The following is a 55991-nucleotide window of genomic DNA, read 5'->3' as shown; positions in this document are numbered from 1 at the left end:
GAGACCCTTGGGTACCGGCGCTACGAATGGAAGTGCGATTCGCTGAACCAGCCGTCGCGGCGCGCGGCGGAGCGACTCGGTTTCGCGTACGAAGGCACGTTCCGCAACGCTGTCGTGTACAAGGGTCGCTCGCGCGACACGAGCTGGTTCTCAATCGTTGCCGCCGAATGGCCAGATATGCGCCGAGGCTTTGAGCGCTGGCTCACTCGCGACAACTTCGATGCTGACGGCGGTCAGCTCAGCCCGCTGCGGGTGCGCGGCTGACGCCTGAGGCCGCGCGCACCGCAGCCAGCGAGCGCTCGACGCCCCTGGCGGCCGTTCGCCCGGCTCGGTTCGCCCCAATCGTGCTCGCCGAGGGCCCGTATCCGACGAGCTGTACACGAGCGTCGGCGACTGCTCCCGTGCCTCGGCCCGCCTTGTCGAGCTGAATGCCGCCCGCGGGGGAGCGCAACTGCAGCGGCGCAAGGTGGGCGATCGCCGGGCGGAACCCGGTCGCCCAGATGATCGCGTCGACAGGCTCGAAGCTGCCGTCTGCCCAGCGGGCACCCTCAGCCTCGAGTCGCTCGAACATCGGCCGCCTCGCGGCGTAGACCCCGAGGCGTTCGGCCTCGCGCTCCTGCTCGCGCAGCGCGAGCCCGGTGACGCTGACGACGCTCTCGGGCGGGAGCCCCTGGGCGACCCGCCGCTCGACGAGCGCGACGGCCGCAATGCCCGCCTCGGGGGTGAAATCGTCGGTGCGCCACACGGGTTCGCGCCTCGTCACCCACAGGGTCTCGGTGAGGGGCGCGATTGCGCCGAGAAACTGCACGGCGGAGGCGCCGCCGCCGACAACGAGCGTGCGCTTGCCCCGGAAGTGCTCGGGCCCAGGGTACGCCACGGTGTGGAACTGCTCGCCGCGAAAGATCTCCTGGCCCGGGTAGCGCGGAATGAACGGCTGCGTCCACGTGCCGGTGGCATTCACGATCGTGCGCGTGCGCCACGACCTGTCGCCCGCGTGCACGGTGAGCGTGCCGTCGTCGTTGGAATCGACGCGATCCACCCGCACGGGGCGCACGATTGGCAGCTCGTGCGCCGCCTCGTAGCCCGCGAAGTACTCGGGGATGGCCGCGTTCGCGCGTGCCTGAGTGAGCGGGGGCGGGGTGGATCCTGGAAGCTCGGCGACACCGTGCACGTCGCGCATGGTCAGCGCGTCCCAACGGTGCTGCCAGGCGCCGCCCGGGGTGTCGTTCGCGTCGAGCACGACGTGCTCGATCCCGAGCCTTGCGAGGTGGTAGGACGCGGAGAGACCGGCCTGACCGGCTCCGATCACGACGCTGTCGAGGACAGTGGGTGTGCTCGTCACGGCGTTACGCCGTGCGCGGGCGAACGGGGTGCTCGCTCAAGATCGAGATCCGGTTGAACAGGTTGATGGTTGCCGCGACCCATTCCGCGGCAACAAACGTGTCGTCGCCGAGCACGGTGCGTGCGCCGTAGAGGTCGGCCTGCGCCTCTTCGGTGAGCGGCAGTCGCGTCGCGGCCTCTGCGATGGCGAGCACGGCCCGTTCGCGCTCGGTAAACAGTGTGACATCGCGCCATGCGGGCAGGAGATCGAGCTGCTGCTGGGTGACCCCAGCATCTCGTGCCTCCTGGCTGTGCAGGTTCAGGCAGAATGCGCAGCCGTTGAGCTGTGAGGCGCGCACCTTCATGAGCTCACCCTCGGTGTCGAGCAGGCCGCCATCAGCGGCCGCTTTCGCGACGGCCTGGGAATACGCGCTCGCGGCCTTCCACGCCTGGGGTGCTGCCTTATCAAGATACGGGCGCATGCTGCTCCTCACTCTGCTGACTGTACTCAAGTTAACCAGAGTGGCGGCAATATGATTCCTCGCAATCTTCGGCGGGTGCGAGGTGTTTGCTGTGATCCTCTCGAGCGCGGACATAGACTGCGGCCATGACCGACGCTTCGCAACAGTCAGCGCGATCCTTCGCGACCCCGGAGGCCCAGGCATCAGCGAGCGAGACTGCGCCCGCGACTGCGCCCGCGACCGTCCCGCCGGCTCCAGCGGCGCAGACCGCTGAGCCGGGGGCGCCGCCGACCAAGCGCACGGGCATGGTGCTCGGCACGACGGCGGGCATCGCGACCCTCTTTCTGCTGCTCCGGCTCCTCGCGGTTTCCGAGTGGAACTGGAATACCGCCGGCGCGATCGCCGACTCGCTCGACTTCGGCGACGCGCTCCCGATCGCGTTCGGCACGCTGTTCGCCAGGCCCGAACTCACAGGATTTCTCGTCGCGCTGCTGTTGCCCTTTGCGCTCGTGCGCGCCCTCTGGCCGCTGTCTGGCCACGGCACCCCGAGCCTGAGTGGCGTGCTTGCGGCGATCGCGCTCGTGACGGTTGCCGTCGTCTGGGTGCGCACCTTTAACTCGTGGTGGGTCGTTATTGGCGCTGCGGTGCTCGCGGCCCTGCTCGCGGCGGCCCGCCTGATCTGGCGCCGCGGTGTCGGGCGAACCGTCGTGATCGGCGTTCTGCGGAGCGCGGGGGTGCTCGCGGTCGTCGGGCTGCTCGGGCTCGCCGTCGTCGTCGACACCCCGTGGATGTCGAAGGAGCGACTCGCGACCGCCGACGGCCCGCTCGACGGGTGGGTGCTCGAGGTGCAGCCGGGCTTCGTGAAGCTCCTCACCGAGGAGCGCGACGTGCACGTGCTGCTGACCGGCGACATCGTCGAGCGTGAGCTCGTCGAGGAGTAGCATCGCAACATCGGCCTGCTTGCCCACGCCGTTACTGCGCGCCGCTACCCCGTGCAGCTACCCGGCGCCGACTGCGGCGCGCTGCCGGGTCGCCCGCGCGAGCCAGCGCCCGCCCTGCCGCTCGATCTCGATGGGGTAGTCGAAGCTCTCGCTCACGAGCTCGGTGGTGAGCGTCTCGGCGACGTCGCCAGACGCGAGGATCGCGCCGTCTCGGAGCAGCATCGCCTGCGAGGTCGAGGCCGGCAGCTCCTCGAAGTGGTGCGTGACGAGCACGGTTGCGAGCTCGGGGTGCGAGGCGTGCAGCGTCTCGAGCAGCTGCTCGCGGGCGGCGACGTCGAGCCCCGTCGACGGCTCATCGAGGAGGAGCAGCGGTGGGTCGGTGAGCAGCGCCCGCGCGATGAGGGCGCGCCCGCGCTCGCCCTGCGACATTGTCGGCCAGCGCACCTCCGAGCGGGTGCCGAGCCCGAGTAGGTCGATGAGCTCGTCGGCCCGCTCGACGAGATCGGGGGTGGGCTGCCATCCCATCATGAGCTCGGTGGTTCCCGTTGCGCCGGTGAGCACGACCTCCCGCACGGTGAGCGGTGAGATGAGCCGGTGCCTCGGGTTCACGTGCCCGATCTGCTCGCGCAGTTTGCGGATCTCTACCCGCCCGAGCTGCTGCTCGAGCACGTAGACGCTACCGCTCGTCGGGTGGTGCTCGGCGCCGCAGAAGCTCAAGATCGTGCTCTTGCCGGCACCGTTCGGGCCGATGAGCGCCCAGTGCTCGCCCGCGCGGATCGTGAACGACACGTCGCTGAGAATCGCGCGCCCCTCGCGCACGAAGTTCACGTGCTCGAGCCGCAGCACCTCGCGGGCGCTCATGCCTTCGCCCCGAACGGGTGGCGCTGCGCGGCTCGGTGAGCGCCTCGCCGAGGGAGCGCAAGTGAGCGCGGCTGATGGCGGCTGCCCCCGCCGAGTCGCGGTCGGCGATCGCCTGTGCGAGGTCGACGTGGTGGCCGTGGTTTGCTGAGCCGCTGAAGTCGTTGCTGCCGAACGCGCCGCGCAGCCTGAGCATCTCGATCATTGCCGGGCGAATGCGCGGCGTGAAGCCATCGAAGAGTTCGAGCAGGATCGGGTTGCCCGCCGCCGCGACAATCGCGCGGTGGAAGGCGGTGTCGGCGTCGACGTGGGCGGCGATGTCGTCGCGGTGGATCGACCGGGTCTCGAGTGCCCGCCTGATCGCTCGAAGGTCTGCCGGAGTGCGACGGCTCGCGGCGAGCTCCGCGCTCTCGGCCTCGATCGCCGTGCGCGCCTCGATCACCGCGAGAACGTCGGAGCGTCGGAGCACGAGATCCCAGTCGTCGCGAGCGTCGAGGGCGGTGACGAACACGCCCGACCCCTGGCGCGAGGTGAGCACGCCGAGGCCGGCGAGTTGGCGAATCGCTTCGCGCGCGGTGGACCTGCCGACGCCCAACTGGGGCGCGAGCGTTGTTTCGCCCGGGAGCTTCTCGCCGAGCTGCCACTCGCCCGAGCGAATGCGCTCGAGCAGCACGTCGGCGGCCTGATCGGCGAGGGAGGAGCGTTGCACCTGAGCCATGGTTCTCGATTCGTCTGTCGGTACCGCTCGCAATCAAGAGCGCTACTTGTCTGAGGAGTTGTGTTACAGTCTACGCATGTTCCTTCGCGGATTCCTCCTTCTTCGCTGCCACGGCGGGGCGTAGCCAGACCGGCTCCCCGCCGTGGGGAGTCGAGCGCGCCGGTCACCCTTGCAATCGCAGAAACAGGAACCGAGCACATGACTCACGCAGCACCAGCAGCCCCCTTCTGGAACCGGCAGCGCCCCTCGGGCATGCCCTCCCACCGCTACCGCGACGCGCACGAACGCGTCGACCTCCCGCTCACCGAGCGCGAGTGGCCGTCGAAGCGACTCACCCAGGCGCCCCTCTGGGTGCCCGTCGACCTGCGCGACGGCAACCAGGCACTCGCCGAGCCGATGGACCCGGGGCGCAAGCGCCAGTTCTTCGAGCGCATGGTGCAGATGGGCTACAAAGAGATCGAGGTCGGTTACCCCTCTGCCTCGCAGACCGACTTCGACTTCGTGCGACTCATCGCCGACACCGACATCGCGCCAGACGACGTCACGATCGTCGTGTTCACGGCCGCCCGGCGCGACCTCATCGAGCGCACCGTCCAGTCGATCGCTGGGATTACGAACCCAGTGGTGATCCACATGTACACCGCGACCGCACCCATGTGGCGCGACGTCGTGCTCGGTCACAGCAGGGAGGCGTTGAAAGATCTCATCCTCGCCGGCGGGCGCGACATGCTCGAACTCGCTGGCGAGCTGCCGAACGTGCGCTTCCAGTTCAGCCCCGAGGTGTTCAACCTCACCGAGCCCGACTATGTGCTCGACGTCTGCAACGCAGTCACTGAGCTGTGGGACGCGCGGCCCGAGCGCCCCGTCATCTTGAACCTCCCTGCCACGGTCGAGATCGCGACCCCCAACATTTACGCCGACCAGATCGAATACATGCACAAGCGGCTCGCGCGGCGCGACGGTGTGATCCTCTCCGTGCACCCGCACAACGACCGCGGCACCGGCATCGCCTGCGCGGAGCTCGCGGTGCTCGCGGGGGCAGAGCGCGTGGAAGGCTGCATCTTCGGCAACGGCGAGCGCACCGGCAACGTCGACATCGCGACCCTCGCGCTGAACCTCCACGCACAGGGCATCGACCCCGAGATCGACTTCTCAGACATCGACGAGATCCGCCGCACCGTCGAGCACTGCAACCGCATTGAGGTGCACCCGCGCCACCCCTACGTCGGCGACCTCGTGCACACCGCCTTCAGCGGCACCCACCAAGACGCGATCAAGAAGGGCTTCGCCGAGCACCGGGCGCGCGCGGCGGCCGCTGGCAAATCCGAGCGCGAGATCGAGTGGCGGGTGCCATACCTGCCGATCGACCCGGCAGACATTGGGCGCAGCTACGACGCGGTGATCCGCGTGAACTCGCAGTCGGGCAAGGGTGGCATCGCCTACCTGCTCGAGAGCGAATACGGCATCGAGCTGCCTCGCCGGCTGCAGATCGACCTCGCCAGGCGGGTGCAGCAGCACACCGACGAGAGCGGCGCGGAGGTCACCGCAGCGGCGATCTGGGAGATCTTCGCGGCGGCATACCTTGCGCCGGCAACGGTTGCGGTGCACCCCGCTACCTTTGAGCTCTCCTCGTTCGAAAGCTCAGACGTGGGCGGAGCCCAGCGCACGCAGATCACGCTGCGTTCGCGCGGAGGCGACACGCACAGCGCCCACGATGGTGCAGGGCCCGTTGAGGCGCTCGCCGCAGCGCTCGCGGCGCAGGGCGCGCCCATTGAGGTGCTCGAACTCCATCAGAGCAGCATCGGCCAGGGCAACGATAGCGAAGCGATCACTCTCATTGAATACCGGCACCCGGGTGGTGTCGGCTGGGCCGCTGGGCGCGACCGATCCACGATCACCGCGACGCTCGCGGCGGTGATGGCGGCAGCGAATCGATCTGCCGTCGCCGCGCCCGTGAGCCCAGGCGTCGTGACTGCCTAGCGTACGAGGGCGGCCGGGCGGCCGGGCTGCCAGGCGTCTCGGCGCGCCTGGCCGCTTCGGTGCATGCCTGCCCGTCATGCCTGCCCGGCGCGCATGTCTGCCCGGTGCGCTCGCCCGCTCACCCAAGTACAGTGGGGTGCACACCCGCAACGAAGTGGAGACGGCATGAGCGACGCAGCACGCATCGGCCTCGGCATGATGCGCATCGACACCCTCGAGCCCGACGAGATTCGCGAGCTCTATCGCGGCGCCCGCGACGTCGGCGTCACGCTCTTCGACCACGCCGACATCTACGGCGGAGATCACGGCTGCGAGCGACGCTTCAGCGAGGCGCTGAGGCTCACCCCGGCCGAGCGCGGCGAGATCGTGCTGCAGACGAAATGCGGCATTCGGCCGGGGCACCACGGCTTTGACTTCTCGGCCGAATACATCGTGCGCCGGGCAGAGGAGTCGCTGAAGGCGCTCGACACGGAGTACCTCGACGTGCTGATGCTGCACCGACCAGACACGCTCGTCGAGCCTGACGAGGTCGCCGCGGCGTTTAGCCAGCTCGAGGCCGCCGGCAAAGTGCGCTACTTCGGCGTCTCCAACCACACCTCTCGCCAGATCGAGCTGTTGAAGACAAGCGTCGCGCAGCCGATTCGCGTGAACCAGGTGCAGTTCGGGCTCGGGCACGCGGCGCTCGTCGCCCAGGGGGTCGCCGCGAACATGGAGGGGCTCAAGCAGTCTGCCGACCGCGATGGCGGCCTGCTCGAGTATGCCCGCATCAACGGGGTGACGCTCGAGGCGTGGTCGCCGTTTCAGCGGGGCTTCTTCGGTGGGTCGATCTTCGAGCAGGGTGGGCTGCGAGATTTGCAGCGAGTGCTCGGGCGAATCGCCGCCGAGTACGACACCTCGCCGACCGCGATCGCGACGGCGTGGATTACGCGCCACCCCGCGAAGATGCGCGTCGTGCTTGGCACCACGAAGACGCACCGCATCGCCGACGCTGTCGCGGGGGCGCAGCTCTCGCTCACGCGGAGCGAGTGGTACGAGCTGTTTGCCGCGGCCGGGTACGAGGTGCCGTAGCGGGGTCGCGCCAAGGTCGCGCAGGGGCCGCACGCGCGGGGTGCTCCCCGGTGCTGCGGGTAGAATTCTTGCCTACGGCAGCGGGCCTCGCCGCCGCCCACACAGAGGGAGCTACGCATGACCGCCGACCGCGAAGTACTTACCTGGGACGGCTTCGGGGCCGCGACCCGAGACCTGTCGCGTCAGATCGTTGCCGACGGCTTCGCGCCCGAGGTCGTCGTCGCGATTGCCCGCGGCGGCCTGCTCCCCGGCGGCGCGATCGCGTACGGGCTCGGTGCAAAGAACTGCGGCGCCCTGAACGTCGAGTTCTACACCGGCATTGGCACCGTGCTCGACAACCCTGAGGTGCTGCCGCCAGAGCTCGACATGGGTTATCTCAAGGGTCGTCGCGTGCTGCTCGTCGACGACGTCGCAGATTCGGGCCGCACCCTAAAACTCGCGGTCGAGCTGCTCGCAGCCGAGGGCGCCGACGTGCGATCGGTCACGATCTACACGAAGCCGTCAACGGTGATTCAGCCCGACTACGCGTGGAAGGCGACCGATCAGTGGATCGACTTCCCGTGGTCGGCCGCTGGCTCGGTCATCGAGGAAGACGCGAACGCCACCGAGCGCAGCGCCTAGCTCGAGGTCGTCGCGCTAGGCGAGCTCATCTGCGCGCAGCGCGAACCAGAGCTCCGCGCGATCCGCCGCACTCGCGAGCGATCGCCCCGTGAGGCGCTCGATGCGCGCGATGCGATCGCGCAGCGTATTGCGGTGGATCCCGAGCGCCGCCGCGGCCGGGCCGCGTTGCCCGTCAGAGGCGAACAGCGCCCCGAGCGTCTCGCAGAGCAGCTCGCGGTCGGGCTCCGTCGATGCCTTTCGGTTCGGCCCGGTCGCCGCGAGCGGCCCGAGCACCTCGCGGCTGAGCGCGATGGCGCCGTGCTCGGGGGAGGCCCCGAGACCCAGCACCGCCTCGAGAAAGGGCGCGTCTCGGTCGGCCCAGATTGTTTGGGCGCGCCGCGGCTCGACGTAGAGCGAGGAACGCCCGGGGAGATCGCCGAGCCGCCCCGCCGCCGAGCGCACGCTCATGGGCAGCGCCGTCGCTGCAACCGCGCGGCCGACCACGGCGTCGAGGCCGTGCTGCGCGATTCGAGTGAGCGCCGCCTCGGGAGCTGACCCGTCGACGATCTGCCAGGCGCGCGCCAGCCCGCCGGCGAGCTCCTCGGTCGAGCCGATGAGTCGGTCAAGGCCGAGCCGGGGCTCGCCGCGCCACCCCGAGATATCCTCCGGCGAGCCCTGCACCGCCACGGCGCGCAGTGTGCGGGGAAGGCGGACCCCTGGGGCAAGCACCTCTGCGGTCGCTGCGGGGAGGGCACCGCTGAGGATGCGCCCGGTGAGCAGCTCCCAGCGCTCGCGCTCCGCGCGATCTGAAGCGCGGTCGCTGCGCACGCTGAAGCCGAGCGCCATCGCGCCGGCAGCGATCACCGAGCTGCCCTCTGGCGTGAGCGGCCCCGAGCCCGCGATCGCGAGGTGCAGCGTGCCCTCGGTGTTGAGCGCAACGAGCTCTGCGCCGTCTGACTGAAAGCCCTGCGTGCTCGCGAGCACCCGGTCTTTGCCAGACACGAGCGCGAGCTGGCGGCCGGTGGCCTGGGCGATGCTCGCGAGCACCTCGGCGGGGTCTTGGGAGCCGCGGGCACTGTCGAGCAGTCGCAGCTGCACCTGCAGCGCCGAGCGTGCCGCGCGCAGCTCGTCGGAGCGCAGCAGGCCGGCGACGGCCTTGCTTACCGCGATGAACGGGACGGGCAGGGGAATCTCAAAGAGTGCGACCCTGTAGGTGCTCGCGGCGCGGAGCAGTGGGGTCGGCACGGTGTCGTGGTTGACGCCGACGCCGAACCCGATGGCCGCGACTCGGGCGCGGCTCAGGCCCGCGACAAAATCGAGCCAGCCCGGGTCGTCTGCGCCGAGGGTGAGGCCGGTAGTCATAATGATCTCGCCGCCCTCGAGGTACTCTGCGAGACCGAGCAGCTCGGTGATCGAGACCCAGCTGAGCTCGGGGTCGCCCGGGCCCGACTGCAGCAGCTTCAACCCGAGATCGGGCAATTCGAGCAATTGGGAGAGCGTCGCCATGGTGTCATTCTCGCACACTGTCGAGCGTTCGGGCTGTGCATATTTTGCGCCATCGGCGATGTCGTTTCCCCTACAGTTGGGCTATGTCTACTCCAGGTCCGCTTGCCGGAATTCGCGTCGCTGACTTCTCTCGAGTGCTCGCAGGCCCGCACGCGACGATGCTGCTCGCCGACTTCGGCGCCGACGTGATCAAGATCGAGAGCCCCGAGGGCGACGGCACGAGGCAGTGGTCGCCGCCCGAGAACGCGATCGGGCAGAGCACCTACTTCGCGGGCGTGAACCGCGGCAAGCGCTCGGTCGTGTGCGACCTGCGCAGCGCCGAGGGGCTCGCGCTGGCGAAGGAGCTCGCGACGACCGCAGACGTTGTCATTGAAAATTTCAAGCCCGGCACCATGGACAAGTTCGGGCTGAGCTACGAGGCGCTCGCCGCGGCGAACCCGGGCGTCGTGTACTGCTCGATCTCGGGCTTCGGCGACGCCGAGGGCCGCGACCTGCCGGGCTACGACCTGCTCGTGCAGGCCGTCGGCGGCCTCATGAGCATCACCGGCCAGGCCGACGACGCGGGCGGCGAACCCACCAAGGTGGGCGTCGCCCTCGTCGACATCCTCACAGGCCTGAACGCGGTGATCGGCATCCAGGCCGCGCTGCGCGCCCGCGACACCGAGGGCGGTACCGGTGCCGGCCAGCACGTCAAGGTGACGCTGCTCGGGTCGCTTCTCTCGGCGCTAGCGAACCAGGCCTCATCGACGCTCGAGACAGGCCGCTCGCCGGGCCGCATGGGCAACGCCCACCCCTCGATCGCCCCCTACGAGACGTTCCACGCGGCCGACCAGTCAGTCGCGCTTGCGGTTGGCACCGACGGCCAGTTCACGCGGCTCTGCGACGTGCTCGGCATCCCCGAGCTCGCGACCGATGAGCGCTTCGCAAACAACCCGGCCCGCGTCGCGAACCGCGTCGCGCTGCGTGCGGCCCTCGAAGAGCGCCTGCAGACCCGCAACGCCGACGAGTGGATCACGGAGTTCACCGCAGCCAACATTCCGGCTGGCCGAGTGAACACGGTCGCGCAGGCGATCGAGCTCGCAGAGTCCCTCGGCCTCGACGCGGTCGCCGAGACCACGGGTGTCGCGGCAGACGGCTCCGAGCACACGCTGCGCTCGATCGCGGCGCCGATCCACTTCTCTGCCACGCCAGCCAGGTACACCTCGCCGCCGCCAGGCATCGGCGAGCACCAGGGCGCAACCTGGCTTCCCCGCTAACTTCAGCTGTACCCCCACCGAACAAAGGAATCTCATGACAACCACGATCGACCAGCTGTTCAACGTTGCCGACTTCGTCACCGAGGAAGAGCGCGAGTGGCAGCTCAAGGCGCGCGAGTTCGCGCAGGCCAAGATCAACCCGATCATTGACCAGGCCTTCGAAGACCGCAGGCTTCCCGTCGAGCTGCTCCCCGAGGTCGGCGAGTTCGGCGCGTTCGGCATGTACATGAACGGCTACGGGCTGCGCGGCGCATCATCGGTCGCGTACGGCCTCGTCGCGATGGAGTTCGAAGCAGCCGACTCCGGCTTCCGCACCGCGCTGTCGGTGCAGGGGTCGCTCGCGATGGGCGCGATCTACAAGTTCGGTTCCGAGGAGCAGAAGCAGCAGTGGCTGCCCGCGATGGGCCGTGGCGAGGCGATCGGATTCTTTGGCCTCACCGAGCCCCAGGGCGGTTCCGACCCCAACACCATGCTCACCTCGGCTCGCCGCGACGGCGACCAATGGGTGCTCAACGGCAAGAAGCGCTGGATCGGCCTCGCCACCATCGCGCAGGTCGGCGTGATCTGGGCGAAGGACGAGGAGGGCGTCGTGCGCGGCTTCGTCGTGCCGACCGAGACCGAGGGCTTCAAGGCCACGGCAATCGAGAACAAGCTCTCGATGCGCGCCTCGCTGCAGACCGAGATCGAGCTCACCGACGTGCGCCTGCCAGCAGACGCGATCCTCCCCGGCGCGAAGGGGCTTTCGGCCCCGTTCAAGTGCCTGAACGAGGCGCGTTACGGCATCGCGTGGGGCGTCATGGGCGCCGCGCGCTCCTGCCTCGAGGCGGCCGTCGAGCGCTCGCAGACCCGCGAGGTCTTCGGTGCCCCGATCGGTTCGAAGCAGATCATCCAGGCGCAGCTCGCCGATATGTTCGTCGAGTACGAAAAGGGCATGCTGCTCGCACTGCACCTTGGCCGCCTGAAAGACGCGGGCACCCTCACCTACGGCCAGATCTCGGTGGGCAAGCTCAATAACGTGCGCGAGGCCATCAAGATCGCAGGCCAGTGCCGCTCGATCCTCGGCGGCGACGGCATCACCTCCGACTTCCCGGTGATGCGCCACATGGCGAACCTCGAGTCGGTGCGCACCTACGAGGGCACCGACGAGGTGCACCAGCTCGTGATCGGGCGCGAGCTCACCGGCATCGCTGCGTTCTAGGTCGCCTGGGGCCTTGGGCCCGGCGTCGGTTGAGAGCGCCCGCCACCGTTCACGGTGGCGGGCGCTTTCGCGCCTGCGTTAGATAGTGGATCTGCACTCCCACGGTCGCGGTTGCGGCGTGGCGGGCCCGGTGAACGCAGATTACCTATCTACCGCAGGTGGCCAGGGGCCAGGTGGCCAGGGGACAGGGGCCGGGCGCGGCCGGCAGTGCGCCCTACTGCACGAGGCCCGTGTCGATGAACCTGTCGTCGTCGGCCCGCGGATCCACCCGCCCGTCGGTGTTGTTGCTCAGCAACCACAGCCTGCCGTCGGGGGCGACTGTCACGTCGCGGATCCGCCCGAATTCGCCGACGAAGTGATCTGTGCTCGCCGTGAGGTCTGCGAGCGGCACGGCGCGCACCCGCTGCCCGCGCAGGTTCGCGATATAGATCGTGTCGCCGGCGATCGCGATGCCGCTCGGACTCGCGTCGGCCGGCCGCCACTGCTGCACCGGGTCGGTGAATCGAGAGTCGCCCGCGATGCCCTCGACCTCGGGCCAGCCGTAGTTGCCGCCGGCGGTGATGACGTTGAGCTCGTCCCAGGTGTCTTGCCCGAACTCGCTCGAATACATCGTGCCGTCGGCCGCCCAGGCGATGCCCTGCGGGTTGCGATGGCCGTAGCTGTAGACGGGCGAACCCTCGAACGGGTTGTCGGCTGGCACCCCGCCGTCTGGGGTGAGCCGCAGAATCTTGCCGCCGAGGCTCGAGAGGTCTTGCGACAGCCAGGTTTGCGCGGCGTCGCCCACGGTCACGTACAGCATGTCGTCTGGCCCGAAGGCGATGCGCCCGCCGTTGTGCGATGCGGCGCTCGGGAGCGCGTCGATGATGGTGGTGGGGTCGCCGATCGCGAGGGATCCCGGGGCCCCGGTGACGGGGTAGCGCTCGACGCGGTTGCCGTTCGCCGCGGTCGAGTAGGCGTACAGATACTCGGGCTGTGTGCCGGCCGCGGCGGGGGAGACCGCGATGCCGAGCAGCCCGCCCTCGCCGCCGTGCACGACGCCGGCGACGGTCGCGACCTCGCGCGCCTCGCCGTTCTCTGCGAGCTCGATGAGTTTGGCGGTGTCGCGCTCGCTGACGAGCGCCGAATTGCCGACATAGGCGACCGACCAGGGCGACGTGAGGTTCAGCGATGGCTGGCGCGGGCCGAGTGGGGCCGGGGCTGCGGTGGTCGCTGGTGGTGCGCTCTCGGAGGGCGTGGCCGGCGATGTCGGCGGCGGATCGGGTTCCGCGGCCCCCGTGCAGCCCGAAAGAGTGAGCAGTAGCGCGGCCGAAGCTGCGAAGACGAGCGGGCGTGGTGCGGTGTGCATGGTGACCTCCCTCCCACCACGGTACTTGATGTTGCTGCGCTGCGGGCAGCCGGTGGGGTGCGCACTAGTTCTAGTTGAAGTAGAGTTATTGGAAGAGGAGGCCCCATGCTCATCCGAATAGACGAGGCGAGCGAGCGCGCCATCTACGCGCAAATCGCTGATTCAGTGCGCTCCGATATCGCGGCTGGCAAGATTCGCTCGGGCACCACACTGCCGGCCGCGAAGCGTCTCGCCGAGGCGCTCGATATCAACGTGCACACCGTGCTGCGCGCGTATCAGCAGCTGCGTGATGAGCGGCTCGTCGATCTCAGGCGCGGCCGCGGTGCCGTTGTGACCTCGCTCGCCGAGACGCTCGTCGAGCTGTCTGGCGAGGTGCGCGCCCTCGTCGACCGCGCGCACGCGCTCGGCGTCAGCCAAGAGACGGTGGCCGCGATGGTCGCTGGTATTGGCGGGCAGGGGCCTCCACCGGCGGGCAGAGACCCGATTCCACTGCAGTTTTCGAAGGAGCAAGCCGCCGCATGACTGACGCGCCAACCCCCGAGCCAACGCCAACACCCACACCTGCCTCCGCGCACCCCGAGCTACCGCGCGCGAAGGCCGCCGCGCGCATCGTCGGGCTGTACGTGCCGCTCGGGCTCGTCGTGGTGCAGACAACCCTGTACCTACTGTGGCTGCCCCGGCTGCCGAACCCGATGGCCGTGCACTGGAGCGGTGCCGGCGTCGCCGACGGATTCGCGAGCCCGATGCTGGGGCTCGTGATGTTTCCGCTCACCGGCCTCGTGATCACCGCGCTGTTCTTCACGACGAAGTTGCAAGACGTGCAGAACCGGCTGCGGCCGGGCGGTGATGTGTGGGGGCCGCTCAACAGGTTGATTCCCGCGATCGTGCTGAGCGCCGGCGCCCTGATTTTCACGCTGAACCTTCTCACGACGACCGCGCAGCTCGACCTCGCCAACGGCCGCGACCTGGCGCCAAATCTTGCGGCGATGGTGATCCCGTATCCCGTGGCGATTGCGGCCGGGGTACTCGGCTACTTTGCCCAGCCGAAGCTGCGGATTGCCTACGAAGCCGACGCTGACGCCGGTGAGCCCATCGAACTCGCTGCGGCTGAGCGCGTGGTGTGGCTCGGGGCCATCACCGCGACGAAGCCGTACCTCTGGGCGATGGCCGGCGCGCTCGTCGTCGCGAGCGCGAGTTTCATCTGGATCGTGACGCTCCGACCTGTCAGTGTGGTCGCGGTCGCGGTTACCGGTGTCGCGCTTGTCGCGGTGCTCGTGCTGACGCTCGTGTCGATGCGGTTCAACGTGCGCATCGACGAACGCGGGCTTGAGGCCAGGTCGTTTCTCGGTTGGCCCCGGGTCTGGGTGCCCGCCGAGTCCATCACGAGTGTCGAGGTGGGGGAGATTCACCCCTTCGGCGAGTTTGGTGGCTGGGGGTGGCGGCTTTCCACCGACGGCAGTGTCGGCATCGTGATGCGCACGGGTGAGGGGCTTCGGGTTGGCAGAGCGAGTGGACGGCCGCTCGTGATCACACTCGACGACGCGGAAGCGGCCGCCGCGGCGCTTGCGACCACAATGCAACACGCGCGCGCTCAGCGCCGTATCGAAGGAGACCACTCGTGACCCCCGAGCTCGCGCGCGCCCGCCGCGCCGCCGTTGTTGTCGGCCTTGTGCTGCCCGCGATCATCATCGTCGCCGTGACTGCCGTGCAGCTGGTGTGGCTGCCGCGCATGCCAACCCCGGCCGCTGTGCACTGGGGCCCAACGGGGCTGCCAGACGGGTTCGGCTCGCCGTGGCAGAGCATTCTCATGTCGGGAGGCAGCAACGCATTGCTGCTCATACTTTCTGTCGTGCAGCAGGTGCAGTTCGCCCGCGCAAACACAGGCAGCACATCAACCTCATGGTCGTCTGCTGCGCGGCTCTTGCCGGCGTTCGTGCTCGGCCTCACCGTGTCGCTCCAGACGTTCGCGCTCGGCAACGCGTGGGTGCAGCTCGATGCCGCCGACGCCCGCGAGACGGGGTCAACACTCGGCGTGCTGATCGGCGGTTTCGCCGCAGGGCTGGTCGTCGGCGCAATCGCCTTTCTCGTGCAACCCAAGCTGCGCCTCGACCCCGAGGCTGGCAAGCCGCAGGCGACGCCGCTGCCGCTCGCCCGCGAGGAGCGCGCCGCCTGGGTTGGTGAGGTGTCGCCGTCGCGCGGGGTACTCTGGGCGATCGGTATTGCGGTTGGCGGTGTCGCGGCGCTCACCGTGTGGATGTTTACAATTGAGCCGATCGGGGGCTGGATCAGCCTCGGAACGCTCGTGTTTATTGCCGCGGTGATGCCCACCGCGCTGTGGTTCCGCGTGCGGATCGGGCCGCGGGGCTTCGAGGCAAGGTCGATTATCGGCTGGCCGGTGTTTCATGTTCCCGCGGCCGAGATCACCGAGGTCGTCACCGCGCACATCGAGCCGCTCGGTGAGTTCGGCGGCTGGGGTCTGCGGTTCGCCGGTGGCCGCACCGGCATCGTGCCCCGCAGCGGTGAGGGCATCGTCATCACGCGCGAGAACGGCAAGGTGCTCGTTGTCACGCTTGACGGCGCCGACGAGGCCGCCGCGGTGCTCAGCGCAGCGGCAGCCGCAGCACGCAATCCAGGCCCCACCGCCAGTGGCGGCAACGTTACGTCTATCGAGGGAGATACGCCATGAGTTTCGAACCAGACGCCCAGCCGCAGCAGGCCCAGGCCCAGCCGCAGCCCCCGGAGCCCGCCGCGCCGCTCACCCGCGTGCCGTGGGACGCGGTCGCGCTCTTCGTGGCGGTCGCGTATGGCCTCGCCTGGCTCGTGATGCTGCCGCTCCTGCGGCTCGACCCCGAGACGGCGGCCGACATGCCGATGGCCACGCAGCTGCTGCTATCGCAGCTGCCCGCGGTCATGATGTTCACGCCCGCCGTCGCGATGCTCGTTGTCGTGTTTTTCGCGAAGACGCCGCGCCGCGCCCGTGCCCGCTTTCTCGGGCTGTGGCCGCTGAGACCAGCGAAGCGGGTCGTGTGGCTCATGGTGATCGGGTACTTCGGCCCGATGGTGTTTGTCGTGCTCGCCCTCGGCATTGCGCTGCTGTTCGGCTGGCTCACCCCAGACTTCGCCGAGTTCTCGGGCTATGCCGAGCTGCTCGTCGCGGCCGGGGCCCCTGCCGAGCTCGCGCGCACGGCGGCGATCACCCAGCTCGCGATCATCCCGCTCGCTGGGCTGATAAACATTGTTGTGGCATTCGGTGAGGAGATCGGCTGGCGCGGCTGGCTACTGCCCGCGCTGCGTCCGCTCGGCACCTGGCGGGCGCTGCTCGTCAGCGGCGTGATCTGGGGCCTGTGGCACACTCCGGTGACGCTGCTCGGCCACAACTTTCAGCTCTACGACTGGCGCGGCGTCGCGCTCATGATCGTGGGGTGCACGCTGCTCGGCACGCTGTTCGGTTGGCTCCGGCTGCGCAGCGGCTCGGTGTGGCCAGCCGTGCTCGCGCACGCCGCATTCAACGCCGCCGGAGGCGTGTTCATGGTGATCGCGATGGCCGGCGCGCCGCTCGAGCCGTGGCTCGTGAACCCGCTCGGTGTCTCGGGGTGGATCGCGGCCGCGATCATCATCGTTGTGCTCGTCGCGGCGGGCCAGTTCGGCAAGCAGCCGAGCCTGGCGCCGCCGCGACGATAGCGGCCAGAGCTAGCTGCTCTGCTCCTCGGCGAGGAACCAGGCGGGGAGCAGTAGCGGCAGGTTCTCAAAGAAACGCTCACGCGACATATCGCCCTCGAGGATCCACACGCGAATTGCGCCGGTCGCTCCGGTCGCGAGAAACGCGGCAGCGACGTCGAGATCGACATCGGGCACCGCTGGCTTCCGCTTGCGGCGCTTTGTCAGATACGTCTCGGCTACGCCCGTGAGGAAGCGCGAGAGCATCATCGGTACGGTGCCATCGACCTGGTCGTTGAACGCGATCGTGTACAGCTGCTTGCGCGCCTCAAGGTGGTCGAGCGCCGTGTAGATGCAGTGCGTGAACGGGTCGATCTCGGTCGCGGGAGCTGCCTCGTCGCAGACCTTCACGAGCTCGGTGTGCAGCGCATCAGCGAGCGCCTCGGCGGGCGTCGTGTAGTGCTTGTAGAAGGTCACACGGTTGATACCCGCGCTCTCGGCGAGCTCGGACACGGTGATTTCACCGACGGGTTTCTGGGTGGCGAGTTCGGTGATCGCCTTGTGGAGTGCGGCACGGGTCCGCAAGATGCGCGCATCAGTCATGGCCATAGCCTAGCGCTGTTTCATAGAGGAAAGGCCACAAGAGAAAGTATTTCTGTTGTCGGAAATCTAGAGAAAGCACCAATAAGACCGGCCACGGTTGTCGGCGTCTGAGATTTCTGATGTCGCGACCGTCTGCGGGTGCTCGGGCGGGGGCGTACGCTCTGCCGCAACGCAGGCGTCAGCGTGTCGAAAGCCGGCATTCACTTTCGCGGCGTACCGTGTGCTGTACCGGGCACCGTGCCCGGTTGAGGAGGCCGCAGCCACCCTCGTAAGCTACGGCCGACTCGTTTCGCCGGGGCCGCCCCGGCAGAACGAAGGAGCCGCCGTGGCAAACACCCGAGATACCCTCCAGCAGCCTTCGATCGGCCTGAGCGACCCGCTCGCGCAGGCGGAGCGCACCATCGTGCTCGACACGTCGGTGCTGCTCAGCGATCCCGCTGCGATCTTCCGCTTTGCGGAGCACAGTATCGTGCTTCCCGTGGTCGTCGTGACCGAGCTGGAGAAGAAACGGCACGACCCCGAACTCGGCTACTTCGCCAGGCGCGCGCTGCGGCTGCTCGATGGGCTGCGCGAGCGGCACGAGCGGCTCGACTTCCCGGTGCCGGTCGGCGACGAGGGAGGCACGCTCCGCGTCGAGCTCAATCACTCGAGCTCTGAGGTGCTGCCGAGCGGCATGCGACTCGGCGACAACGACACCCGCATTCTCGCCGTCGCGCAGTCGCTCGCGAGCGAGGGCCTCGCCGTGACCGTCGTGTCGAAAGATCTGCCGATGCGCGTCAAGGCCGCGGCGCTTGGCCTTGGAGCCGAGGAGTACCGCAACGACCAGACGGGTGACGACAGCTACCTCGGCACCGCCGCGATCGAGCTCTCCGACGCCGAGGTCGACGCGCTGTGGGAGGAGGAGCGGCTCGACGGCGTTGAGGCCGTACGCGATCTGGTCGGGGGCACGGGGCTCATCATCAGCTCGCCGAGCGGATCGGCGCTCGCCAGGGTCGACGGCGACACCTCGCTCCGCCTCGTGCGCGGCGACCGCGAGGTGTTCGGGGTGCACGGACGCAGCGCCGAGCAGCGGCTCGCGATCGACCTGTTGCTCGACCCCGAGGTCGGCATCGTCTCGCTCGGCGGCAAGGCCGGCACTGGCAAGTCGGCGCTCGCGCTCGCGGCGGGCCTCGAGGCGGTGCTCGAGCGGCAGCAGCACCGCAGGGTGATGGTGTTTCGACCGATGTACGCGGTTGGGGGGCAGGAGCTCGGCTACCTCCCCGGCGACCAGCAAGACAAGATGAACCCGTGGGGTCAGGCCGTGTTCGACACCCTCGGGTCGATCGTGTCGCAGAACGTGCTCGAAGAGGTCGTCGCCCGCAATCTCGTCGAGGTGCTGCCCCTCACCCACATTCGCGGGCGCTCGCTGCACGACGCATTCGTCATCGTCGACGAGGCGCAGTCGCTCGAACGCAACGTGCTGCTCACGATGCTTAGCCGCATTGGACAGCGCTCGCGCGTTGTGCTCACTCACGACGTCGGGCAGCGAGATAACCTGCGGGTTGGCCGGCACGATGGCATCGCCGCCGTGATCGAGAGGCTCAAGGGGCACAAGCTGTTCGGCCACGTGACGCTCACGCGCAGCGAGCGCAGCGACATCGCTGCGCTCGTCACCGAACTGCTCGACGCGTAGGCCCCGGGCCCCGCCGGCCCCGGGCTCTCCCGGGCCCTCCCGGCCCCCGCCGGCCCCCGCCCGGCCCCTCCCGGGCCCTCCCGGCCCCTCCCGGCCCCTCCCGGGCCCGCCCCCGGTGCATGCATACGGCGCTTGTTGTCGCTTGCGATCTCGTTTGGCGACAACAAGCGCCATATGCCGCGGGGTGGCTCAGGGGGCGGGGGTGGCTCAGGGGGTGGGGGTGGCTCAGCGCGCGGGGTGGCTCAGTGGGTGGTGCGCTCCCAGCGCTCGGTGACGTCCCAGCGCTCGGTTGCGGCGAGGTTCGCCGACGCGCTCGCCGCCGCCGCTTTCGGGTCGCGGCGGCGAATGGCGTCGAGCACCTCTTCGTGGCCGCGCGGATCGTCGAGGGTGAAACCGTCTCGAGTGATTGACGACTCGACCGACTCCCGGAGCCGGGGCAGCAGGGCCGCGTAGATCTCGAACAAAATGGTGTTGTGCGCTGCTCGCGCGACCTCCTCGTGAAAGGCCGCGTCGGCCGCAGCCCAGCGTGAGGCATTCTCGGGCGTTGGCGGCGTCACCGTGATGCGGGTGCGGTGAGCGAGCGCCGCCTCGATGCGCGCGCAGTCGTCGGCATCCGCGCGTTCGGCCGCAAGCCTCGCGAGCTGCGGCTCGATCGCCGCGCGGGCCTCGAGTACCTCGGCGATGCTGCCGCCCGAGCGCGCGAGCGCGCCGGGAACCTCGCTGCGCGCGCTCACGAATGTACCGTCGCCGCGGCGGATGTCGAGCATGCCGCTGTACTGCAGCGCCCGCAGCGCCTCGCGCAGCGTGCCGCGGGCTACGCCGAGGCTCGCGATGAGCTCTGGTTCGGGCGGGATTCTCTCGCCGACCGCCCAGCGACCCTCGACGATTTCTGTGCGCAGCCGCTCGACAACCTGGTCACTCAGTGAAGTTTGGCGTACCGGATCAAGGCTCATGTGTGCAATGATAGTACCTCTCAAAGGTTAGACGTTTGATGTTTGGATATTCATGACCACTCCCACCACCCAGACCCCCGCGCTTCGGCGGCCAGCGCTGATGATTCTCGCTCTCGTGCTCGTCGCGCTCAACCTGCGCCTCGCGATCACGAGCGCAGCGGCGCTGCTCACCATGCTCACCGAAGCCGGTGCGCTCAACTCGGTCACCGTCGTGCTCGTTCCCGCTATTCCAACCGCGGTGTTCGCGGTCGCCGGGGTGAGCACGGCCCGCCTCGCGAGCCGGTGGGGGGTCGAGCGCACGGTGGCCGTCGGGCTCGCTGTGCTCGCCCTCGGCCTTATCATTCGCGCGATTCCCGCGCCGTGGATCGTTGTCGCCGGTACGGTTATCGCGACCGGCGGGCTCGCGGTCGTGAACATTCTGTTGCCCGCCGTCGTGCGGCTGCACTTCGCGCGAAACATCGGCACCGTCACAACGATCTACTCCACGGCGATGTCGCTCGGTGCGGCGACCGCTGCAGCGACCGCGGTTCCCGTTGCGCTCGCGCTGGGCAGCCCGACACTCGGCCTCGCCGCGTGGGCTATCCCAGCGCTCATCGCACTCACCGTCTGGGCGATCGTGATGCCGCTGCAGCGGCCAGCGCGGGTGGCGCCGCCTGCTGATGACGCAGCGGCGGCACGCGGGGCCCGGCAGCCGCTGCCGGCCGGCACCTGGTTGCTCGCGAGCTTCTTCGCGCTGCAGTCGCTGCTGAGCTACGTGATCATGGGCTGGCTCCCGACGATCGCGGTGGGCAGCGGGCTGTCGCCCGAGCGAGCCGGAGTGCTGCTCGGCATCGCCATGGCAGTTGGGGTGCCCGGAACGGTGCTCATCATGCCGCTCGCTCGCGGCGCGAAGCGCATGCGCTTGGGCTTCGCGATCGTCGCGTCGGCGACCGCTGGCGGTGTGCTCGGGTTCTTGTTCGCGCCGCTCGCGTTGCCAGAGGTCTGGGCGGGGCTGCTCGGGCTCGGCATGTGCGCCTTCCCGCTCGCGCTCGGGCTCATCGCGAGCATTGGGCGCGACGCCATCGAGTCTGCGCGGGTCTCGACCACGGTGCAGTCGATCGGCTACACCGTCGCGACGCTCGGCCCGCTTGGCGCCGGCGCGCTGCACCAGGCCGTCGGGTCGTGGACGCCCGTGCTCGTGCTGCTCGCGGTGGGCGCGGCGGTGCAGGCAACCGTCGGGCTCGTGCTCACGGGCGTGGTCTGGCGCGGTCGCGCCGCGGTGAAGACCGTGGAATAGCGGTGGCGGCGGGGCCGGGCGGTGCCGTGGCATAAAACGTCGCACAAATGCAGCGGGCGGGGTGCGGATCATTTCGATCCACACCCCGCCCGCTGACGAACGAACGGCCCGCGCTAGCGGCGCGGCTCCCCGCCCTCGGGCAGCTCGATCGCGGCGCGGCGGCGCCACACGACGAGCGCGGCACCGAGCGCCAGCAGGGTCGCGGCGGCGACGCCGAGGGGCAGGAACGCCTCCCCACCGGTCGCGGCGATCGAGCCCGAGCCCTTGCCGCCGACCTGCTCGCCGGGCTTCGTAACGCCGGGCTTCGTCTCGCCGGTGTCGGCCGCGGTCACGGTAAGCGGCGTCGACACTGTCGAGCCGTTCGGCAGCACGGCGACGAGCGAGTGCTCGGTGCTGGCCGGCGTGTTTGCCGGGATTGTCACGGTCGACTCGAAGGCGCGATCCGCCCCCACCTCGACGGTGCCGAGCGACACTGGCTCCGAGTGCAGCTCGAGCGCGATCTTCGACCCCGGCGCGAAGCCAGTGCCCGAGACCTTGACCTTGCCGCCCGGCTTCACCGACGTCGCGTCGAGCGCGATGGCCGGCCCTGCCGGCGCGGTCACGCCCGCCTCGGTGACCCACTTCTCGCCGGTGTTGTACTTCGTGACGGTGAACTCGTCGAACACCTCGCCGACCGCAGGCACCTCGGCGGCAGCGTACACCGGGCGCTCACCCGACGCGTCGGCGAGCTTGAAGCTCTTCGAGCCGGGCACGGTCTCGGCGACGTACGACCGGTAGGTGAGCTGGTTCTCCGTGACGTCGATCACCTGGTAGGTGGTGACTCGCTCGCCGCGGATCACCTGGGTCGCGCCGTTGTTCGTCCAGATGTTCTTCTCTTCAGACTCGAGGTCGTAGTGCTTCGCGCCCGAGTTCGACACCGTGTACACGGGCCCGTTGGTGACGCCGCTCGTCGCGGTGCGATCATCGTTGTTGAAGCCCCGGGCGTAGGTGTGGTCGTGGCCCATGAGCACGAGATCGATGTTGTTCTCCTCGAACACGGGCACCCAGTGCTCGCGCAGCACGGGCTCGTTGCGCCCCTTCGACGTCGAGTAGACGGGCTGGTGGAAGGTCACGACATTCCACTTCGACGGGCTGTTCTTCAGCACGAAGTCGAGCCAGGCGGCCTGGTACTCCGTCCACAGTTCCTGCACCTTCGTGCTCGGGCACTCGGCGCCCGTGCAGCCCGGGAGGTTCGCGGGCTTCAAGAACGTCGTGTCGCGTGTCGCGTTCAGCGTGATAAAGCGCACACCCTGGTAGTCGGTGTAGTAGACCGTCTCGGCGGCGAAGTCGGCCCAGTGCTCAAAGTACGCCGCGTACTGCTTTGCCACCTCGGTGTCGCCCTGCGAGAGCTTCGCGAGCTCGCCGATCGACTCGGTTGAGGGCTGGTTGAGCGGGTACTCGAAGTGTGCCTTCCACGACGCGAGGGCCTTGTCGCCCTGATACTCGTGGTTGCCGGGGGCCGCCATGACGTTCGTGCTCGTCGCGGAGTGCTCCATGCCCTTGAACCAGTTCTGCCACTCGGTGTCGTTGTTGCCGGTGTTGATGAGGTCGCCCGCGTGCACCGAGCCGATCGAGCGCGTTGCCTTCGCCTCGGCCTGCTTCACGACCGATGGCCAGGTGGTGTCGAGGCCGATCTGGGCGTCGCCGTAGTAGACGAACTGGAAGTCGGTCGCCCCGGGAGTCTCCGTCGTGAACGAATACCACTCGCTCATGCTGCCGGCGGTGCCGACGCGGTAGCGGTAGGAGGTTGCGGGGGAGAGCTCGCCGATCGTTGCCGAGAAGTGCTCCTTCTCGTTGCCGTTCACAGCGCCAACTGGCTTCGCCTCGACAGAGCGGGTGTCGCCGCCCGCGGCCAGCCCGATCTCGACCTGGCCGGTCGTGTGCGACGCGTCGCCCGCGAGCCACGAGAACGACTGCGATACAGCGGGGGTCTCGGTCGGGGTGAGAATCACGCGGGTCGGGGCCGCGACGACCGGGTCGGTGTCGCCGCCCGGCTCGGTGCCGGCGTCGCCCTTCGCGGTGAGCTCGAGCTTCGGCAGGTCGAAGTAGGCGTCTGAGGAGCTCTCGCGATCTTGATACAGTGCGACCGCGATCGTGTTCGTGCCGTCGCGCAAGAGCGCCGGATCGATCGTGAACTCCGAGACGACAGGGTCACCCTTGCTGTCGCCCGCGTACTGCAGGTTTGAGGGGAGCGAATCGTCGACGCGCGCGTCGAGCAGGCCGACGACCTTCTGGCCGTTCACGAACACTCGCGCTGCGTCGTCGTGAATGATCGTCGCCGCGACCTTGCCAACCTCGGCAGCGACGCCGGCTTCGAGCTCGACCGTGGTGCGGAAGAAGTACGTCGGCACGGTGTTCTTCGCGTTGCCGTCGATGTAGTGGGAGAGCTTCGTAGCTGGTGTGTACGGGCCGACGGCGCCAAGCTCGTTCTTCTTCACGCCGAAGCCGCTTGGCGCGGTGGGCCATGCGGAGTCATCGAACCCCGGCGCGGCCCAGGCATTGCGGTCTGCGGCACCTGCGGCCGGGTCGACGTTCGTGTCGAGGTACTTCCACTTCGTACCGGTCTCGATGAGTGAGTTCTTGGGCACGACCGGGGTTGCGGCGGCCGGGGCCGCGGCTGGTGCTTCGGCGGAGGCGGCTGGTGCTTCGGCGGAGGTGGCTGAAGCGGGGCTCGCGAGCGGGATCGCGAGGCCGCTGCCAACGAGAGCGGCAAGGGCAAGCGCGGTCGTGCCGCGCCTCAACCGCGCGGCGGTTGCGGGGTTCGTCATTTCGTTCCTTTGGAGTTCGAATGCGTGAAGAGTGAGGCTGCCTGGGTGGGCGCCCTCAGCTACACAATCGAACCCAAGTGGCCCGACGGTCGCCCCCGGGTAGCTGCGGGCCTGCCCGCGGGTGACCGGTGGGTGAACTCAGGTGTGTCGAACTCGCCGGGCCGCGCTGCGGGCCACGCGTGGCCCCGCGACTTTGCTAGCGTGACCCCGCGACTTTGCTAGCGTGACCCCGCGACTTCGCTAGCGCGACCCCGCCGGCTGGCGGCCGTCGCCAAACTCCGTGTCGTCGTCTGGTTCGTCTTCGCTCTGGCCACCGAGATCGGGGAGCACGATGACGCCTGTCTGCAGCGCCTCGTCGATGACGGCCTCTACCTGGCGCTGGCGACGCAGCTGAATGCGGCTGAGCGCCCGCTGCTCGGGCAGGCTCCAGCCAAAGCGCACCGCGAGCAGCCTCAGCAGGGTCGTAACGACAACGCAGACGATGCCGGCGATGAGCACGGGCGCCCCGAACTGCAGCATGATGAGCAGCACGACGATGCCGCCCATCGACGCGACCGCGTAAAACGAGCCGACGTGCATGAGCGCGATCGGAATGTTGAGAATCATGTCGCGCAGCACACCGCCGCCCACCGCGGAGACGGTTCCGATGAACAGGGCAGGCACGACCGGCAGGCCGAGCGAGAGCGCCTTGGTCGCGCCAATCGCACCGAACATGCCGATGCTCACCGCGTCGAGCAGCGACACCACCGGGTCGACCTTGCGAAACAGCCTGGGCACGAGCATGCCAACGAAGGCCGCGAGCGTTGCGGTGAGCAAATACCAGTTGATCGAAAACGCCGCGGGGGTCGTGCTCAGCAGAATGTCACGGAGAAAGCCCCCGCCGATGCCCGAGGCGATGCCGAGAATGGCGACGCCGAGCAGGTCGAGCCGCTTGAACCCCGCGGCGAACAGCGCCCCCTGCAAACTACCAACGCCCACGGCTGTGAGTTCGGCCCAGAGCGGCAGGGAGAAGGTTTCGTCAAGCACGCACCTATTCTCTCGCACTCCCGGGTTGCGGGCGGGCGGCACCGGCGCGCGCCTCTGCGGCGTAGCCGGCAAGCGAGCGCTGGTATTTCGGCAGCGATGGCACGAGCGCCTCGATGAGCACCGCGACGGCCTCGGCCGACCGCCCGGCGCTGTGCAGCGCGAGCGCGTAGAACGCGTCGGGCGCGGCACCCAGGCTCGGGTGGCCGGCCGAGGCTTCGAGCACGGCGAGCGCCTCGGCGGTGCGGCCGAGGTTGCGCAGCGTCGACGCGTACTGAATGTCGAGCTCGGCACGCGACTGGCCGTCGAGCCCGAGCTCGATCGCGCGCTCGTAGAGCTCCGCGGCGCGGGCCTCGAGGCCCGCCGAGTCGTGCGCGCCGCCAAGTTGGAAAGGCCCGCGCGGGTCGTCGTCTGGGAGCTCAGCGGTAAGCGCCTCGATGCGCTCGACGACCTCGAGCTCAGATGCCGAGGGGTCGGCCCACACCGCGTCGACGCGGGCCTGCCAGTTGTCGGCCGGAGCAGCGGGGTCTGAATGGGGTTGGGTCATGCCGCCAGCGTAGCGAGCGCGGGCAGAGGCTCGCGAGCCGCAAACCCTGCACTCCGCTCCGAGAGCGCCCCCTGTGCCGCTCAGCGCCCGGGTTGCCCGCGCAGCGCCCGGGTCGCCGCTCAGCGCCCGGGTCGCCCGCGCAGCGCCCGGGTCGCCGCTCAGCGCCCGGGTCGCCCGCGCAGCGCCCGGGTCGCCCGCTCACCAACCCTGCACTTCTCGCCGAGACCAGTCCCTTCTCCTGCGAAAAACTGAACCCAGCTCGGAGGCAAGTGCAGGGCTGGCCGGCGTGGGCCTCGCCTACGGCTGCGCGGTTGGGCCGCGGCTGGGCCGCGAGACGGGCCTGGCGGCTGGGCCGAGCGAAGGGTCGCGCGGCCCAGGGCCCGCACGCAAACGGGGCGGTGAGGCTCCAGCCTCACCGCCCCGCCCGCTGACAAGCGAACTACTTCGCGACGCCCGGGTGGGTCATCGAGAGCAGATCGAGTGCCTTGTCGAGGTCAGCCTCGGTGACCTCGCCGCGCTCGACGTAGCCGAGATCGATGACTGCCTCGCGCACGGTGATGCCCGCGGCAACCGAGTGCTTCGCAATCTTCGCGGCGGCCTCGTAGCCGATGAGGCGGTTCAGCGGGGTGACGGTCGACGGGCTCATGCCGGCGAGGGTCTCCATGCGCTCGATGTTGGCCTCGAGGCCGGCGACGGTCTTGTCAGCGAAGACGCGCGACACGTTCGACAGCAGGCGGATCGACTCGAGCAGCGCGGTGCCCATGACGGGGATCATCACGTTGAGCTCGAAGTTGCCGCGAGCGCCGCCCCAGGCGATGGTCGCGTCGTTGCCGATCACGCGAGCGCAGACCATGAGGGTCGCCTCGGGGATGACGGGGTTGACCTTGCCGGGCATGATCGACGAGCCGGGCTGCAGGTCGGGGATGTGGAGCTCGCCGAAGCCGGTGTTCGGGCCCGAACCCATCCAGCGCACGTCTTCTGCGATCTTTGTGAGCGACACGGCGATGGTGCGCAGTGCGCCAGAAGCCTCGACGAGCCCGTCGCGGTTTGCCTGTGCCTCGAAGTGGTTGCGTGCCTCGGTGATGGGCAGACCGCTCGACGCTGCGATCTCGGCGATGACCTTCTCGGGGAAGCCGAGCGGGGTGTTGATGCCGGTGCCGACGGCGGTGCCGCCCTGCGGAACCTCGGCGACGCGGGGGAGGGCAGCGTCGATGCGCTCGATGCCGTAGCGAATCTGCGCTGCGTAGCCACCGAACTCCTGGCCGAGGGTAACGGGGGTCGCGTCCATGAGGTGGGTGCGGCCCGGCTTCACGGCCGACTTCCACAGTTCAGCCTTCTCCTCGAGCGCCTCGGCGAGGTGCGCGAGCGAGGGCTTGAGCTGCTCGATGAGTGCGCCGGTGACCGCGACGTGCACCGAGGTCGGGAAGACGTCGTTCGACGACTGCGACGCGTTCACGTGGTCGTTCGGGTGCACGGGGGCGCCGAGGTGCTTGGTTGCGAGGCTCGCAAGCACCTCGTTCATGTTCATGTTCGACGAGGTGCCAGAGCCGGTCTGGTAGGTGTCGACGGGGAACTGGTCGTGGTGGGCGCCGCCGATAATCTCGTCGGCAGCTGCGACGATCGCCTTCGCGATGTCTGCGTCGAGAATGCCGAGCTCGGCGTTTGCCATGGCCGCTGCGCGCTTGATGCGCGCAAGCGCGACGATCTGAGCGGGCTCGAGACCCTTGCCCGAGATCGGGAAGTTCTCGACGGCACGCTGAGTCTGCGCAGCGTAGACCGCGTTCTTGGGAACGCGGACCTCGCCCATGGTGTCGTGCTCGATGCGGTACTCGATCTCTTCGGTCACAATAGTCCTTTGCTTGAGAGTGCTGGGATGTTGGGTAATTAGTTCAGGGGAGCGAGCTCAAGCTCGAGCGGGCCAACGACCGTGTACGGCACGGCGCGGCCCTCGGTGAGCCGGTACTGCAACCCGACGACGGCGAGCTGGCCGGCGTCGACGGCGTCGCTGATGGCGCGCGAGGTGCGCAGCAGCTCGTGCACGGTCGCGTTGAGGTGCAGCCGGCCGACCGCGTTGGCGTCGATCTCGGTGGCGGTCACGTAGGGGGTCTCGGTGTGACCCTGCAGCCAGAGCTGTTGCACCGACGGTTGAATCGGGGCGAGGGTGTGCTTCACGGAGCGGGTCGTTTCAGACGGCTCGCGCCCGGTCTGATCGATCGCCGCGGCGACGGCACCGCACGAGTCGTGCGCGAGCACCACGATGAGCGAGGCGCCAAGCTCGGTGACCGCGTACTCCATCGACGCGGTGATTGACTCGGCGACGACGTGGCCCATGTTGCGGGCGATGAACAGGTCGCCGAGGCCGCAGTCGAAGATGATCTCGGCGGCGAGGCGGGAATCCGAACAGCCGAAGAGCGCAACATCGGGGCTCTGCGAGTTCACGAGCTCGCTGCGCCGCTCGACGTTCTGGTTCGGGTGAGCCGAGTCTCCCGACACGAATCGTTCGTTGCCGGCGATCAGCGTGTCCCACGCTGCCTGCGGGGTGACGCGGGGTGTCTTGTCGGTCATTCGGTCGCCTCACTCGTTGCTGCGGATTCAAACTGCTGGGGCTCGCCGAGCGAGTCGGCCACTTGCGCTGCAAGCACGCGAATCGTTGCGGCGTCGTCGGTGCCATAGACGAGCACGGAGTTCGTGCCGACAGTGCTTTCGAGCCCGAAGCGCATGTTGACCTTTTCGGCCTTGCGATCTTGATGGTCGTAGACCCGCCAGCTCAGGCCGCCAAGCTGCTCGGTGCCGGTCGACTCTTGCTCCTCGAGCATGCCCGCGATCCACTTCGCGCTCACGGGCTCGCCCGTCTCGGTGTACGCCTGTACGACTGAGGCGAACGCCTCGTTCTCGGTCGTGTAGAGGATCTGCCAGGCCGAGACACCGTTTTCGACGGTCAGGGTGGCCTGCTTTGCCTTCCAGGTATCGGGCACCGCGGGAACGGCGAGCGGGAAGTCTGCTCCGGCCGTTGCGGCGGCCTGGGCCACATCGATCGATCGATCCGGGAAGTCGCCTGCGGGTCGCGGCACCATGAGGTAGATCACGAAGACAAGCCCGACGGTCACCAGCAGCGAGAACACCAGGTTGTTCACGGTCTTTCGCGACTTATACAGCCGGCTGCCTTCGGCCTTGCGGGCGGCGGTCTCGGCGGCCGTTTCTGGCCTGCCGAGCTCGGCAACAATGTTCGGGCGCTTCTGCCTCGCCATAGCTAGAACACGTCTCCGTTCTCGGCCTCGACCGCACTTGGGGTGTCGCCTTGAGCGCCGCCCTGCCGCGCGTCTTCGAGCCGTTTGCGGGCACCGATGAGCCACTCCTCGCAGCGCGTGGCGAGGGCCTCGCCACGCTCCCACAGCTGGAGCGATTCTTCGAGCGTGGCGCCGCCCTGCTCGAGTCGGCTCACCACCTGAATGAGCTCGTCGCGCGCCTGCTCATAGCTCAGCGCGGCAACGTCTGCTTCGATCGGGGCAGTCATAGCTTTCAGTCTAGCCGCTGCGCCCTGGGCGCTCGCGATACGTCGAACGGGGGAGCGCGCGGTTCGCAGACCCGTTAGGCTTTTCCAGTGCTTCGCCTCATGTTCTTCGTTGGCCTTGGAATTCTCTTCGGCGGTATCGTTGCCGCGCTTGTTGGCCCGCCGGGCGCCGCCTCCTGGGCGATTCCCGTGGGCATCATCGTCACGGTAGTGTCGGCAACGTTCGTGCTCCTCGGCCGGTCGCTGCGAGGCCTCTCCCTGCCGTCGAGCGAGCAGGTGCAGCTCGCCCTTGCGGATGGCCGCGTCGGGCTTGCCCGCGTCGATGCGCTCAGCCAAACCGGCACGCACATCAACGAGCAGCCGGTCTGCGACATCGACCTCACCGTGCGGCCCGTGCACGGCGGTGTCTACCGCACCAGGGTGCGACGCATCGTACAGCTCACCGAAATTCCCCGCTTTCAGCCAGGCACCAGGCACGTGGTCGCGATTCTGGAGGAGGGGCACCCTGAGGTCGCGCTCACCGCGGAAGACGCTGGCGCGCAGATCTGGGACGACACCGAGTTCCCGCCAGCCGAGGCCGCAGGAGACCTGCAGCTCCCCTCGCAGAAAAGCGGCGGACCTGCTGGCGTGCGCCGGCCGCTCATCGGTACGAGCCGCCGGTGGCGGCCGCTCCGCATCGCGGCGTTCGTGCTCGCCGGCATGCTTGCTGGCGCCGCCGTTGTGTTCCCGTACCGCGCGGGCCTCGCGGAGACCGTCGCCGCGATTCCCGAGGGGCGCTTCCACGCTGACCTGCGTGAGCCGGCCGCGCTCGACCGGGCGCTCGCCGCGCTTGCCCAGGAGATTGGGCACGACCGCGTGGTCAGCGTCACGGTATCGGAAGATCTGGTGAGCGTGAACGCGCCGCTCACCCCCGAGAGCCTCAACGTCGACCGCTGGTACTACCGCAAGGGGAGCGTCACTCACGATGGGCCCGGCTCGCCGCAGCCGGAAACCCTGAGCGAGCAGTTCGGGCTCGGCGAGCTAGACGCCGGCGCGATCCTCCGCGAGATCGAGCGCGCGGCTGAGGAGGTCGGTGTGAGCGACCTCGACGGTGTGATGTACTCCGCGAGCCGAGAGCTCGCGCAGACGGAGGCGGATCCGTGGAACACCGAACGCTCCGGCCCCGTGAGCGCGTCGTTCGTGATCAACGACGGCTACCGCAGCGCTTCGTTTAGGGTCGCGGCCGACGGCAGCGAGCTGCGGAGCACCGACTAGCGCAAGTTGGCGCCGGCGAGCGCCGGGCTATTCCGCGGTGCCCGTGGAGGTGGCACCGACCCGGCCGCCAACGACGCTCACGCGAAGCGAGGTGCCGGAGGGGGCGTCGGCGGGTTCGCGCAGCACCTCACCCGTCGGCAGCTGCACGATCGCGTAGCCGCGCTCGAGGGTCGCCTGCGGTGAGAGTGCCCGGAGGTGTGCGCGGGTCTCGGCGAGGGAGCTGGCACGATCCACAATCGCGCGATCGGCGAGCTCCGCACCGCGCGTAACCCAGCGCACGAGCTCCTCGGCGCGGTCGTCGACGATGCGCTCGGGGCTCGCGAGCACGGGTCGCTGCCGCAGCTGGGAGATGCGGTCGGCCTCGTAGCTAAAGAGCTGGCTCACCCGGCTCGACATGCGGCTGCGCGCCTGGTCGATGCCCGCGAGCTCCTCGCCGACGTCTGGCACAACGCGCTTCGCGGCATCGGTCGGGGTCGATGCGCGCAGGTCGGCGACCTCGTCGAGCAGCGGGCGATCGGCCTCGTGACCGATCGCGCTCACGACCGGAGTGTTCGCTTCGGCGGCGGCCCGCACCACGGCCTCGTCAGAGAACGGGAGGAGGTTCTGGAAGTCGCCGCCGCCGCGCGCAACGATGATGACGTCGACCTCGGGGTCGGCGTCGAGGGCGCGGATGCCGGCGGTGACTTCGCTCGCTGCGCGATCGCCCTGCACTGCCGCGTAGTGGATCTTGAACTGCACGCCTGGCCAGCGCAGCGTCGCGTTGCGCACGACGTCTTTCTCTGCGTCGGAGTCGCGGCCGGTGACGAGACCGATCTTGCCCGGCAGGAACGGCAGGCGCTGCTTGCGGCCCTCGTCGAAGAGCCCCTCAGTCTGCAGCTGTCTGCGCAGCCGCTCGAGGCGCTCGAGCAGCTCGCCGAGACCGACGTGCGACAGGTCGAACACCTGCATGGTGAGCGAGCCGCCCTTCACCCAGAAGTTTGGCTTCACGAGCGCGATCACGCGGTCGCCCTGCTTGAAGTCAGCGGTGAGGCGCTGCGCGACCGAGCGCCAGACCGTGAAGCTGACGGTCGCATCCTGCGTGAGGTCGCGGAGCTTGCCGTAGACGTGACCACCGCGCACCTGCCACTGGGTGACCTCGCCCTCGACCCAGACCTGGCCGAGCCTGTCGATCCACCCGGCGACCTTTTCGCTCATGAGGGCGACGGGCCACGGAGATTCGCGGGTTGCGGGTGCGTCTGCTGCCATGGGTTCGAGCCTACTCGGCGCCGCCGACCCGGGGGTGCGGCGCGGCGCAGCGCGGGACGCACTCGGGGTGACTGCGGCGTATCGGCGCCGTGGCGCTCCGCGGCGCGCGTTCGCGCACAGCACTCAGACTGACTGCTCAGCGAGGCAGCGTAGACTTGTGCTCATGACTCAGCAGGCTTCGGTTGTTAATCAGCGCACGATCGGTGCTCCGGTTGTGAGCCTGGCGATGCCGCGTATGCGCCGCCTGGGCGGCAGGCTTAAGAACCTGCCAGTTGCAGGTGAGAAGCGCGTGCTGCTCGCCGCTCCCCGCGGCTACTGCGCGGGCGTCGATCGCGCGGTCGTCGCCGTCGAGAAAGCGCTCGACCGCTACGGCGCTCCCGTGTACGTGCGCAAGCAGATCGTGCACAATGTGCACGTCGTGCAGACCCTCGAGAAGATGGGCGCAATCTTCGTTGAGGAGGTCGACGAGGTGCCCGAGGGTGCGAACGTCGTGTTCTCGGCTCACGGCGTCTCGCCCGCGGTGGTGCAGGAGGCGGCGGATCGGCACCTCCACGCGATCGATGCGACGTGCCCGCTCGTGACGAAGGTGCACCGCGAGGCCGTGCGCTTCGCGAAGCAGGACATGGAGATTCTGCTCATCGGCCATACCGGTCACGAGGAGGTCGAGGGTACCGCTGGTGAGGCGCCCGACCACATCACGATCGTGAACTCGCCGGATGACGTCGACGATCTCGTGGTGAAAGACCCGGATCGCCTGGTCTGGCTCTCGCAGACCACGCTGTCGGTCGACGAGACGATGGAGACGGTGCGCCGGCTGCGCGAGCGCTTCCCGAACCTGCAAGACCCGCCGTCAGACGACATTTGCTACGCGACGCAGAACCGCCAGGTCGCGATCAAGAAGATTGCGCCCGAGGCTGACCTTGTGCTGGTCGTTGGTTCCACGAACTCGTCGAACTCGGTGCGCCTCGTCGAGGTCGCGCTCGAGTACGGTGCGAAGGCCGCCTACCTCGTTGACTTCGCCGAGGAGGTGAAGCAGGAGTGGCTTGAGGGAGTCGAGACGATCGGCATCTCGAGCGGTGCCTCGGTTCCCGAGGTGCTCGTGCAGGAGCTGCTCGACGACCTCGGAGAGGCCGGCTACGCCGACGTGCGCGCGGTCGTCACGGCAGAGGAAGACCTCGTCTTCTCGCTGCCGAAGGAGCTCCGCCAGGACGCCTCGGGCAAGCGCGACGAGCGCGCCCTCGGCGGCCGCGTGCGCTAGCAGCGCTTCGCCTGCCCGGGCCCGGCCACCGTGGCGGTTACCCAGTGCGATTGCCGCGTGAGATAGCCCTACGGCTCGCTCACGCGCGCGAGCAGCTCGGAGAGGATCGCCTCGGCGACCGGAGCCGGCAGCCGCTCGGCGAGCGCCATGAGCGGCGCGAGCCTGCCTGGGAGCGACGAGGCCTTGCCGCCATCCCCGCCAGCCCCCGCGAGCCGCAGGATACGCCACGCAGCATCGGGCGACGGCACGCGGAAGGTGCCGCCGTCGCGCTTCGGGGCGTACCCGAGCGCCCGCAGCCCGAGCAGCTCGAGCCTGGGGTTCGCCTGCGGCTTCCCCCGCACGGCGTCGGCGGCCGCCCGCAACGCATCGACGAGCTCGGGGAGCGTGCCCTCGGTGACCGGCGTGATCGTGAGGTGCGCGGTGTGGGGGAGTCTGACGCCGCCCGGCTGCGTGAACCCCGGCTGGTGCTGAATGCGAAACCCGAGCGTCGCGAGCTCGTCGGCGAGGTGATGCGGGTCGACCCGCTCTGCCTCGGGCAGCGACTCGTCGGCGACGAGTGCGATCGACGGCCCAGAGGGCGCGCCCCACACCGAGAGGCCCCGAATGAGCGACGCCTCGCGCACGATCGTCTCGGCCGAGCGCACGCACGACGCGGTCAGTTCTGCGTAGCCCTCGTTCCCAAGCCGCTTCGTGATCGCCCAGGCCGCGGCGAGCGGCGAGGCGGGCTTCGACCCGAGCAGCGTCGGGTTCACAACCGGGTAGCCCGGCCAGCTCGTCGTCGCGAAGAACTGGGCACGGTGTCGCCTGCGGCCCCGGTGCAGCAGCACGGAGACGCCCTTCGGGGCGTAGCCGAACTTGTGTAGGTCGGCCGAGATGCTCGTGACGCCAGGCACCCGAAAATCCCACGGCGCAAGGCCGGGCCACCACGGCAGCGCGAGGCCGCCGAAACAGGCGTCGACGTGGCACGACAGCCCAAACTCCTTTGCGATGCCCGCGACCTCGGCGATCGGGTCGATCGCGCCGTTCGGGTAGGCCGGCGCAGACACGACAACGAGCGCGACGTCGGCCCCAAGTTTCTGCTCGAAGCCTGACACCCGCACGGAGCCGTCTGGCTCGCACACGACGGGATCCCACTCGAGATCGAACAGCCGCGCGGCCTTCTGAAACGCGGCGTGCACGGTCGCAGGCGTGACGAGCCGCGGCCGTTTCCCGGCCCGCGCAAGCTTCGCGGCGAGCTCGGGGTGCTCCGCCCGCCACAGATCCCGCGCCGTCTTCACCGCGAGCAGGCAGCTCTCAGTGCCGCCGCTCGTGACGCTGCCGACGACGGGCCCGCCGCCGAGCTTGGTTGCCGGGCCGTTGAGCGCCTTGCGCATAAAACCGATGAGCTCGCGCTCCATCACCGCGACCGACGGGAACGTCGTCGGGTCGAGGGCGTTGAGCGGGCGGGTGAGCTCCGCCGCGTCGCGGGCGAGCGCGTCGAGCTCGGCGAGCCCCGAATCGTAGACGTAGGAGAGCACGCGGCCGCCGTGGGTCGGCGCGTCGCGCTCGCGCAGCGTCGAGAGCTCAGCGAGAATCTCTGCGGCCTCCGGCCCGGCGAACTGGGTGGCCCGGCTCACGGGGTGCTCCCCGCAGCGGCGTCGACGTCGCGCTCGGTGAGCCTGTAGCTGCGCAGCGTCGCGAGGCTCGCGAGCATGAGCAGCGCGGGGAAGAGGCTGAACGCGAGCGCAATGCCAGAGACCGCGGTCGCCGGCTGGGTGACGGTCACCGAGGCAACGGACTCGACGTAGCCCGTCGCGGCGAGCACGAGGGCAAGCGTGGTGGATCCGAGGGCCATGCCGGCGGTCTCACCCGCTGTCCACACACCACCGAACACCCCGGCGCGCCCCTCGGGGTCGCCCGAGGTTGCCGCGTCGTGGCTCATGACGTCGGGGAGCATCGCCATCGGCATGGTCTGCATGCCGGCGTACGCGGCGCCGGCGACGCCGACGGGGGCGAGGATCCACATGCCGGGCCACAGCAGCATGCCAGTGAGCGCGACCGCGGCCACGAGAAAGAGCAGGCTCGCGATGCGGAAGGTGCGCGCCTTGCCGATGCGGTCGGCGACCCACCGCCACACGGGCGCGAACAGCAGGGCAGGGGCGATGAGCGAGGCGAACAGAACCGTGACGGCGCCCTGGTCGTTGAGGATCCACCTGGCGACGTACTGCGCGCCGGCGAGCATGAGGCCGGTCGCGAGGCCCTGCAGCATGAACGTCGCAAGCAGCGCCCGGAATGGCTTGCTGTCGCGCAGGGCGCTGAGCCCCTCGCGGTAGTGGGCGAGCGAAAAAGCGCGGTGCCCGCCGTTCGCGGCGATCGTTGGCGCACCGCGGGGCGCGACCGTCGAGGCGAGCCACAGGCTCCCGCCCAGCAGCACTGCCGCGGCGATCGCCATGAGCAGGTAGCCGAGCAGCTGGTTGTCGGGGAACAGGTCACGAATCTCGGGGCCGCCGGCCCCGAACAGCAAAATAGCGACCGTGAGCACGACGACTCGCCACGTGAGCAGGCGGGTGCGCTCTTTGTAGCCGTCGGTGAGCTCGGCCGGGAGCGACACATACGGAATTTGGAACATGCTGAAGAACGTCGCCGCCGCGACGAACGCGAAGAGCACCCAGATCGCAGAGACCGCTGGCCCGACGCCCGGCGGCACCGCGAACATCAGCACGAACGCGATCGGCAGGCCGATCGCACCGATGACCATCGGGCCGCGCCGCGAGCCGGTGCGGGCGAGCGTGCGGTCGCTGAGCCCACCGATGATGGGGTCGATGATCACGTCCCACACCTTCGCGAGCGTGACGATGAGGCCGGCGATAAGCGCGGTGACCCCGAGCGAGTCGGTGAGGTAGTAGACGAGCACGAGGCCCGGGAGGGTGGCGAAGCCGCCGGTCGCGAGAGAACCGCTCGCGTAGCGGGCGACGGTGCCCGGCGATAGCTTGGCGCGGGGCTGCTGTGACGCCGGTGCTGGCGTCTGCGCGGGGGTGCCGGCCGGGGCGCCAGCTGGCTCGGGCCGGCGCGGCGAACCCTGCGGTGAACTCGACTGTGAACTCATGGGTTTAGCGTAGCTGACGCCGAGCCTGCCGGGCGTCGGCGCGCGCGATCGCGCCTGAGCGGCCGCGAGCCGCGGGGGCCGAGAGCCGTGGTGGTCGCGCCGCAGCGACAGCGTGCCGAAACGACAGCGCGCCGCCGAGCTCAGTCGAGCCGGGCGGCGCGCGACCCGCGGGTGCGCTGGGCTAGCTCGTCGGGAACCCCTGCAGATACTCGAGCAGCTCAGCCGAAGCCGAAGGGTCGCTCATGATCTCCGCCAGCTCGGGCGTTCCGAACATCGCGCTCGCCACGATCACGATCACCGCGATGGAGACGACAACGCCGAGCACGAGCGGCACCCAGAACGTCAGCTTGCGAGCGCGCAGCCGGCGGATCGAGTACACGAGCATGAGGCCGTAGAGCACGAGCACGACCATGCCGGCGACCTTGCCCGTCATGTCGAGCCAAGCCGGGGGAGTGAGGTCGGTCACGCCGGGGGCGTCTTCCATCACCGCGAACACGTTGCGCAAACCCATGAGCGTCAGCGACGAGTACAGCGCCCCGAACGCGCCGAGCACGAGCAACAGAATCGTAATGACCCGATCGCCAAGGTTTGCGGGCTTCTGCTGGGCGTACCCGCCCTGCGCGGGCGCCTGGAACTGAGCCTGCTGAAGCTGCGCCGCCTGGTGCGGGGCCCGGGCGTCGCCCGCCGCTGGGGCGCGATACGGGGCGCCAGCCGAGTGCTGCGTTGGGCCTCCTGATGCTTGGCTGCCTGGTGCTTGGTGGCCCTGTGCCGATCCGCCCTGTGCCGATCCGCCGCCAGCTGCGGCCGCGCCGCGACCCGCCGAGCCCCTGCGGGCTGGCCGGGGCAGATTTGCGCCGAGGTTATGCGGCACGCCCTGCACGGTCGCCGGCGTCGGCGCGCCGACGGTCGCGCCGGTGCCAGCTCCGCCGGCACCTGGTGTTCGTGTTCCTACGCCGGGGGTGTTCGCGGCCTCATCGGCAGCGCCCTCGGGCTTCCACTCCCAGCCCTCTGGCGCGTATTCGCCAAACTCTGGCTTCGGCCGGGAATCGCGGGCCGGCACTGGCGTGGCCGCCCCCGGATCCACCGCGGGGGCAGCGGGCTCCGGTGACGCCGGAGTGCCCGCGTTCCCGTCGCGCTCCTCCGACACTAGGCGCTCACCGACTTCCCTGCCGAGCCAAGCTGCTCGGCGGCAAGCGCGATGCGCGCGGCCATGCCGCTCTCGGCCGCTTTGCCCCAGGCGCGGGGGTCGTAGACCTTCTTGTTGCCGACCTCGCCGTCGATCTTCAGCACGCCGTCGTAGTTCTTCAGCATGTAGTCGACGACCGGGCGCGTGAACGCGTACTGCGTATCGGTGTCGATGTTCATCTTGATGACGCCGTTGCGAACGGCCTCGGCGATCTCCTCGGCCGACGAGCCCGAGCCGCCGTGGAACACGAGATCGAGGGGGTTCTTGCCGGTGCCGTACTTCGCCTGCAGGCCATCTTGAATCTCAGCGAGCAGCTCGGGGCGCAGCCGCACACCGCCGGGCTTGTAGACACCGTGCACGTTGCCGAAGGTGAGCGCCGTGAGGTAGCGGCCCTGGTCGCCGAGCCCGAGCGCCTCGACGGTCGCGATGCCGTCTTCGAGCGTCGAGTACAGGCTGTCGTTAATCTTGTGGCTGATGCCGTCTTCCTCGCCACCGACGATGCCGATCTCGACCTCGAGAATGATGCCGATCGCCGCCATGCGTGGCAGCAGCTCCTTCGCGATCTCGAGGTTCTCGGCGAGCGGCACTGCCGAGCCATCCCACATGTGCGACTGGAAGTAGGGCAGCCCGCCCTCCTTCACCCGCTCCTCGCTTGCGGCGACGAGGGGCAGCACGAAGCTCTCGAGGTGTTGCTTGGGGCAGTGGTCGGTGTGCAGCGCAACCGTCACGTCGTACGCCTTCGCAACCTCTTCCGCGTACTTCGCGAACGCGATTGCACCGCCGGCACGGTTCTTCACGGTGTGCCCGGCGAGGTAGTCTGCGCCGCCAAAGCTGACCTGCAGAATGCCGTCGGAGCCTGCCTCAGCGAAGCCCTGAATTGCGGAGTTAATGGTCTGCGAGCTCGAAACGTTGACCGCTGGGAAGGCGAATCCGCCTGACTTTGCGGCATCGAGCATCGCTGCGTACTGTTCCGGAGTTGCGACGGGCATATGGGCTCCTTGGATTCTGTGGTGGTTGCGCGCATCGCTCACGGCAACACACATTGAGTCGTGGCAGTGCGATGCGCCGGGTCACGAACACGTCACCTAGCCGCACTGCGAACACCAGTCTACGCGGTAGTCTTATGGGTATGACTGATCCTCTTTCGCTCGACGACTGGCAGCCCGACCGCAACCTCGCGATGGAGCTCGTTCGCGCGACCGAAGCCGCCGCCATGCGCTCGACCCCGTGGATCGGCCGCGGCGACAAGAACGCAGCCGACGGTGCGGCCGTCGACGCGATGCGCCGCTTCCTCGCGACAGTGAACATGAACGGCACCGTCGTTATCGGCGAGGGCGAAAAAGACGACGCCCCGTGGCTCTACAACGGCGAGCGCGTCGGCAACGGTCTCGGCGCCGAGTGCGACGTCGCCGTCGACCCGATCGACGGCACCCGCCTCACCGCTGAGGGCCGCCCGGGCGCGCTCTCAGTGATCGCCGTCGCCGACCGCGGCAGCATGTACGACCCATCTGCGGTGTTCTACATGGACAAGCTCGTCGCCGGGCCAGAGGGTGTCGGCGTCGTCGATATTCGCAAGCCCATCGGCGAAAACATTCGTGCGCTCGCGAAGGTAAAGGGCGTTGACGTCTCAGACATTCGCGTTGCCGTGCTCGACCGCCCGCGTCACTCACAGCTCATCACCGACATCCGCGAGGCTGGCGCGGGCACGCGCCTCATCATGGACGGCGACGTCGCTGGCGGCGTGAACGCCGCGCGCTGGGACTCCGGCATCGACATGTGCGTCGGTGTCGGTGGCACCCCCGAGGGCATCATCACCGCCTGCGCGGTGAAGGCGCTCGGCGGCGTAATTCAGGGCAAGCTGTGGCCGCGAGACGACGATGAGCGCCAGCGCGCAATCGATGCGGGCCACGATCTCGACCGCGTGCTCGAAGCCAACGACCTCGTCGCGAGCGACAACTGCTACTTCGTTGCGACGGGCATCACCGACGCCGAGTTCGTCGAGGGCGTGCAGCGTCGCGGGCCGTTCGTGCGCGCCGAGAGCATTGTGATGCGCTCGCACTCGGGCACCATTCGCCACATCATCAGCGATATGGATCCGAACCGCTGGGAGTAACCCCCAGGGGTTATTCGGAGTAGCGAGGCGACGCGCTGGGGGTAATCCTCAGCGCGTCGTTCTACACTCAGGGCAACCGGCAACTAGCGAGGAGTACCACATGGGTTTTGTTACACGAACGGCGCGCCTGGTGGCGTGGACCGGGCTCACCGCGGCGGGAGCCGTGCACGCTGTGTGGGCCGCGGGCTCCTCTTGGCCCGAGAAAAACCACAAGCGCCTCGGCGAAGCGGTCGTCGGTAACGCAAAGCAGCAGCCGAGCGCGCAGGCAACCGCCGTGGTCTCTGGTCTTGCATTTGCGGGTGGCGCGGTCGCGGCCGGCGGGCTTGGCGAGGGGAAGTTTGTCGTCGGTGTGCGCCGCGTGGCCGGGGTCGCGCTGATCGCGCGCGCTGCCTTCGGCGGGGCTGCCGCGCTGCGGGCGCTCGGGCTTGCCGAGCCGAACAAGCGCTTCGAAGAGCTCGACCAGAAGTACTACCGCCCGGCCTTTGCGGTGCTCGGCACTGCGCTGCTGCTCGGCGCGAAAGACAAGCGGAAGCGTGCGGCGAAGCTGGCGCTTCGGGAGGCCTCGGGGAGCTAGGGCTCGCCTAGTTGTGGTTCCCAGTGGGGTTGTGAACACGATCTGAGGGAGTCTGCCCACCGATCCCGGTATGGGGTCTGTGATGATTGTGATGATGAAGCCAGGCGTCGTATGTAGCGGCCCCGACCTCATCACTGTCATACGTCGCCGCGTACGCCCACTCCTGCGCAAGGGTCCGGTTAAACCGCTCCACTTTCCCGTTGGTTTGTGGCCGGTACGGGCGCGTATACCGATGCTTCGCATCATCTCCGAGCGCGGCACTAAACGCGCCTGCGCGCGCCGCTTTCCCTGACGCACGCTGCGCACGTTTGTGTGCGTCAGATCCGCGCCCGTACGCACGCCAGCTGCCTCCGTCGGGGATCTTGCCGAGCTTTTTGATATCGACATGGACGAGTTCCCCGGGCTGGGATCGTTCGTATCTCACTGGTGTGGGCTTCCTGACGGGGAGGCCGGTGGTTTGATCGAGGTGCACGAGTTTGGGCATCCGGAAGCGGGTCAAGACCCGTTCAATCGTGGAACGAGGAATGCCGAGGTGGTAGCTGATGCGATGGGAACCCCATTGCCGGGTGAACCGGAGGCTGATGATGCGATGCTCACGTCGTTTCGATAGCTTCGTCGGGCAATGGTGCGGGCGTGAGGAGCGGTCGGTGAGGGGTTCACCGGCCCGGTATCTAGACGCCCATTTTGCAGCGGTCGCGGGCGAGACCTGGAACCGTTCCGCTGCGCGTCTGATGGGCCATCCCTGATCAACGATGAGGGATGCCAGGCGCCTTCTACCGATTGGGGTGAGGGGTGCGTTAGCGTGGGACATGAAGACCCCCGGTTGAGGATTTGAGTTGTGGTAAACCCCATCCTTCCGGAGGTCTTCATCTATCTCGAGCGTTCACAACGTCCCGAGGAACTACACCTAGAGGCAGTCTCAGCGGGGGCACTCAGGCGCCTCTTCAAGCCGCCGGTGGCTCCACAGCTTCGACGACGCGCGCAGGGAGGTTGAGCGTTGCCGTGTGAGCCGCAATGTCTATCATCGGCGCGAGCCACACGTCTGACAACGATGAGACCTCGGCCAGGAGCGCGTCGAGCGCGGCGGCGCGGCCCGGTCGGCCACTGAGAAACGGGTGATTGGTGAGCACCCAGCATCCACCGAAGCGGCGCGTGCCATGCAACTCGCTGCGCCACAGTTCGACCGCGTGGCCGGGCGTTTGGATCGGGCCGAGTTCAGTCACGCCTGGCAGGTAGCAGTACTGCTCCCAATCGTCGAGGGCCCACTGAATTGGAATCTCAATGAGATCCGTACCGCTAGGGGAGTGCTTCGCGGTGCCCAGCAGTGGATAGGGGAGATCTGAATCCATGAGACTCGATTCGTACACGAAGCCGTGGGCGGCGAGTAGCGCTGGCATGTCCCAGGACAGATCCCACATTGGGGCGCGGTAGCCGACCGGGCGTTGCCCGGAGATGCGTTCAAGCGTGTCGCTCCCGCGAACAATCTCACGCACGCGTTCGGCGGGGGTGAGCGTGGTGGGGGTGACGTGATGATACCCGTGATGGGCGATCTCGTGGCCGGCCGCGGCGATATCCCGTACCACCCCCGGATACCGGTCAGCCGTGTATCCGGGGATGAAGAACGTCGAGCGCACGCCGTGGTGCTCCAGGAGCCCGAGGATCCGTCGAACACCGATGAGTGGGCCGTAGGCCTGGTGGGTCATTGCGCTCATGCTCGCCGCTGCAGCCGGCGCAGCACCAACGGCGGCTGACTCGCCATCAACGTCAAACGTAAAGGACGCGGCGCATGCGGCGCCCCCTGGCCACTCAAACTCCACGCTGGTTACCTCCTGGCCATGATTGATACCAGATCATACGCGCAGTGCGCTGCCGCCACCGACGTGATGCTCGCGTGGTCGAACGGTGGGGAGACCTCCACGACATCTGCGCCGACAAGGTTCTTGTCTTTCAGGCCGCGCAGGAGCTCGAGCAACTCGCGGCTCGTAAGTCCACCGGCCTCCGGTGTGCCGGTGCCCGGCGCGTGAGCGGGGTCGAGCACGTCAATGTCGATAGAGATATACAGCGGTGCGTCACCCACTCTGTCGCTGATCCGCTGAATGATGTCAGTGAACGGTGTCGTGTGGAACTCGCGCGCGTGCACAATCGTGAAGCCAAGCTCTGCATCGTCCGTGAGATCGTCGGCGCTGTAGAGCGATCCCCTGATGCCAACGTGAGCGGAGTGCTCCTTCAACAGCAGCCCCTCTTCGATCGCGACACGGAACGGCGTGCCGTGAGTGACCGGGGTGTCGAAGTACGGCCCCCAGGTGTCGAGGTGTGCGTCGAAGTGCACCAGCGCGACTGGGCCGTGCACCTTGGCGAGTGCGCGAAGTGAGGCGAGTGCGATGGTGTGGTCTCCGCCAAGCACCACGATCTGCTTCCCGTCCCCGATGAGCGTTGAAAGCCCTGCTTCGATCTCTGCCAGCGCCGCGGTGATGTCGAACGGATTGCAATCGAGATCGCCAGCATCCACGACCTGCAACGTCGCGAAGGGAGCGGTCTCAAGCGCCGGGTTGTAGGGGCGCAATAGCCGTGAAGCCTCGCGAATCGCTCCTGGGCCGAAGCGCGCGCCGGGCCGGAAGGTGACGCCCGAGTCGAATGGAACGCCGACGATAGCGATGTCGTGTGTTGGGGCATCGCCCAATCTGGGCAGCCGGGCAAACGTGGTGAATCCTGCGTAGCGCGGCGAGAGCTGACCGTCGACCGGGGGGATGGGGGCGTTGGTGTTCACTGGAGAGGTCCTTCCTAAACGCGGCCGCGCGTGGCGCCGCCATTGATCTGAATTGTCTGGCCAGCCATGGCGGTAAGCGCCGGATCGCACAGAAAGCGGACAGCTTCGGCGATCTCTTCCGGTTGCCCGATTCTGCCAACTGGAATGTTTGTGGCGTACTCCGCGTGCATTTCGTCGAGCGACAACCCGGCAGACTGCGCGTCAACCAGAAGCTGCGGCGTATCGATCACGCCCGGGGCAACCGCGTTGACGAAAATGCCTTCGGAAGCGAGCTCGTGGCCCAACGACTTCACCAAACTGATGAGTCCGGCCTTCGAAGCGGCATAGGCGCTTGCCTCGGGCCAACCGGTGACGCCCCACTCGCTGACGATGACGACGATCCTGCCCCCGCGGCCAGTCTCGAGCATTACGGAGCTCGCCTCCTGGACGAGGGCGAACGTGCCGAGGAGGTTCGTTTCGACGACCCGCCACCACTCTGCCTCATCGGCTGCTGCGAGCAGGGACATCGACATCGTGGCGTGATTCGCGACGAGAATATCCAGGCCGTCGGCGCCTGAAGAATCTCGCACGAGGCCGCGGCAGCCGGCCGGGGTCGCGAGATCTGCGATCAGCCCGGTCACCGAACCCGTCGCCTCGAGAAGCTCCAGCCGCGCGTCGCGGTTCCGCCCGTGCGCATACACCGTTGCGCCCGCGGCGCTCAGCGCGGTGACTTGCGCCTGGCCAAGCCCGCCCGTCGCGCCCGTGACGAGCGCGCGGCGCCCGGCGAGCGTACTGAGAGAAAGAGTCATCGCTAGATCACTGCTCCTGAGTTCGGGTGAAGTGTCTCACCGGTGATGAATCCGCTCGATTGGATGAGGTATGACACGCACGCAGCTATGTCTGCTGGTTCGGCGAGCGCCCGCGTTGGCAGCGTGGCGAGATACTCTGGCTCCCGCCACTGCGAATCAACGGGGAGCATCGGGGTGTTCGTCGGCCCTGGCGCGACCGAGTTGACGGTGATACCCGTTCCGGCGAGTTCGGCGGCGAGACTTCGCATTGCTCCGAGCACAGCGCCCTTTGCTGCCGAGTAGTGTGAGTCGCGCGGCCCGCCTCCCACAGCAAGCTCGCTGGTGATCGCGACGATCCTGCCAACGCCAGCGTCAAGCATCATGGGGATGACCGCGCGCGCCGTCGCAAAGAATCCGCCCAGATGAACGCGAAGCATCGCGCTCGCAGCCTCGTCAGTCACCTCGGAGAAAGGGATGCTCTCGTAGTAGCCCGCGGCGTTCACGAGACCGATGATGGGGCCCAGGGACTCAGCGGCTTCGGCGGTGGTCTCGGCCACAACGCGCGTATCGGCGATGTCGAGCTCCCAGCTGCGTGATGTCGCGGGGGACGGCCTGCGGTCAAACCCTGCGACCAAAAACCCCTCAGCGAGAAGCCGTGTTGCGATCGCGGCTCCCATCCCGCCCGCTGCTCCGGTAACAATGACTGTGCGCATCGATTAGACCTCACTTTCTACTGGTGCTGGCTGGCCGGGCAGTGTGACGGCGCTGGTTTCCACGCGACCGATGCGCCCGCGCACCCTGAGATAGACCATGGTGCCGAGAATCGCGAGTGCCACAGTTCCGATGATGACCGACCAGTCGAGTACGAGATTCTCGTTCGCCTGGCGTGGCCACCCGATGTTGACGAGTTCGAGAGCTACCCAGGCGAAGGCGATGAGCGCCACGGGAAGTGTCCAGCGGCCGAGGGTGAAAGGGCCTGGGGTCCAGCTCCGACGGAGCACGGCGATCGCGAACGCGGCGACGGGGAACAGGAAGCTGAGGTAGAACCCGCCCGAGGTGAAGTTCACCATGATCGTGTAGAGGTTCTCGGCGACGTTGCTCAGGAGGAACAAGGCGGTGCCGACGGCAGTGGTGAGAAGGATCGCCCAAACCGGCTGCCGCTGCGCCTGGCTGAGCCGAACGAGCTTGGAAGAGAACGGTAGCGCGTTGTCGCGGGCCTTCGCCCAGATGAGCCGAGACGCCGCGGTCTGCAGGGCGAGAAAGCTGGCGATGAAACCGATCGCGAAGAGGGCCTGCAGGGGCAGCGCGATGCCTGAGCCGAGCTGGGCCGTGAGCACGGCGTGTACCGGGTCGACATCGTAGCCCGGAAGTAGCTCTGGGTTCTCAGGGGTCGCAAGGATCACGGCAAGGCTGGAAAACATCACGATGAGCGCGATGAACGAGATCGAGAAGAGCACCGCTTTTGGCAGATTCTTTCGCGGTTCATGCACCTCCTCGGCAATCGAGCCTGCGCTCTCGAAGCCGACGAAGGAGAATCCAATGAACACGATTGCGAGCAGAAAGGGCCCGCCGATCGAGAAGAACTCATCGCCTGCACCGACGCTGCGGCCGGCATCGAAGAGCACCGAGAGATCGTGCTCTCGTCGGGTGATGAGCAGCCAGATACCCAGGCCGACCGAGCCGATTACCTCGGCGATGATGCTTGCAAACATGAAGATCTTCAGCACCTGACGCCCTGCGAGGTTGACGAGGGTGCCGCAGACGAGGACGACGAAAGCGATCAGGGCGACCTGGGTGCCGGTCGGGTGATCCAATCCCAGGATGTTTGCGATGAATCGGGCCGCTCCCAGTGCAACTGTCGCCATCGCGATGGTGAGTGTCCAGATATAGAACCATCCGGCGAACCAGCCAAAGCCAGGGCCGATAAGCCTGCTCGCCCACTGGTAAATTGACCCTTCGATGGGCCATCTCGAGACGAGCATCGCAAATACCAGTGCCACGAAAAACTGGCCGGCGAAGACGACCAGAAATCCCCACCAAAAACTTGGGCCAGCCGCAGAGATTGCTATGCCATAGATTCCATAGAGGGCCACGATTGGCGAGATAAATGCGAACGCGAATGCAAACGCGGCACCAAAAGTGAACTCGCGTTTGAGCGTTCGCTCATGGTTATGGGCTGGGTGAGCCGTCACAGTGGTCTCCTTTGGCCTCGCTGGTAGGGCGGTCTAATTATCCAACCGACCAAGTTGAGCCGCGAATAATTGAGTGCGGTCTATATATATCGCGAATTTCAGTGTATGAAGCTACACTCATGCTCGTGGTGAATAGCATGCGGAGCGCTGCTCCGGCCGTGACAATTGGAGACATTGTCGTGGATAGAGACCTGGCAGTCGAATGCGTCGTGATGCCGGACGGTGGTCTGCTGCGCTCTGTCACTTGGGTGCACGCGACAGAGCAGTTGGATCCGCGGCCGCACTTGCGAAGAAGCGAGATTGTCTGCACACTCGGTAGCGCACTCGTTCGGGAGCACTCGGCACGGTTTTTCGTAGAGTCGCTGGTTGCTGCCGGTGTCGCAGGGGTTGCACTCGGGCTAGGCGAGGTCCATCTCGCAGCGCCCGCTGAACTCGTCTCCGAGTGTGAGCGTCAGGGTTTGCCGTTGTTGCTGCTGCCACACGGCATTCCGTTTCTTGCGGTGAACGATGCGATCCTCCGCCACCGTTCGCGCATCGAAGTGGAGGCGCGGAGGCAAGAAGCGGAGCTGATGTCGCAGTTGATGACGGCCGCGAGGAACGGAAGCAGCGAATCTGCGATGCTTGCCGTGGTTGATGGGGAGTACGGCGGCCGGATTGAGGTTGGGGACAGATTGGGCGTGCCAACCTGGCTCGGGCAGGGGGCCGGCCCCTCGGAGGGATTTCTTGAGCAACTCGGCAGCGTCATAGAACTCATTCGGCTAGAACGGGAGCGGGAGACCGTGGAAGCTTTCGCCCAGGCCGGGCAACTCGTGGGGCTTATCGGGGAGGGCCTTGCTCATCCGGCGGCTCTGCTGCCCGAGCTAGACCGCTGCGGCGTCGGGTCAAGCCAACTCCGCGTCTCCCACTGGCCGACAGGCAGTGAGGGCCCACTCACAGATAAGTGGCCCAATGCGTTCATCGGGGTGGTTGCCGAGGGGGTCGTAATGATCGCCGACGCTTCCGATCCCGAGGAGTTCCGCGAACTCGGCCTAGTGTGTGGCTACAGCGGCGTCGTACGTATGGAAGAAATGCGGCGAGCCCTCAGCGAAGCGCGTTCGGCGTTGCGCCTGGCCAGGAGTCGTGGGGGAATAGCGGGGCCAGACGCCCTGGTGTCGCTCGGCGCGCTGCTAGAACAACAACCCGCAGATCGGTTGGTTCCGTTCATAGAGCGGCTTGTGGCACCCCTCGTTGCTGCAGACTCACGAGGAAGAGGTGAGCTTGTTCGTACCCTTACCGTCTTCTTTGAGCAAGAACACCACCTTCAGCGCACCGCCGCGGAACTCTACGTGCACGTGAACACGGTGCGTCAGCGATTTGCTCGCATCAAGGACCTGGTTGACCGAGATCCGCTCTCGCCCGGAGAGTGCGCTGATCTTCGTATCGCACTGTGGGCTGCCGAACGCCGGAGGGTGATTCGGCGTAGGCTCACTCAACCATTGGCATAGGGGCTGAAGGCTTGGCATCGGGCCTCGAACGTTTGCGGGCATGCGGCGATGTGGCACTCGGCGCTGGCGGCGCTGCCCTGGGTCTTGCCCAGAGCAGTGAGCGGCTGCGTAAACCGGGGTGATCTGTGGTAGATCGGTCGCAGCGTGCTGAGATCGTGCTGTGTTTGGCTGATTGCCTATGCTGCGCTGCGCCGCAGCGCCCCTCGCGAGGCCGGCCGCGGGAGGCGCTAGCTGCCGAGCGCCTCGTCACGCGGGCCAGGCTCTTGCGGCAGCGCGAACTCCGGGGCGGTGAGCGGGCGCACCGCGTCTTCAAGCTGCATGGGTTCGTCGAGGGCTGCCCCATTGAGCGCGCTGATCTTGCGCGCGGTCGGCAGCACCTGGCGCTCGAGCGAACCGACATACGCGTTGTAGCCTTGCACCCCGCGCGAGAGCGTGCGGCCGAGCTTGTCAAGGTGGGTCGCACTCACCCCGAGTCGCTTGTGCAGCTCGCGGCCCAGCTCGAAGAGGGTTCGCGCCTCGCTAGTCAGCGACTCCTGACGCCAGCTGAAGGCCACAGATTTGAGTATCGCCCAGAGGCTGACGGGTGAAGCGAGTGCGACTCGGCGCTCGAATGCAAACTCGAGCAGCACCGGGTCGGTGTCGAGCGCAGCCGAAAGCAGCGACTCGCTCGGCACGAACGCGATCACAAACTCGGGGGAATCGCCGAGGGCAGCGGCGTAGTCGCGGCCGCTGAGCTCGATGACGTGGTCGCGCAGTGCCTTGGCGTGCCGGGCAAGTAGTGCCTGCTGCCTGGCTGCGCGCTCCGCTGGGTCGCCGCCGTGCTCGGCTCCGAGGTGCTGCGCCTCAAGATACGCGTCGAAGGGAACTTTCGCATCGATTGCGATTAACTTGCCGCCCGGCAGCTTCACCACCATGTCTGGGCGCAGCGCCCCGCGCTCGGTCTTGATGTGCTGCTGCACCTCGAAATCGACGTGCTCGAGCATGCCAGACGCCTCGATGATGCGACGCAGCTGCGTCTCACCCCAGAGGCCTCTCGTGTTGTTTGACCGCAGTGCCGACGCGAGACCCTCAGCAGTGCCGCGCAGCTTCTCTTCTGCGCGAGCGGCCTGCCTGAGCTGCTCGGCAAGCTCTCCGTGCTGCACTGCGCGCTGCTGCTCAATGCCGACGACGGTGCGCTCGAGCTTGCCGAGGCTGTCGCGCAACGGCATGAGGTGCTGCAGCACGCGCTGCTCTTCGCGGTCGAGTTCGATGCGTCGCTCGGTGTTCGCGTGGGCGTCGCGCAGCCGCTCCGCCAGCCCCTGGGTGCGCGTCTCAGCAACCGCGAGCGCCTCGCGCCAGTGGCGCGCCCGGTAGGTCGCTGCGAAGTACCCGACGGCACCGCCGATGGCGAGCACGGCGAGCAGCAGCACGGTGAGCAGCACTGGCGAAATCATCATGCAGCAATCGTTTCATGTGCCACTGACATTCACGTGTTGCGCCGGGGATCGCTGGCAGGGGATCCGCGCGGAACCACTGCGGAGAGCCGCTGTCGGCGCAGTGAGCCGCCACCGGCACCGGGATCCGCCGCCGGGAGCAACCACCAGCACCGGGAGCCACCACCAGCACAGGGAGCCGCCGCCAGGCTCCTAGCAGCTCGAGCGTGGCGGGCGCTCGACACAAGCGCCCGCTACGCTCTAGCTATGCAGATTCAACGCTTTCTCGCCGGGCGCACAGGCCCGCACCCGCTGCCAGACGGCGAGCCTGCCGACTTCGTCGTGCACGACCTTGGTACGCTCAAGCTCCCCTCGGGCCGGCTCGCGCTCGCCGAGACGAGCAGCCTCGAATCGCCGGTGATTGTGCCGGTTGAACCGGGCGAGTACAGAGTCGAGCTCACGAGCGCGGGCGTCGACGAGTACTACGACGTGAGCGAGGCGCGATTCGCCTATGTGAGCCTGGTGCTCTCTGAATCTGAACCGGTGACGGTTGAGCCAGCGGTTGTCGAACCCGACACGGTGCAGTGGCGCACTGAGCCGCAGGGTGGCATCGCGGGGGTGCCTGGGCTACACGGCGTCAACATGTCGCAGATTGCTTGCCTGGCCCTCGCAGACGCCGAGGCGCTGCCGCGTGACATGCCGGGGGAGCCCGAGACCTGGTACGACTCTGTGCTCGCGGGGCAAGACGGCGGGTTGTTTCAGCGGATGGATGAGCCGGTGGCCGCGCCGAGGGGTACGGTGCGCGCGCAGCTGCCCAACTCCACCACCGGTGACACGATCACGCTGGTGATTGCCCGGGAGCTGCAGTACCCGATTCTTGCGACGCGAGACCGTGAAGGAAAGCTCACCGGCATCCACGTGGACATGCTCGTCGTCGGCGAGCTCGCCGAGACACTGCAGGCGTTCGACGGGCAGTCTGAGTGGGCGCAGTTCGAACTCGAGGAAGCGATGCGTGCCGAAGTGCTCGCGGAAGAAGCCGCGGAACAGCGAAACCGAGGTTTCGGCGGCTGGCTCCGAGGCGTGTTCGGCGGAAAGTAGCCTGCGCTTCGCTGACGCGGGGCGTCGTCACACCACGGTCAACTGCCCGCTGCCCGCTGCCCGCTGCCCGCTGCCCGCTGCCCTCTGCCCGCTGCCCTCTGCCCGCTGCCCGCTGCGCACCGCCCGTGTCCTAGCGCCTACACCCCATTGACTAGCTTCCCCGCTGCGGGGCATGTTCGCGCGGCTGCGGCGTCACAACGACGTGGTCGAACAGCTCGCTCTCGCTGTCGAGACCGGTGAGCGGCTCGAGCTTGGCGCGCACCCCCTGCATGCGTGTGTACGATGCATCCTGCGGGTACCGCACGGTGAGCCGGAGCTCGGCCCCTTCGACGAAAAGCTCGATGCTCGTCGCGTCGGGCAGCGCCTCGTGGGCCCGGGCGGCAGCTTCAAACGCGGCGGCGGGAAACGCGGGGAGCCCAGGCACCGAGCCGGGGCCGGGGCGGGCGTGCACTGAGAACTCCCCGGGGCCGGGCGCTATCAGCGCAGTGTTCGCAGCGAATTGATGACTCGACATGAGCAGCTCGGCTGCGGCCCTCATGCCCTCGAGCGTGTGTGCCTGCACGATGAGATCGGTTTCTGCGTCGGAGCCCAGCGTGACACCGCCGGGCGCAGCCGTGAGCGCATCAACGAGGTGCTGCTCGGCCAGGGGGTCGCCCGACCACAGCAACACGGGGCTCACGCCGACGGCCATGCCGGCGGCTTCTGCGGCTTCTGTCAGCGCCGCCAACTGCGCCGCATCGAGATCGCTGTCGCCACCCGGAGCGAGACCGGTACTACCACCCAGATTGGCCGCGCCTTCAACCCCAACATCAACCCCAGCGCCACCGGTGATTCCGGCATCAACCCCAGCCCCGGCATCGACGCGCACCGAGACAGCGTTATCCGTGACGAGAATCGCATCGTAGGGTAGCGCGAGCGCCGCCTCGAGCACTGGCACTATGCGTTCAATGTCGGCGCCCGGTTGCAGCCGAACCTCCATCGGCGCCCCGTTGGGGCGCGAGAGTTGACCTTCCGAGGTCGACAGTCCGCCGAAACTCAGCGGCACATCAGTGATGCGGGCCGCGAGCTCACGCAGGGCAGGAACGAAGTCTGCGTCGTCGGCGACGGTGGCGAACACGCGATAGCTGTCTGCGGGAACATCGCGGGCGAGCCCGCGCCCCTCCGGGTCAGCCGACTGCCACCCCACTTGCTCAAAAGACCCGGCGAACCCGGGCTCGAGCGCGCCCATCGCCGCGCTTGCGGCGGCGAACCGGGCGAGCTCATCAGCGTCGATACACGCCTGCGCCGCGAGGTCATACTGACGCACGAGCCCGTCGCCCACGACGCGATCACTGTTCGAGACGGTCACGGAGGTGATCGTGGTGTCGGCCGCGCAGCTGGCTGCCGCGATGGATCGCGCCTTCGCTTCGGTGACCTCTGGCGAGAGGGTGAGCTTGGCCTCGTAGGCCGCCCCGCCGGTCGGCCAGGTGTTGCGGTAGCTCACGTCAACCGATTCGACCCCGGGCTGGCCCTCGATGCTGCGGGCCCAGGCCTGCTGGCTCAACTGCCAGCTTGCGCAGCCGCTGAGCGCCAGTGTTGCGACCGCGACGACAGCGACAGCGACAGCGACCGCCGCGACGGAAGCGGTGCGCGCACGAGCATCGGGCACCGTGCGCGTTTTGAGATTCATGTGAACAGCCTACGCACCGCGCGCCGCAACCCAAGCCGAGCCCAGTGCCAGCCCAGTGCCAGCCCAGTGCCAGCCCAAACCCAACCCAAGCCCAACGCCAGCCCAAACCCAAGCCGACAAGCCCCAGCGCTACAGCTTCAGCGGAATTGCCTTCAGCTGGTGCAGCTTCACCCCGGCGACCTTTGCGAGCGAGACCACATCGGGCGCCTCGTGCCGGCGCGCCGCGTCGACGATGATCGAGGCGCACGCCTCGGCATCTGCGAGCGCCTCGTGGTGGGCGAACTCGCCGTAGCCGGCCGCCGCGGCGGCGAGTGGGAGCCGGTGCGAGGGGATGTCGTAGGTCTTGCGCGACACCTGCACACTGCACAGGTACTTCAGTCGCGGCGTGGGCAGCACCGCATCTGCGCAGGCCGCGCGGATCACGCCCATGTCGAACGAGGCGTTGTGCGCGACGGCGACATCGTCGCCGATAAACGACAGCAGGTCGTCGAACTGCTCGCCCCAGGTCGGTGCGTCGAGCACCATGTCGGGGGTGATGTGGTGGATCTTCACGTTGAATGACTGAAACTGCGGATGGCTTGCTGGCGGTTTGATGAGCCAGTACGCGCGATCCACCACGACACCGTCGCGCACCCGCGCGAGCCCGACCGAGCAGGCGGAGGAGGGGTGACCGTTTGCGGTCTCGAAATCGATCGCGGTGAAGTCAACTGGCACCCGATGATCCTCCCACACAGCACTGACAGTGACGCGAGAGCCCCCCGACGTGTGACAATGAATTCCCATTGGCATCGCAGAGGTGCCAAGCCGAGTGTGAACGGAGTTCACCATGATTCCTGAAATCAATTACTGGGCAGTGCTCGTTGCGACGGCGTCGACGATGGTCGTCGGGTCGGTCTGGTATACGCCGAAAGTGTTCGGCAACCTCTGGATGCGCCTCGCGAAGGTCACGCCGGGCGGCAACGGCAAGGATGCGGTTGGGCCAATCGTCGTGACGGTGATCGTGAGCTTCATCACCGCGTGAGTGTTTGCGGGCGCGATCTGGATCGCCCACGAGTTCTACGGCGGATCGTTTCTGTCGGCGGCGCTCGTCACCGGGTTGCTGCTCCGGGCCGGCTTCACCGCGGCACGGTTTGTCACTCACGATGCCTTTGAGGGGCGGCCGGTGAAGCTCACGATGCTGAACATCGCCCACGAGCTCGACACGGTGCTCGTGATGTCGGTGATTCTCGGAGCATGGCCGCCCGCGGTCTAGCCTCGGCGTGAGAGCGGGCGCGGGCGCGCCGAGGCGGATCGCCGGGTAGACTTGACGCTCGTGGCTCTAACAATTGGAATCGTCTGTTAGCTACGTCTAAGTAAGATCCAAAGCAGACGAGATTGTGACACGCGGCACCGAATCTGGCGCGTTCACTTCAACCCGGTCAATGAGCAGGCGCAACGACTCGCGCCGGTGCTCTACGGGCAAATCGTCCCACCGCGCGAGCAGGTCGCCAACGAAAGCTACTGGCCGTACCGTGTTCTGCGCAGCAACCCTGGTCAGCTCATCCTCGATCTCGCTGATCTCTGCTTCCAATTGAGTGCGGAGCCTCTCGTAGACATCCTGAGGAATGACACCATCCACCAGCCGCAACGTAGCCGCATCAAGCCTCGCGGTTGCCGCATTGAGCTTCCTCGCGAGACTCTCGGCAGGGCTGTCCACCAGCTTGAGCCTTCGTGTCGGCGAGGCGGCCGCTGCGTTAAGACGACCACTTATCGAACTCAGCCATGCGTTTACCGCTTTGTCGATGATCGCGGCAGAGATGGAAGCATCTGGGTGGCGATGCTGTGGGTACTGAATTGACTGCGTGCATGCGTACCGGTGATAGCCGTGATCGACACGGCCGCCCATTCGTCCGCCACAACGGCAATAGATGAATCCCGAGTACAGGTACGGCGATCGCTCGGCTCGCGGCCGTCGCCTCCTGACCTCACGGGCTTCCTTGTACCTTGCCCAATCGCTGGCGTTCACAACTGGGTCGTGGGCTCCGTTGTGGAGTTCTCCTCGGAACGATATAAAGCCAGCGCCAAATCCCGAGTCAAGAACCCGCAGCACAGCAGCTGTGTTCCATCGAGCATAGGCAGGGAGCGGTTTGCCCGCCTCGGGTTCCACCTTCACCGTGCTGTAGCGCTGAGCAATAGCCCATGCGGACTCTCCCGCAATGTACGCCTGATACATGTTTGCGAGCTTCGGGCCCTCCACCGGGTCCACTGCGTATGTGCCATCTGATTTTGAGTATGCGTACCCAAACTGTCGGCGCCCATTTGGAGTCAGCCCATGCCTAACACGGCGCTCCTGGGTTTCTTTCCATGTCTCGCCGATGGATTCAGCGATGAACGCGGCATGTTCAACCAGCACCCCGCGGCCAAACCTGCCAGCGGGGCTGCGATCATTTGGTTCCGTCGCAGATTCGATATACCCGCCCGCCGTTTCGACTCGGTCTGTGGCGACTGCCCACTTAACGCGGGAGCGTGCAGTGCGGTCGATCCTCCAAACGAGCAGAAGCTCCGCTTCCTTAGCCTCGATGCGAGAGACTGCTCGGTCAAGGCGCGCCCACCACGCGGACTTCTTGCGGGAGCCTGATTCGTCAATCCCTTCGACCCATTCGATTATGGTGATCTTCTCGCGCTTTGCGTATTCCTCGATCGCGAATCGCTGGTTCTCTGGGCTAATCATCCCTTCCCGCTCTTTGGAAACACGGATTAGCGCGATTCCCCGCCGGCGGGAGGTTTCGGGGAGTTTTGCGATACTCGCAATCATGCTGCTACCACTTTCGCCGCGTAGTGCCCCAGCTTTGCACCGACGTACACGGTGTTGCCAATGCGCGCGAGCGTCCGTTCGAATGCCTCCACGATGTAATCCATCACTTCCAGCTCCTGAGCTATGGCCTCAATGTTGGTTCCGTAGCAAGCTTCAGCAGCCCTGTAGCCGTCCATATCGATCAAGAGATGAGCCGCCCTCTCGTCTGCGCGTAGTTCGTCTTTGGCGTCGTAGTGCCCAAACATAGTTCTCCGGTCTCCCCGCATTAGGTGAGCCAGTTCATGAGCGAGAACTGACCGCTCGAGGCGGTACAGCATTCCGGGCTGAAGTCGAATCACGCGGGTGTCGACGTTGCAGTCGCCGTCCCTGTTGAGATGGGTTAGATCGACATACTCGATGCACGCGTCTAGCGACTCTGCTAGATCGAACAGGTACTGCATTGGTCTCCTACTCGTAGTGTGTTTCACCGCGATTGCTGGAACGAGTCTTTGCAGCGAGAGCGTAATCCTGGCCACCGACAGCTTGGTTGTATAGCTCTGCGATCGTGATGCCGAGCGCGTCAGCGATTTCAAGGACGGTATCCAACGGAACTCGCTGAACGCGGTCTTGGCCGTTCTCGGTCACTGCGCGGTACAGCGTTTTGTAAGGGATGCCGATTTCCTGTGATGCGCGCTTCAAATCCCCGAACCGATAGACAAGAAGTCGCCCGAGTTCGTCGCGGATAAGGTCAGCCGTTTCGTTTCCCATAACTGGAATTATATGTGCCCATTTGTGGGAATGCAACTTCCGCCTTGTGGGAATTACAACGATGTAGTTATTCCCACTTGTGGGAAATCACAAAAACGGAACCGACGATTGCGATTCCCTTTTGTGGGAATTAGTGTTCTTTTTATGGGAAACAGCAACCAGGCGGTGAACAACATCCGCAACATGATTTCGACCAACGGGCGCACATATGCTTGGCTCTCTCGCCAAACCGGCGTCCCTTACAAGAGGCTACTCGCAGAAGTTAAGAACGGCACAAGGCCGATCTCTCTCGAGACAGCTCTCGCTGCGACAGAAGCGCTCGACGCCGGCCTGCCCGACCTTCTCGGGAGCAATGCGTGACTGCTGAGGAGCGGCTACGCGCAGCCGCAGAAATTCTGCGCGCCGCCAACGAGGAACTTCTGCGAAGTGAGCAGGAGTTGGTAGCAGCATGACCGCCGAGATTCTACAGATTGACATCGACGCGGCCCAGCGCCGAGCCGAGCGAATCCGTTTCCACGCGACGAACGCGAACGAGGCCATGCAGAGCCTGTTGAAGCTCGTGAAGACAGCGCAGGAGCTGGACGATCACGTCACGCTCGGGTACGCGTCGTGGACGGCTTACGTCACCGACCTGTTCGGAGACGAGCCGCTACGCCTCGCCCGTGACGTAAGGCGCGAGCTTGTCGCAGAACTCTCCGACGCTGGCATGAGCACCAGGGCAATTGCGCCCATCGTTGGGGTCAGCCACATGCAGGTGTCGAATGATGTTCGCGAGCAAGGTGTAAAGAACTTTACACCTGAGCCTGCCCCGTTTGAGGTCGAGGGATTCACCGTGAACCCCAGCACTGGAGAAATCATCGACCCGCAAGACGTGCGCGACGCACTCGGGGACAAGGTGGCTGACGCCTACGAGAAAGTCCAGTGGGATAAACCGACCACCACTGAGCACACGGTCACCGAGAAGATCAAGACCGTCACCGGGCTCGACGGGAAAGAGTACAAGCGGCCCGAGCCGCGTGGCCCGAAGCCGGTCGCGGAGGGTGATG

The 55991-nt window shown here is 67.5% G+C and carries 51 protein-coding genes and 2 pseudogenes (1 of these 53 running past the window's edge); 21 read left to right on the top strand and 32 right to left on the bottom strand.

Going from position 1 to position 55991, the window contains the following annotated elements:
- A protein-coding gene (locus ABD115_RS11345; RefSeq protein ID WP_343960880.1) for a GNAT family N-acetyltransferase crosses the window boundary here: on the top strand, positions 1-264 show its final stretch. Its footprint begins 435 nt before the window's first position; only the last 264 of its 699 coding nucleotides appear in the window; its start codon lies off the left edge, out of view; its stop codon occupies positions 262-264.
- Here the strand turns inward: ABD115_RS11345 and ABD115_RS11340 are convergent.
- Together ABD115_RS11340 and ABD115_RS11335 are read right to left on the bottom strand one after the other, a co-directional pair.
- On the bottom strand, positions 239-1342 hold the full coding sequence (locus ABD115_RS11340) for an NAD(P)-binding domain-containing protein (protein WP_343960879.1): 1104 nt from the start codon (positions 1340-1342) through the stop codon (positions 239-241). The two genes, ABD115_RS11345 and ABD115_RS11340, sit on opposite strands and share 26 nt — an antisense overlap.
- A 4-nt stretch (positions 1343-1346) precedes the next feature.
- Positions 1347-1802, bottom strand: a complete 456-nt coding sequence (locus tag ABD115_RS11335) for a carboxymuconolactone decarboxylase family protein (protein WP_343960878.1) — start codon at positions 1800-1802, stop codon at positions 1347-1349.
- Between the two features lie 125 nt (positions 1803-1927).
- On the opposite strand from ABD115_RS11335, the gene ABD115_RS11330 reads away from it, so the two are divergent.
- The gene (locus tag ABD115_RS11330; protein WP_343960877.1) at positions 1928-2722 is read left to right on the top strand and encodes a hypothetical protein; all 795 of its coding nucleotides are present in this window, start codon (positions 1928-1930) and stop codon (positions 2720-2722) included.
- Between the two features lie 57 nt (positions 2723-2779).
- Here the strand turns inward: ABD115_RS11330 and ABD115_RS11325 are convergent, their stop codons facing one another.
- Both ABD115_RS11325 and ABD115_RS11320 read right to left on the bottom strand, forming a co-directional pair.
- Positions 2780-3511 (bottom strand): ABC transporter ATP-binding protein, encoded by a 732-nt coding sequence (locus tag ABD115_RS11325; RefSeq protein WP_343960876.1) that lies wholly within the window; start codon positions 3509-3511, stop codon positions 2780-2782.
- Entirely contained in the window at positions 3399-4298 is a 900-nt protein-coding gene (locus ABD115_RS11320) for a FadR/GntR family transcriptional regulator (protein WP_343960875.1), read from the bottom strand. The genes ABD115_RS11325 and ABD115_RS11320 overlap by 113 nt, the downstream gene beginning before the upstream one ends.
- A 198-nt stretch (positions 4299-4496) precedes the next feature.
- On the opposite strand from ABD115_RS11320, the gene ABD115_RS11315 reads away from it, so the two are divergent.
- The 3 genes from ABD115_RS11315 to ABD115_RS11305 all read left to right on the top strand — a co-directional run bounded on the left by ABD115_RS11315 (position 4497) and on the right by ABD115_RS11305 (position 7967).
- Positions 4497-6278, top strand: coding sequence for a 2-isopropylmalate synthase (locus ABD115_RS11315; protein WP_343960874.1), 1782 nt, complete (start codon positions 4497-4499; stop codon positions 6276-6278).
- A 165-nt stretch (positions 6279-6443) separates the two neighbouring features.
- On the top strand, positions 6444-7346 hold the full coding sequence (locus tag ABD115_RS11310; protein WP_343960873.1) for an aldo/keto reductase: 903 nt from the start codon (positions 6444-6446) through the stop codon (positions 7344-7346).
- Positions 7347-7463: 117 nt separating this feature from the next.
- Positions 7464-7967, top strand: coding sequence for a phosphoribosyltransferase (locus ABD115_RS11305; RefSeq protein WP_343960872.1), 504 nt, complete (start codon positions 7464-7466; stop codon positions 7965-7967).
- A gap of 15 nt (positions 7968-7982) precedes the next feature.
- On the opposite strand, the gene ABD115_RS11300 is transcribed toward ABD115_RS11305, so the two are convergent.
- A complete protein-coding gene (locus ABD115_RS11300; protein ID WP_343960871.1) occupies positions 7983-9452 on the bottom strand; it encodes a helix-turn-helix domain-containing protein in 1470 nt (489 codons plus the stop codon).
- 83 nt (positions 9453-9535) lie between these two features.
- On the opposite strand from ABD115_RS11300, the gene ABD115_RS11295 reads away from it, so the two are divergent.
- Together ABD115_RS11295 and ABD115_RS11290 are read left to right on the top strand one after the other, a co-directional pair.
- Positions 9536-10708, top strand: coding sequence for a CaiB/BaiF CoA transferase family protein (locus ABD115_RS11295; RefSeq protein ID WP_343960870.1), 1173 nt, complete (start codon positions 9536-9538; stop codon positions 10706-10708).
- Positions 10709-10742: 34 nt separating this feature from the next.
- Positions 10743-11906: an acyl-CoA dehydrogenase family protein gene (locus ABD115_RS11290; RefSeq protein WP_343960869.1), complete on the top strand. Its 1164-nt coding sequence runs from the start codon at positions 10743-10745 to the stop codon at positions 11904-11906.
- A 214-nt stretch (positions 11907-12120) separates the two neighbouring features.
- On the opposite strand, the gene ABD115_RS11285 is transcribed toward ABD115_RS11290, so the two are convergent.
- Complete coding sequence (locus ABD115_RS11285) at positions 12121-13251, bottom strand: PQQ-dependent sugar dehydrogenase (RefSeq protein ID WP_343960868.1); 1131 nt, start codon at positions 13249-13251, stop codon at positions 12121-12123.
- A 105-nt stretch (positions 13252-13356) separates the two neighbouring features.
- On the opposite strand from ABD115_RS11285, the gene ABD115_RS11280 reads away from it, so the two are divergent.
- The 4 genes from ABD115_RS11280 to ABD115_RS11265 are packed head-to-tail and all read left to right on the top strand — an operon-like array spanning position 13357 to position 16932.
- A complete protein-coding gene (locus ABD115_RS11280; RefSeq protein ID WP_343960867.1) occupies positions 13357-13773 on the top strand; it encodes a GntR family transcriptional regulator in 417 nt (138 codons plus the stop codon).
- A complete protein-coding gene (locus tag ABD115_RS11275) occupies positions 13770-14873 on the top strand; it encodes a DUF1648 domain-containing protein (protein ID WP_343960866.1) in 1104 nt (367 codons plus the stop codon). Before ABD115_RS11280 ends, ABD115_RS11275 begins: the two co-directional genes overlap by 4 nt.
- Positions 14870-15937 (top strand): DUF1648 domain-containing protein, encoded by a 1068-nt coding sequence (locus tag ABD115_RS11270; protein WP_343960865.1) that lies wholly within the window; start codon positions 14870-14872, stop codon positions 15935-15937. The genes ABD115_RS11275 and ABD115_RS11270 overlap by 4 nt, the downstream gene beginning before the upstream one ends.
- On the top strand, positions 15934-16932 hold the full coding sequence (locus ABD115_RS11265; RefSeq protein WP_343960863.1) for a CPBP family intramembrane glutamic endopeptidase: 999 nt from the start codon (positions 15934-15936) through the stop codon (positions 16930-16932). The genes ABD115_RS11270 and ABD115_RS11265 overlap by 4 nt, the downstream gene beginning before the upstream one ends.
- Positions 16933-16941: 9 nt before the next feature.
- On the opposite strand, the gene ABD115_RS11260 is transcribed toward ABD115_RS11265, so the two are convergent.
- Complete coding sequence (locus ABD115_RS11260; protein WP_343960862.1) at positions 16942-17511, bottom strand: TetR/AcrR family transcriptional regulator; 570 nt, start codon at positions 17509-17511, stop codon at positions 16942-16944.
- A gap of 325 nt (positions 17512-17836) precedes the next feature.
- Here ABD115_RS11260 and phoH2 point away from each other — a divergent pair, with 325 nt between their 5' ends.
- Positions 17837-19183 carry an RNA 5'-3' helicase PhoH2 gene (phoH2, locus tag ABD115_RS11255; protein ID WP_382389535.1) on the top strand — a complete coding sequence of 449 codons (1347 nt, stop codon included), beginning with the start codon at positions 17837-17839 and terminating at the stop codon, positions 19181-19183.
- 242 nt (positions 19184-19425) lie between these two features.
- Here phoH2 and ABD115_RS11250 read toward each other — a convergent pair whose 3' ends face one another.
- Positions 19426-20136, bottom strand: a complete 711-nt coding sequence (locus ABD115_RS11250) for a FadR/GntR family transcriptional regulator (RefSeq protein ID WP_343960861.1) — start codon at positions 20134-20136, stop codon at positions 19426-19428.
- A 52-nt stretch (positions 20137-20188) separates the two neighbouring features.
- On the opposite strand from ABD115_RS11250, the gene ABD115_RS11245 reads away from it, so the two are divergent.
- Positions 20189-21412: an MFS transporter gene (locus ABD115_RS11245; RefSeq protein ID WP_343960860.1), complete on the top strand. Its 1224-nt coding sequence runs from the start codon at positions 20189-20191 to the stop codon at positions 21410-21412.
- Positions 21413-21525: 113 nt separating this feature from the next.
- On the opposite strand, the gene ABD115_RS11240 is transcribed toward ABD115_RS11245, so the two are convergent.
- From ABD115_RS11240 to ABD115_RS11210, 7 genes are all read right to left on the bottom strand, one after another.
- The gene (locus tag ABD115_RS11240) at positions 21526-24219 is read right to left on the bottom strand and encodes a purple acid phosphatase family protein (protein ID WP_343960859.1); all 2694 of its coding nucleotides are present in this window, start codon (positions 24217-24219) and stop codon (positions 21526-21528) included.
- A gap of 240 nt (positions 24220-24459) precedes the next feature.
- The gene (locus ABD115_RS11235; protein ID WP_343960858.1) at positions 24460-25245 is read right to left on the bottom strand and encodes a trimeric intracellular cation channel family protein; all 786 of its coding nucleotides are present in this window, start codon (positions 25243-25245) and stop codon (positions 24460-24462) included.
- Positions 25246-25249: 4 nt separating this feature from the next.
- Positions 25250-25789 carry a tetratricopeptide repeat protein gene (locus ABD115_RS11230; protein ID WP_343960857.1) on the bottom strand — a complete coding sequence of 180 codons (540 nt, stop codon included), beginning with the start codon at positions 25787-25789 and terminating at the stop codon, positions 25250-25252.
- 439 nt (positions 25790-26228) lie between these two features.
- Positions 26229-27635 (bottom strand): class II fumarate hydratase, encoded by a 1407-nt coding sequence (locus tag ABD115_RS11225; RefSeq protein ID WP_343960856.1) that lies wholly within the window; start codon positions 27633-27635, stop codon positions 26229-26231.
- A gap of 38 nt (positions 27636-27673) precedes the next feature.
- The gene (locus ABD115_RS11220; RefSeq protein WP_343960855.1) at positions 27674-28354 is read right to left on the bottom strand and encodes a carbonic anhydrase; all 681 of its coding nucleotides are present in this window, start codon (positions 28352-28354) and stop codon (positions 27674-27676) included.
- Complete coding sequence (locus ABD115_RS11215; RefSeq protein WP_343960854.1) at positions 28351-29037, bottom strand: DUF4245 family protein; 687 nt, start codon at positions 29035-29037, stop codon at positions 28351-28353. Before ABD115_RS11215 ends, ABD115_RS11220 begins: the two co-directional genes overlap by 4 nt.
- A gap of 2 nt (positions 29038-29039) precedes the next feature.
- The gene (locus ABD115_RS11210; protein WP_343960852.1) at positions 29040-29303 is read right to left on the bottom strand and encodes an exodeoxyribonuclease VII small subunit; all 264 of its coding nucleotides are present in this window, start codon (positions 29301-29303) and stop codon (positions 29040-29042) included.
- Between the two features lie 87 nt (positions 29304-29390).
- On the opposite strand from ABD115_RS11210, the gene ABD115_RS11205 reads away from it, so the two are divergent.
- Entirely contained in the window at positions 29391-30554 is a 1164-nt protein-coding gene (locus ABD115_RS11205; RefSeq protein ID WP_343960850.1) for a hypothetical protein, read from the top strand.
- A gap of 27 nt (positions 30555-30581) precedes the next feature.
- Here ABD115_RS11205 and xseA read toward each other — a convergent pair whose 3' ends face one another.
- Positions 30582-31799 (bottom strand): exodeoxyribonuclease VII large subunit, encoded by a 1218-nt coding sequence (gene xseA / locus ABD115_RS11200; protein WP_343960848.1) that lies wholly within the window; start codon positions 31797-31799, stop codon positions 30582-30584.
- A 226-nt stretch (positions 31800-32025) separates the two neighbouring features.
- Here xseA and ABD115_RS11195 point away from each other — a divergent pair, with 226 nt between their 5' ends.
- Entirely contained in the window at positions 32026-33057 is a 1032-nt protein-coding gene (locus tag ABD115_RS11195; RefSeq protein WP_343961381.1) for a 4-hydroxy-3-methylbut-2-enyl diphosphate reductase, read from the top strand.
- 68 nt (positions 33058-33125) lie between these two features.
- Here ABD115_RS11195 and ABD115_RS11190 read toward each other — a convergent pair whose 3' ends face one another.
- The 4 genes from ABD115_RS11190 to fbaA form a co-directional block, all read right to left on the bottom strand.
- Entirely contained in the window at positions 33126-34673 is a 1548-nt protein-coding gene (locus ABD115_RS11190; RefSeq protein ID WP_343960847.1) for a pyridoxal phosphate-dependent decarboxylase family protein, read from the bottom strand.
- Complete coding sequence (locus ABD115_RS11185) at positions 34670-36142, bottom strand: MFS transporter (protein WP_343960846.1); 1473 nt, start codon at positions 36140-36142, stop codon at positions 34670-34672. The genes ABD115_RS11190 and ABD115_RS11185 overlap by 4 nt, the downstream gene beginning before the upstream one ends.
- Before the next feature lie 181 nt (positions 36143-36323).
- Complete coding sequence (locus tag ABD115_RS11180; RefSeq protein ID WP_343960845.1) at positions 36324-37289, bottom strand: DUF6264 family protein; 966 nt, start codon at positions 37287-37289, stop codon at positions 36324-36326.
- Positions 37289-38317, bottom strand: a complete 1029-nt coding sequence (gene fbaA / locus ABD115_RS11175) for a class II fructose-bisphosphate aldolase (protein WP_343960844.1) — start codon at positions 38315-38317, stop codon at positions 37289-37291. Before fbaA ends, ABD115_RS11180 begins: the two co-directional genes overlap by 1 nt.
- Positions 38318-38457: 140 nt before the next feature.
- On the opposite strand from fbaA, the gene glpX reads away from it, so the two are divergent.
- A complete protein-coding gene (gene glpX, locus ABD115_RS11170) occupies positions 38458-39441 on the top strand; it encodes a class II fructose-bisphosphatase (RefSeq protein ID WP_343960842.1) in 984 nt (327 codons plus the stop codon).
- 100 nt (positions 39442-39541) lie between these two features.
- A complete protein-coding gene (locus ABD115_RS11165) occupies positions 39542-40015 on the top strand; it encodes a DUF3995 domain-containing protein (protein WP_343960841.1) in 474 nt (157 codons plus the stop codon).
- Positions 40016-40022: 7 nt separating this feature from the next.
- On the opposite strand, the gene ABD115_RS11160 is transcribed toward ABD115_RS11165, so the two are convergent.
- The 6 genes from ABD115_RS11160 to ABD115_RS11135 form a co-directional block, all read right to left on the bottom strand.
- Positions 40023-40826: an integrase core domain-containing protein gene (locus ABD115_RS11160; protein ID WP_343960840.1), complete on the bottom strand. Its 804-nt coding sequence runs from the start codon at positions 40824-40826 to the stop codon at positions 40023-40025.
- A 133-nt stretch (positions 40827-40959) separates the two neighbouring features.
- The gene (locus ABD115_RS11155; protein WP_343960839.1) at positions 40960-41718 is read right to left on the bottom strand and encodes a polysaccharide deacetylase family protein; all 759 of its coding nucleotides are present in this window, start codon (positions 41716-41718) and stop codon (positions 40960-40962) included.
- A 119-nt stretch (positions 41719-41837) separates the two neighbouring features.
- Entirely contained in the window at positions 41838-42782 is a 945-nt protein-coding gene (speB, locus tag ABD115_RS11150; RefSeq protein WP_343960838.1) for an agmatinase, read from the bottom strand.
- 14 nt (positions 42783-42796) lie between these two features.
- Positions 42797-43570 (bottom strand): SDR family NAD(P)-dependent oxidoreductase, encoded by a 774-nt coding sequence (locus tag ABD115_RS11145; protein ID WP_343960837.1) that lies wholly within the window; start codon positions 43568-43570, stop codon positions 42797-42799.
- Between the two features lie 2 nt (positions 43571-43572).
- Positions 43573-44262, bottom strand: a complete 690-nt coding sequence (locus ABD115_RS11140) for an SDR family NAD(P)-dependent oxidoreductase (RefSeq protein WP_343960836.1) — start codon at positions 44260-44262, stop codon at positions 43573-43575.
- Between the two features lie 3 nt (positions 44263-44265).
- Entirely contained in the window at positions 44266-45741 is a 1476-nt protein-coding gene (locus tag ABD115_RS11135; RefSeq protein WP_343960835.1) for an amino acid permease, read from the bottom strand.
- A gap of 125 nt (positions 45742-45866) precedes the next feature.
- On the opposite strand from ABD115_RS11135, the gene ABD115_RS11130 reads away from it, so the two are divergent.
- Entirely contained in the window at positions 45867-47225 is a 1359-nt protein-coding gene (locus ABD115_RS11130) for a helix-turn-helix domain-containing protein (RefSeq protein ID WP_343960834.1), read from the top strand.
- A 227-nt stretch (positions 47226-47452) separates the two neighbouring features.
- Here ABD115_RS11130 and ABD115_RS11125 read toward each other — a convergent pair whose 3' ends face one another.
- On the bottom strand, positions 47453-48661 hold the full coding sequence (locus ABD115_RS11125) for a DNA recombination protein RmuC (protein WP_343960833.1): 1209 nt from the start codon (positions 48659-48661) through the stop codon (positions 47453-47455).
- A 243-nt stretch (positions 48662-48904) separates the two neighbouring features.
- Between ABD115_RS11125 and ABD115_RS11120 the strand changes: the two genes are divergently transcribed.
- Complete coding sequence (locus ABD115_RS11120) at positions 48905-49735, top strand: hypothetical protein (protein WP_343960832.1); 831 nt, start codon at positions 48905-48907, stop codon at positions 49733-49735.
- A 151-nt stretch (positions 49736-49886) separates the two neighbouring features.
- On the opposite strand, the gene ABD115_RS11115 is transcribed toward ABD115_RS11120, so the two are convergent.
- Together ABD115_RS11115 and ABD115_RS11110 are read right to left on the bottom strand one after the other, a co-directional pair.
- Entirely contained in the window at positions 49887-51404 is a 1518-nt protein-coding gene (locus ABD115_RS11115) for a hypothetical protein (RefSeq protein ID WP_343960831.1), read from the bottom strand.
- A gap of 129 nt (positions 51405-51533) precedes the next feature.
- Positions 51534-52118 carry a 3'-5' exonuclease gene (locus ABD115_RS11110; protein WP_343960830.1) on the bottom strand — a complete coding sequence of 195 codons (585 nt, stop codon included), beginning with the start codon at positions 52116-52118 and terminating at the stop codon, positions 51534-51536.
- Positions 52119-52230: 112 nt separating this feature from the next.
- On the opposite strand from ABD115_RS11110, the pseudogene ABD115_RS11105 reads away from it, so the two are divergent.
- Positions 52231-52656: pseudogene (locus ABD115_RS11105) on the top strand (DUF1761 domain-containing protein).
- Positions 52657-52752: 96 nt separating this feature from the next.
- Here the strand turns inward: ABD115_RS11105 and ABD115_RS11100 are convergent.
- Genes ABD115_RS11100 through ABD115_RS11090 form a run of 3 tightly spaced genes read right to left on the bottom strand, consistent with a single transcriptional unit; the run spans position 52753 to position 54945 of the window.
- The gene (locus ABD115_RS11100) at positions 52753-54198 is read right to left on the bottom strand and encodes a recombinase family protein (RefSeq protein WP_343960829.1); all 1446 of its coding nucleotides are present in this window, start codon (positions 54196-54198) and stop codon (positions 52753-52755) included.
- Positions 54195-54638: an ImmA/IrrE family metallo-endopeptidase gene (locus ABD115_RS11095; RefSeq protein WP_343960827.1), complete on the bottom strand. Its 444-nt coding sequence runs from the start codon at positions 54636-54638 to the stop codon at positions 54195-54197. The genes ABD115_RS11100 and ABD115_RS11095 overlap by 4 nt, the downstream gene beginning before the upstream one ends.
- 7 nt (positions 54639-54645) lie before the next feature.
- A complete protein-coding gene (locus tag ABD115_RS11090; RefSeq protein WP_343960826.1) occupies positions 54646-54945 on the bottom strand; it encodes a helix-turn-helix domain-containing protein in 300 nt (99 codons plus the stop codon).
- A 448-nt stretch (positions 54946-55393) separates the two neighbouring features.
- Between ABD115_RS11090 and ABD115_RS11085 the strand changes: the two are divergent.
- Positions 55394-55991: pseudogene (locus ABD115_RS11085) on the top strand (hypothetical protein); the annotation flags it as partial.

Origin of the sequence: Leucobacter albus, from assembly GCF_039528015.1 — a bacterium.
GTDB lineage: Bacteria > Actinomycetota > Actinomycetes > Actinomycetales > Microbacteriaceae > Leucobacter > Leucobacter albus.
This window is presented reverse-complemented; position numbering and strand designations above follow the sequence as displayed.

Excerpts from the sequence above, each read along its gene's own strand:
- ABD115_RS11195 (WP_343961381.1), top strand. The coding sequence starts at position 32,026 with ATGCCGCGTATGCGCCGCCTGGGCGGCAGGCTTAAGAACCTGCCAGTT.
- fbaA (WP_343960844.1), bottom strand. The coding sequence starts at position 38,317 with ATGCCCGTCGCAACTCCGGAACAGTACGCAGCGATGCTCGATGCCGCA.
- ABD115_RS11265 (WP_343960863.1), top strand. The coding sequence starts at position 15,934 with ATGAGTTTCGAACCAGACGCCCAGCCGCAGCAGGCCCAGGCCCAGCCG.
- glpX (WP_343960842.1), top strand. The coding sequence starts at position 38,458 with ATGACTGATCCTCTTTCGCTCGACGACTGGCAGCCCGACCGCAACCTC.
- ABD115_RS11290 (WP_343960869.1), top strand. The coding sequence starts at position 10,743 with ATGACAACCACGATCGACCAGCTGTTCAACGTTGCCGACTTCGTCACC.
- ABD115_RS11300 (WP_343960871.1), bottom strand. The coding sequence starts at position 9,452 with ATGGCGACGCTCTCCCAATTGCTCGAATTGCCCGATCTCGGGTTGAAG.
- ABD115_RS11240 (WP_343960859.1), bottom strand. The coding sequence starts at position 24,219 with ATGACGAACCCCGCAACCGCCGCGCGGTTGAGGCGCGGCACGACCGCG.
- ABD115_RS11315 (WP_343960874.1), top strand. The coding sequence starts at position 4,497 with ATGACTCACGCAGCACCAGCAGCCCCCTTCTGGAACCGGCAGCGCCCC.
- ABD115_RS11145 (WP_343960837.1), bottom strand. The coding sequence starts at position 43,570 with ATGACTCTTTCTCTCAGTACGCTCGCCGGGCGCCGCGCGCTCGTCACG.
- ABD115_RS11125 (WP_343960833.1), bottom strand. The coding sequence starts at position 48,661 with ATGATGATTTCGCCAGTGCTGCTCACCGTGCTGCTGCTCGCCGTGCTC.
- ABD115_RS11155 (WP_343960839.1), bottom strand. The coding sequence starts at position 41,718 with ATGACCCACCAGGCCTACGGCCCACTCATCGGTGTTCGACGGATCCTC.
- ABD115_RS11250 (WP_343960861.1), bottom strand. The coding sequence starts at position 20,136 with ATGAGCCTTGATCCGGTACGCCAAACTTCACTGAGTGACCAGGTTGTC.
- xseA (WP_343960848.1), bottom strand. The coding sequence starts at position 31,799 with ATGGCAGCAGACGCACCCGCAACCCGCGAATCTCCGTGGCCCGTCGCC.
- ABD115_RS11120 (WP_343960832.1), top strand. The coding sequence starts at position 48,905 with ATGCAGATTCAACGCTTTCTCGCCGGGCGCACAGGCCCGCACCCGCTG.
- ABD115_RS11230 (WP_343960857.1), bottom strand. The coding sequence starts at position 25,789 with ATGACCCAACCCCATTCAGACCCCGCTGCTCCGGCCGACAACTGGCAG.
- ABD115_RS11095 (WP_343960827.1), bottom strand. The coding sequence starts at position 54,638 with ATGCAGTACCTGTTCGATCTAGCAGAGTCGCTAGACGCGTGCATCGAG.
- ABD115_RS11215 (WP_343960854.1), bottom strand. The coding sequence starts at position 29,037 with ATGGCGAGGCAGAAGCGCCCGAACATTGTTGCCGAGCTCGGCAGGCCA.
- ABD115_RS11090 (WP_343960826.1), bottom strand. The coding sequence starts at position 54,945 with ATGGGAAACGAAACGGCTGACCTTATCCGCGACGAACTCGGGCGACTT.
- ABD115_RS11160 (WP_343960840.1), bottom strand. The coding sequence starts at position 40,826 with ATGTCCCACGCTAACGCACCCCTCACCCCAATCGGTAGAAGGCGCCTG.
- ABD115_RS11260 (WP_343960862.1), bottom strand. The coding sequence starts at position 17,511 with ATGACTGATGCGCGCATCTTGCGGACCCGTGCCGCACTCCACAAGGCG.
- ABD115_RS11330 (WP_343960877.1), top strand. The coding sequence starts at position 1,928 with ATGACCGACGCTTCGCAACAGTCAGCGCGATCCTTCGCGACCCCGGAG.
- ABD115_RS11305 (WP_343960872.1), top strand. The coding sequence starts at position 7,464 with ATGACCGCCGACCGCGAAGTACTTACCTGGGACGGCTTCGGGGCCGCG.
- ABD115_RS11310 (WP_343960873.1), top strand. The coding sequence starts at position 6,444 with ATGAGCGACGCAGCACGCATCGGCCTCGGCATGATGCGCATCGACACC.
- ABD115_RS11185 (WP_343960846.1), bottom strand. The coding sequence starts at position 36,142 with ATGAGTTCACAGTCGAGTTCACCGCAGGGTTCGCCGCGCCGGCCCGAG.
- ABD115_RS11100 (WP_343960829.1), bottom strand. The coding sequence starts at position 54,198 with ATGATTGCGAGTATCGCAAAACTCCCCGAAACCTCCCGCCGGCGGGGA.
- ABD115_RS11285 (WP_343960868.1), bottom strand. The coding sequence starts at position 13,251 with ATGCACACCGCACCACGCCCGCTCGTCTTCGCAGCTTCGGCCGCGCTA.
- ABD115_RS11295 (WP_343960870.1), top strand. The coding sequence starts at position 9,536 with ATGTCTACTCCAGGTCCGCTTGCCGGAATTCGCGTCGCTGACTTCTCT.
- ABD115_RS11140 (WP_343960836.1), bottom strand. The coding sequence starts at position 44,262 with ATGCGCACAGTCATTGTTACCGGAGCAGCGGGCGGGATGGGAGCCGCG.
- ABD115_RS11275 (WP_343960866.1), top strand. The coding sequence starts at position 13,770 with ATGACTGACGCGCCAACCCCCGAGCCAACGCCAACACCCACACCTGCC.
- ABD115_RS11245 (WP_343960860.1), top strand. The coding sequence starts at position 20,189 with ATGACCACTCCCACCACCCAGACCCCCGCGCTTCGGCGGCCAGCGCTG.
- ABD115_RS11165 (WP_343960841.1), top strand. The coding sequence starts at position 39,542 with ATGGGTTTTGTTACACGAACGGCGCGCCTGGTGGCGTGGACCGGGCTC.
- ABD115_RS11115 (WP_343960831.1), bottom strand. The coding sequence starts at position 51,404 with ATGAATCTCAAAACGCGCACGGTGCCCGATGCTCGTGCGCGCACCGCT.
- ABD115_RS11280 (WP_343960867.1), top strand. The coding sequence starts at position 13,357 with ATGCTCATCCGAATAGACGAGGCGAGCGAGCGCGCCATCTACGCGCAA.
- ABD115_RS11220 (WP_343960855.1), bottom strand. The coding sequence starts at position 28,354 with ATGACCGACAAGACACCCCGCGTCACCCCGCAGGCAGCGTGGGACACG.
- ABD115_RS11335 (WP_343960878.1), bottom strand. The coding sequence starts at position 1,802 with ATGCGCCCGTATCTTGATAAGGCAGCACCCCAGGCGTGGAAGGCCGCG.
- ABD115_RS11210 (WP_343960852.1), bottom strand. The coding sequence starts at position 29,303 with ATGACTGCCCCGATCGAAGCAGACGTTGCCGCGCTGAGCTATGAGCAG.
- ABD115_RS11320 (WP_343960875.1), bottom strand. The coding sequence starts at position 4,298 with ATGGCTCAGGTGCAACGCTCCTCCCTCGCCGATCAGGCCGCCGACGTG.